Here is a 57,671-nt window from a genome sequence, read left to right on the forward strand (position 1 = left end):
TTTTTTTCATGTGACAGTTAAAATTTAAAGTTAGAAAATCTGAATTTTAAACTGTCCTATTTTTAGGGAAGGCTACATTTTTAGGGAAGGCTACATTAGGTCGTCATAGTTTAGGGATTGAAATAAATCCTGTTGGTTGGCTTTATGGAAATGTTAAGTTAAACCCAGCAGATAAAGCAGATGTTGTAGACAGACTTTTTGAAGTGTACGGCAAGAGAAATTATTACAACAGAGCTATTCAAAGAATGCCTGAATTTTATAGAATATGCTATTGTGATGAAGTTTTGAAATTTCTTTTGTCTGCCAGAAAAAACTTGGATTGGAAAAACTCAAATGTTGATGCAACGTTAATGTCTATCATTTTGGTTTACCTACACGCCAAAATAGGTGAAGGATTATCGAACCAAATGCGTATGACAAAATCTATGGGTATGAATTATTCCGTAGAATGGTGGAAAGAAAATGGCTTTGTAATTCCGCCAGAATTAAATCCTGCTGAAGTCATCTTAAATAAGATAGAATGGCGATATAAAAAAGGCATGCCTAAAGTTAAGGAAAGTGCTGTTGTTTTTGGAGATAGTACAATTGAGCTAGAAAAAATTGTGGATAGGTCGATTCATAATGACATTAAATTTTCACTTTTATTTACTTCACCACCTTATTACTCAATTACAGACTATCACGCTGACCAGTGGTTAAGACTTTGGATGCTTGGTGGAAGTGAAACCCCAAGAACAATCACCGAAAAACACAAAGGAAGGTTTATCGATAAGGAAAGATATTACAATTTACTCGACAATGTCTTCGGACAGAGTTCTAAAATAATGGAAGAAAAAAGCACCATTTATGTTCGGACAGATAAACGTAAATTCACTTTTGACACAACTGTTGAGATTTTGAAAAAACATTATCCGAATCATAAAATGCGGATAGTGAATAAGCCTTTAAAAGAAGATACCAAGACTCAGACCAAATTATACGGAGATAAAACAATGAAACCTGGTGAGGTAGATATAATTATGAGAAACTAAAAGCCAACGCTGACATACAAGCGGAATGAAGAAAAGCCAGAAAAAATGTGTATAAATAATAGCGGTTTAATAACTAAAACGAAAGTAAATAAACATAAAAAGGGTCTGTGTTTAATCGAAAATTAGCACTTTTAACCGCTACTGCTCATACACGAGACCGTTAAAACACTTTCCCCACCGCTTCAATCGTTTTATCCAAATCCGCATAGCTCAGGGCATCGTTTAAAAAGTAGCTTTCAAAAGCAGAGGGCGGTAAGTACACCCCGTTCTCCAACATGCCATGGAAGTATTTTTTAAAGGTATCGTTGTTGCCCTTGGCCGAGCTCGCAAAATCTACCACAGGCTCTTCCGTAAAGTGCACAGAGATCATACTGCCATAACGGTTAATCTGGTGGGCCACTCCCTTTTCGGTCAGGGTTTGGGCAATGCCCTTGTGCAAATAGGCCGTTTTTTCGGCGAGGCTGTCAAACACTTCGGGTTGGTTGTTCAGCGCGGTGAGCATGGCCAGTCCGGCACTCATCGCCAACGGGTTGCCGCTCAAGGTGCCTGCTTGGTACACCGGCCCTTCGGGCGCCAAATGCGCCATGATCTCAGCACGGGCCGCAAACGCCCCTACGGGCAGTCCGCCCCCGATCACTTTCCCGAACATTACAATATCGGCATCAATGCCCAAGGTTTCCTGCGCACCGCCCTTGGCCAAACGAAAGCCGGTCATCACCTCATCAAACAGCAACAAAATGCCCTCTTGGGTGCAGATGTCGCGCAATCCTTGTATAAATTCCTCCTTGGGGATAATACAGCCCATATTGCCCGCCACGGGTTCCAAAATAATGGCAGCAATCTCACCTTTGTTGGCTTCCACCAAGGCTTTTACGCCTTCCAAATCGTTGTAATCCGTCAACAGGGTATCTTTGGCCGTGCCCTGCGTTACCCCGGGACTGTTGGGGCTACCAAACGTAACCGCACCACTTCCGGCCTGTATCAAAAAGGAATCCGAATGTCCGTGGTAGCAGCCCGCAAACTTGATGATCTTGTCCTTGCCCGTATACCCGCGCGCGAGGCGCACCGCACTCATACAGGCTTCGGTACCACTGTTCACAAAACGGATTTTATCGATATTGGGCACCATGGATACCGCCAGTTGGGCGAGTTCGGTCTCAATTTCGGTAGGCGTTCCAAAAGAAGTACCCTTTTTGGCCTTTTCAATCACAGCGTCGATCACCGGCTGGTACGCATGACCCAAAATAAGTGGTCCCCACGAGGCAATGTAATCGATAAGCTGGTTGCCATCGGCATCGTACAGATAAGCTCCTTTGGCTTCTTTGACAAAAATGGGTTCGCCGCCTACGGCCTTAAATGCTCTTACAGGTGAATTAACTCCTCCGGGGATGTATTTTTTGGCCTCTGCGAACAGGGCGCTGCTTCGTTGGTAAATCATAAATATGTTTTCGTCATGCCCGCGTAGGCGGGTATCTATACTATCTTTCTCTTTCATTGTCATGCCCGTGAAAACGGGCATCCATAACGTTTGGATTCCGCATCGTGCTTCGACTCCGCTCGGCATCCGTGCGGAATCAACGACCACCATGCAGTTCTCGATACATCTTGATCTGCGATCAAGCCACTCGAACTGACCGGTTGCCCCAATGTGTCTTCATGCCAAAACACAAGACCCCTCGACTCCGCTCAGGATGACATCCGAAGCACAAAGGTAATGAGGATAAAACATTTTGGGAAATGGATTTTCAGCCGCGTCATGCTGAATTGGTTTCAGGTTGACGTTTATCTATTCAACTGGTTTTTGGGGGTTGAGCGGAGTCGAAACCATCGAAAACCGCACCCCCTAAGGTAGACAGGGCGGGAATCAACGACCACCATGCAGTTCTCGATACATCTTGATCTGCAATCAAGCCACTCGAACTGACCGGTTGCCCAATGTGTCTTCATGCCAAAACACAAAATCCCTCGACTCCGCTCAGGATGACATCCGAAGCACAAAGGTAATGAGGATAAAACATTTTGGGAAATGGATTTTCAGCCGCGTCATGCTGAATTGGTTTCAGGTTGACGTTTATCTATTCAACTGGTTTTCGGGGGTTGAGCGGAATGATAACATTGCGGTCAGTTGGAGCGCCCACGTGTCAGTTCGAGCGCAGTCGAGAACGCCTTTTGGCCTAATCCCTGTTGCACCCCTCGACTCCACTCAGCATCCGTGAGGAATCAACAACAACCATGCAGTTCTCGATACATCTTGATCTACAATCAAGCCACTCGAACTGACAGGTTGCCCAATGTGTCTTCATACCACAACACAAGACCCCTCGACTCCCATCGGGATGATAAACGGACCACAAATAAGATGATTTAGCGCAGAAGATTTGTTTTGTCATTTCTAAGGAATCAGCAACGGTCAACCGTACAGTCATCCAACCACCAAAAAACTATTGCGCCCTGCGGATATTGAGCACCTGCCCAATGGAAATGATGTTGTCCCTTAAATTGTTCAAGCGGCGGAGCTCGTCCACCGAAATATCATAGCGTTTGGAAATGCCATACAGCGTATCGCCCTTTCTCACCTCATGGGTAAATACTTCGTATTTTTTAGGCTCGCGAACGGTGGAAAGTCCGTTTTCAACCACTGCTTCATCATATTTGTGCAGCTCGTAGCGCTCGATCAGGGCAATCAACTTTTGGGGGTACTTGCGGTCGGTGGCATACCCGGCTTGACTGAGGCCATGGGCCCACTTTTTATAATCGTCCCGTTTGTAATTGAACAAAAAAGCGTAGCGCGAACGTGTGGTCAGAAAAAGGCTATGGTCCCGAAAGGAATACATGGGGTGGTTGTATTTTCTAAAACACTCGCCTTTGGCGTCGTCGTCATGAAAATCGAATTCCCCTTCCCAACCCGTATGGCATTTGATGCCAAAATGGTTATTGGTTTTTAGGGCCAGTTCCCCCCTACCGGAGCCGCTCTCCAAAATGCCCTGTGCCAATTTAATACTGGCCGGAATGCCAAAAGCACGCATTTCGTACTGTGCCACCTCGGCAAAAGTTTCGATATATTCTTGGGTATCCGAAATCAAAAATCGTTCAAAACGCCCGGTATCTTCGGGCATGGGATACAAGCCCGTGGCATCATCGGCATCGAGTTTTGGGGTTTTGGTTCGGGCCTGCCTATCTGAGTTGACCACTTTGGGCGCCCCTTTTCTATGGGTGCTGCGCTTCTTTTTGGCCCCACAGCTAGTGAGCAAAAGGGCCACCATCAATACATATCCTATTCGCCTGATCATATGTCCAATAACGGTAATTTCTTCTTTTTCAGTATAGCGTTCATGCCCGGTATGCCCTGTAACCCTCCTGTGTGGATGGCCAAAATCTGGCTTCCGGACGGAAAAAAATCCTTTTTGATCAAGTCAAAAATACCAAAAAGCATCTTTCCCGTATAAATGGGATCCAAAGGGATTCCGGTCTCTTTTTTAAAGCGGTTGATGAAAACAATGAGTTGATGGTCCACCTTGGCATAACCGCCAAAATGATAGTCGGTTACCAGTCGCCAACGATTGTTTTGGGCAAATGTACGAATCTCCTCGGTCAAAAAATCACCTTTAAGTGCAGGGAAGCCCAAAACGGTCTGATGCGGTTGGGAGGCATTGATAAGTCCTGCCAGCGTACCGCCCGTACCCACAGAACCGCACACATAATCAAAATTCGCATCCGCTTCGGTCAGGATTTCCATACACCCCTTAACGGCCAAATCGTTGGTACCGCCTTCGGGCAGCAGGTAGACATTTCCGAACTGCTTTTTTAGTGTTTCTAGAAAAGCAGACTCATTTTTACGGCGGTAATCGCTGCGTGACACAAAATGGAACTGCATGCCGTGTTCGTGTGCCAATCGCAAGGTGGGATTGTCCTGCCATTGGGTCTCCAGTTCCTCGCCCCGAATGACACCAATGGTCCTAAAACCGTGTTTGTGGCCCGCATAGGCCGTGGCCGCGATATGGTTGGAGTAGGCTCCACCAAAGGTGAGCAAGGTATATTGGCCTTGGGCCTTGGCTTCAAGCAGGTTGTATTTGAGTTTGCGGTACTTGTTCCCAGAAATTAACGGATGGATGGTGTCCTCACGCTTCAGGTAGAGTTGAACGCCCTTTTCGTGGAGAAGGGGTATGTCAATATGCTGATTGGGGATAGTCAAACTAAAGCCGATGGATTAAATTCATTGTTATTCCAAAAAATCAATACTTATTTGTATTAAAATATATTGTAATTTAGTCTCATTATTTAATACAAATATAAGTCCAAATGTTAGATATTGTTCTCGAATATAAAAGTCTTCTTGAAAACCTTCATCAATACATTGAGGACAGCAAGTACAAAAAGGAGCATATTATCAATGAACTTGGTATATCCAGGGCCACCTTTTACAATAAACTGAAGAAGCGCAGTTTTAGTATTCCAGAAATGATCACTTTGAGCAGTTTGCTATTTCCCGAAGATACCAAGGCTTTTGAAATCAAAAATGCGTTGGAAAGAAGTAGGAAGGATAGTGATGCAGGTCGGGTTCTGGAACACGAATCCGTAATCGCCGTAGCCCGAAAAAAAATTCTTGAGTCCAAGTGAAGGTTATTTGGACGCACGAGGCGAACAAATCTTTTGACGGCATTCTGGATTATCTCCTAAAAGTCTGGTCCCAAAAGGAAGCTTTGACCTTTGTGGATTTGGTTGAAGATACCATTGCAAAAATCAAGGAACACCCAGAACTTTTCAAAATTTCCAAATACAACCACACAAGCCGGGAAGCCTTTATCACCAAACACACGACCATGTTTTACAGAATTTTGGAAGAATCCATCCAAATAGAGTACTTCTGGGGCAATTTTCAAGACCCAAAGAAGGTGGAGGAACTCTTAAAATGAGGATTTTCAACCATCAAACCCACCAAATGATTATCGGGTCAGGTACTTCAAAAAGCCGAAGGTCCGGCGCTTGGCAAGATACTCCATATCCTTTTCGTTGGCATACGCCTCCCGCTCAAAACTAATGTTCTGATAAGCGCGATAACTGTCCAAATAGAGCACCGTGCGCAGCAGCCATTCGGAGATATACCAAAGGTAAAACGGCAAAATAAGCAGTTCACGCTGTTGTTTGAGGTGGATACGCTCGTGGTTGATGAGCACCTCGTCCGCCATCAAGGAATCCTCCTTTAGGATAATGAAGGGCCAAAGGGAAAGACCTACATAATTTTTATAGAAGAAGTGTTTGAATACCAGTATCAACTGCTCGCTATCTAATGGTTCACTAACAAATATAACTGCAAAAAGTGCTCAAAATTTGATGATGGGCAGAAATCCGTCAACATTTTCGGTGAACAACCCTGTTTTAGAAATCTTAAAATCCATTTTCCTTTGCTACAAAATTCGTAAATTCATGTAGTAATTGGTAAACAACGCATGAAAGAACGCATTCCCTTGGAAGAGGGTGATTATTACCTATCGGAACAAGGGTATAGGGTATTTACGGAAAAGTACCATCTCAAACGAGGGTACTGTTGTGAGAGTGGTTGCCGCCACTGCCCGTATGGATACAACACCAAAACAAATACTCAATAATAGCGATTCGGCATAATTTTTGTGCCTTATTTAAGTATACCTCAAGAATTTAAAAAAGATACTATGAAAAGTTTACAACGTTTTGCATTCATCGCCTTCGCTTTTGGCCTTTTGGCCTCCTGTACTTCCGTCAGGGTGGTTTCTGATTACGACCAAAAAGCGGACTTCGACACCTATAAAAGCTATGCTTTTTACAAAACAGGCATTGACAAGGCCCAAATTTCCGATTTGGACAAGAAACGGATTTTACGTGCCATTGAGACCGAAATGGGCTCCCGTGGATTTGTGAAATCCGATAATCCAGATGTGCTGATCAGCATTTTTACCAAGGAACGCGAACAAGTGGACGTCTACAACAACAACTTTGGCTGGGGTGCCGGCTGGGGCTGGGGTTGGGGCTGGGGTCCGGCTTGGGCTTGGGGTCCCGGTTGGGGCTGGGGTCCTGGTTGGGGCTGGGGTGGCAACAACGTCAGCACCCGCACAGAAGGTTCGCTCTACATTGATGTTATCGATGCCAATAGAAAAGAGCTTGTATGGCAAGGCCGAGGCGTAGGCACCTTGAACAATATCAAAAACATTGAAAAGAAAGAACAGCGCATCAAGGAATTTGTTGCCCAAATTTTAGAGGAGTATCCGCCCCAAATGTCAGTAGCCTCCAACTAACATACAGACCGCCCAATGGGCGGTTTTTTATTGTCCTTAACGTTCCTTAAGAAAAAATACCCTTCCTATTTCGTATCTTTAAAACGCACAAAAAATTAATTTATGAGCTACGAATCCAATCCCATTCTGGACAAATTGCCCAAGCACCTAAAGCAATTCATAAAACCACAGAATTATGAAGAGTACACCGCCATTGACCAAGCGGTCTGGCGCTACGTGATGCGCAAAAATGTGGATTACCTAAGCAGAGTGGCCCATAAATCGTATGTGGATGGATTGAAAAAGACGGGAATCTCCATTGACCATATCCCCAATATGTACGGGATGAACCGTATTTTGAAGGAAATCGGTTGGGCAGCCGTAGCCGTCGATGGTTTTATCCCGCCCTCGGCCTTTATGGAGTTCCAGGCATACAATGTGCTTGTCATCGCATCCGATATCCGTCAGCTTGAAAATATTGAATACACTCCTGCACCCGACATTATTCATGAAGGCGCCGGACACGCACCCATTATCGCCAACCCAGAATATGCGGAATACCTCCGCCGATTTGGGGAAATTGGCTGCAAGGCCATCTCCAGCGCCAAGGATTATGAACTGTACAATGCCGTGCGCCATCTTTCCATTATCAAGGAGGCCAACGGTACGCCACTCGATGAAATTGAAGAAGCGGAAAAGCATATCGAACACTTGCAGAACAATATGGGCGAACCCAGCGAAATGGCCCTTATCCGAAACCTGCATTGGTGGACCGTGGAATATGGACTTATCGGCACCGTGGACAACCCAAAAATATATGGTGCCGGATTGCTTTCCTCCATTGGTGAAAGCACGTGGTGCATGACGGACAAGGTGAAAAAACTGCCCTACTCTATTGAGGCGGCCCACACCGAGTTCGACATTACCAAACCGCAGCCGCAACTCTTCGTAACCCCAGATTTCGCCTTTTTGAGTCAGGTTTTGGAAGATTTTGCCAATACCATGGCGGTCCGCACGGGCGGGCTTTCCGGTGTTAAAAAATTGATAGGCTCCCAGGCTTTGGGCACCATCGAACTGAGCACAGGGCTTCAAATTTCAGGGATTTTTGAAAATGTAATCGAGAACAACGGAAAACCCATTTACATCCAAACCACAGGTGGCACGGCCTTGGCCTATCGCGAAAAAGAATTGGTGGGTCACAGTATTGCTCATCACAAAGATGGTTTTGGTTCTCCTATCGGAAAATTGAAAGGCATCAACATTGCCATTGAGGACATGGGGCCACGTGACCTTAAAGCCTATAAAATTTATGAGGGCGAAGCCATCGCCTTGGAGTTTGAAGGCGGCATCAAAGTAGAAGGAACCATTGTAACCGGCACCCGAAACCTTATGGGGAAAATCATCCTCATCACTTTTGAAAACTGTACCGTTACCCACAACGACAAGGTATTGTTCCAACCTGAATGGGGCTTGTACCACATGGGAGTCGGGCAACATATCGTTTCAGCCTACAACGGCCCTGCGGATTTGAACAGTTTTGACCTCATCACGCACCAGATCACCGAAAGCACCATCAAATCCAAAAAGGATGAGAAAAGAAAGGAACTAGAGCGATTCTACGAGCAAATCAGACATTTTAGGGAAGGAAAGAACACTACGGTATCCCGAAACAAGGTCTTTCAGGCCCTTAAAAAAGACCACCCCAAGGATTGGTTATTGCCTGTAGAACTCTACGAACTTGCCAAGCAGGACAACAATCAGGAATTCCAGCAGGAAATTCTGGAGCACTTAGAAAACATCAAACGCGATAACCCCAAGGTGGGCCATTTGATTGACGATGGTCTGCAATTGGTGGATATGGCCCTAGTGAGTTAAGAGGTCGTCGATTTTGGGCGATCAATCCAGAAAAAGTTTGAATTGCTCCGTGTCTTCCACGGGCTTGTTGTCGTACACCAAGGTCCAACCCATGGTACGTGTCAACACCAAAATCCGGGAGAGTTCGCTTACCAATCGGTTTTCCGCATTGGACCGCAACGAAGATGCTTCGATTTTTTTCATCAAGGAAGCATTCACATTCCGTTTGATGGCATTGTAATCCCCGGCATTGAACGGATTTAGGTAATCGGCAGTGACGTCATAATACTCAAAATCGGGGCTTATCTTGATTTCTGGGTCGGGAATACGAACGATACGAAGTAATTTTTGCTCTTCATCTACCTCATATTCGATTTGCGACATATCGTAGGCAATGGACACATCAGCATTCACCACCACCAATGCTTTTTTATGGGCAGTGATCAGCGGGCCAAACAACTCCTTGGAATCTTTGTAATTGTACACCTCTGCAAAATGACCTTCCGTGACTACCAATTTGGACACATTACGCAACTCCTGCTGAATGAGCATGGAGTTTTCTTCGAGGATACTTTTTTGTTCACGGTCGTCGGTGCACGATTTGTAGATCAAAACCGAAGCCAACGCGAGGACCGCACCCATCAATATTTTCTTCATTTAGTCAAATTTCATGAATGGATACCTTTCTTGAAGATACGTAATTTTTGTGCGGAGCGATGTTTTGAACTTTTGATGCGCCTCGGAATCCGGGTTGAAAGGTCGGTGCAACAATCCCTTTTGAATCGCCTCCACCTCATCCATCACAGGATATACACTGTCTGAAATCCAAACGGATTTAAATTTTTCCCAGATGTAGTCAACCGCTAGTGGATTGGGGTGCACCATATCGGTTCCATAAAAACGGTAGTCACGGAGTTCGTCCATCATAATTTCATAAGCTGGGAAGTAGGACAGTTCTCTCGACTTCGCTCGAGATGACAAAACGGAATGTATCGCAGTAATCAAATGCGCTTTGCTCCGTTGGTTTTCCACAAAGCCATCCTTTAGATGACGGACCGGGGAAATGGTAAAGATGATTTCCGTCTTGGGATTCACCTCTTGAACCAATGCGATTATATGTTGAAGGCTAGCTCCGATTTCGGCAACGCTCAATAGTTTTTTGGTGAATTGCTTCTGCGGGACCTTATGGCAATTGGCCACCGTTTTACCCGTTGATGTATGCTCGTATACCCAAGCCGTTCCCAAGGTGATGATGATATGGGAGGAGGTTTCCAACCATGTCTTGGTATCTTTTAGCCGTTGATTGAGCAATTGCAACAGCGCTTCAGGATCATTGGAACGCAATTCGGAATGGGCATCAAAGGAACGCCAAATACCGTCCTGTTCAAATATCTCCTTTTGCTGATAAAATTTTTCTTCTAGGGCTCTTTCTACCAAATTGGCAATGGCCAAGGGATGGAACAGTATCCCAAAGGGATTCAGGAATAACGGAAACTTGAAATAATCCAGTTTCTCCCCCATGTTTTCCACAAAACAAGACCCCAACAGCACCACCTTGCTCTGATAATCTATGGGATTATCACTGGGTAGTAAAGGTATTTGGGTCTGTAGTTCCATTTGATTTGCAAAAAATGTGTGTTCGATTTTTCGGTGGTTGAGCGGAGTCGAAATCATCGAAAATCTTACCTGCCTGTGGCAGTCAGGTCGATAACCATAATTTCAAGTCTACCACCAATTCTCGATACAAAATTCCTTTGGAATTTCACTCGAATTGACTGCCTCTGGCATATTAACTTTTAAACCAAAAAAGTTATTTAATATATCCCTTCACCTTATCTAGCGCTTCGGGAATCCCTGCAGGATTTTTACCTCCCGCAGTGGCAAAGAACGGTTGCCCCCCACCACCTCCTTGGATGTACTTTCCAAGCTCACGGACAATGGTTCCAGCATTCAAATCCGTTTCGGAAACCACATTCTTGGAAATATAGCAGGACAGCACCGCTTTTCCGTCATTTTCAGAAGCCAGCAATAGGAATAACCTATCCACTTGACCGCCCATTTCGAAAGCCAAGTCCTTAATACCGCCTGCATCCAAGTCCACTTTTTTGGCCAAGAACTGGATTCCGTTGACCTCTTCCAACTCAGATATCAACTCGTTTTTTAGACCCTTCGCCTTATCTTTCAACAATTGCTCCACTTGCTTTTTAAGGGCAGCATTCTCTTCTTGCAGACTGGCCACCGATTTTACCGGGTCTTGGGAGTTTTTCAACATATCCTTGATCTCGAAGAGCATTCGGTTATTATTGAAATAGAATTCCTTGACCGCATCGGATGTAATCGCTTCAATCCGTCGAATTCCAGCGGCAACAGCTCCTTCGGAGACAATCTTAAAATGCCAGATGTCCGCCGTATTGTCAACATGGGTACCCCCACATAGCTCAATGGACTGGCCAAAACGGATGGTACGAACGGTATCCCCGTATTTTTCGCCAAACAGGGCCATCGCTCCTTCTTCCATCGCCTGTTTCATGGGTACATTTCGGTTTTCTTCCAAAGGAAGTTGTCCATCGATACGGGCATTTACAAAGTTTTCCACTTCACGGAGTTCTTCCACCGTAAGTTTGGAAAAGTGGGAGAAATCGAACCGCAGGTATTTGGAATGTACCGCCGAACCCTTCTGTTCTACATGGCTCCCCAATACCTCGCGCAATGCTTGGTGCAACAAATGCGTGGCGGTATGGTTACTTGCCGTTCTATAGCGCTGCTTTTTGTCCACCACCGCCTTAAAGGTTCCCGAAACCTCTTTCGGCAAGGATTTGGCAAAATGCACGATCTCGTTGTTTTCGCGTTTGGTATCCAAAATATAGGTGACATCGCCATTGGGTGCTTCCAAATAGCCCTTGTCTCCCACTTGACCACCGCCTTCGGCATAAAACGGGGTCAGATTAAAGACCAGTTGATATTGGTCCCCTTCTTTTTTACTGGTCACTTTTCGGTATTTCACCACCTTTACCTGTGCTTCCAAGCTATCGTATCCGATAAATTCCTGTTCGGTATCGGTTTGTAAAACGTTCCAATCGTCTTTAGACACTTCGGATGCGGCTCTGGAACGGTCCTTTTGCGCTTTCAGAGCCTTTTCAAAACCTTCCACATCCAATTGATATCCTTTTTCCTCTAAAATCAAGGCCGTCAGATCTATCGGGAATCCGAACGTATCATAAAGTTCGAAGGCCTTGTCGCCAGCAATGGTTTTATCTTTTGATGATTTGATAACGGAATCCAACAACACCAAACCTTGTTCCAAGGTGCTCAAGAAGGAACTTTCTTCCTCCTTGATGACGTTCTCTATCAATTGATGTTGTTCCTTCAATTCTGGAAAGGCCTTGCCCATCTGTTCGCTCAGCACTTTCACCAAACGATAAATAAAAGGCTTGTTGGTATCCAAAAAAGTGAATCCATAACGAATGGCACGGCGCAGAATCCTTCGGATGACGTAACCAGCACCCGTATTGCTCGGCAATTGTCCGTCGGCAATGGAAAAGGCCACCGCGCGCACGTGATCGGAAATCACACGAATGGCAATATCGGTCTGCTCGTTTTTGCCATACTTTTTCCCTGTGATGATCTCCACTTCTCGAATGAGTGGTGTAAATACATCGGTATCGTAATTGGATTGCTTGCCCTGGAGCACCATGCATAGCCGCTCAAAGCCCATTCCCGTATCGATATGTTTTTCGGGGAGCGGTTCCAAACTACCGTTCGCCTTCCGGTTGAACTGCATAAAGACCAAGTTCCAGATCTCCACCACCTGAGGATGGTCCTGGTTCACCAAGGAAGCTCCGTCCACCTTGGCTTTTTCTTCTTTGGAGCGAATATCCACATGGATTTCGGAGCAGGGCCCGCAAGGTCCTTGGTCCCCCATTTCCCAAAAGTTGTCCTTTTTGTTTCCTTTGATGATTCGATTTTCGGGCACAATGGCCTTCCACAAATCATAGGCCTCTTGATCCAAGGGCAACCCATCCTCTTCGCTGCCTTCAAACACGGAAACGTAGAGACTGTCCTTATCGATTTTATAGACTTCCGTGAGCAATTCCCATGCCCACGAGATAGCTTCTTTTTTAAAATAATCCCCAATACTCCAGTTCCCCAACATCTCGAACATGGTGTGGTGATAGGTATCCTTTCCCACCTCTTCGAGATCGTTGTGTTTACCGCTCACCCTCAAGCATTTCTGGGTATCGGTAAGGCGTTTGTGCTTGGCAACTGAATTCCCCAAAAAGTACTCCTTAAATTGGTTCATGCCCGCATTGGTGAACATCAGCGTGGGGTCGTCCTTCATCACCATGGGGGCCGATGGCACTATCTTGTGGTTTTTTTCTTTGAAAAAGTTTAAAAACTGGTTTCTAACTTCTTGGGATGTCATTGAATTCCTAGGGTTTTCTTAAATTTAACAGTTTAAGCAAAACAATTTTTATATTTGTTTGTTCTGATTAAAATGAGTGAGCAAAAATAGGATAAAATCCATTCATGTCTAAAGTTAAGTACTATTACGACCCGGATACGCTTTCGTACCGAAAGATCGAGCCGAAAAAATCCAGAAAGTACAGGAATATTTTCCTGTTTTTGTTGGGATCTGCCCTATTCGGTTTCCTTGGATTGATCATTTTGCTGAACACCCGATGGGTAAATACGCCCAAAGAACTTTCACTGGAGCGGGAAGTGCGCAACTACGAGCTTCAATTTGAGATCCTGAACCGAAAGATGGACCAAATGGAGCAGGTTTTGGCCAACATCGAGGAGCGCGACAACAATATTTACCGATTGTATTTTGAGGCCAACCCCATACCCGAAGAGCAACGAAAAGCGGGCTTCGGGGGCGTTAACCGATACAGGGACCTGGAAGGTTTCAACAACTCCGAAATTATTATTGATGCCACCAAGCGGCTGGACATCATCCAAAAAGAAATGGTCATCCAATCCAAATCCTTGGACGAGATTGCCAAATTGGCCGAAGAAAAGGAAAAATTACTGGCCTCCATACCAGCCATCCAACCCGTGAGCAACGAAGATTTGACCCGAATGGCATCCGGTTACGGCTGGCGTTCCGACCCTTTTACCAAGGCACGTAAAATGCATTGGGGGATGGACTTTACCGCGCCTCGGGGCAGTCCGATTTACGCTACCGGCGATGGGAAAGTGGTACGTGCCGACAACCGATCTTCGGGTTACGGTAAGCATGTCCGTATTGATCATGGATATGGCTATATTTCGCTGTATGCCCACATGAGCAAATACAATGTCACCGTAGGCCAAAAGGTCAAAAGAGGTGATCTTATCGGCTTTGTGGGGAGTACCGGACGTTCCCAAGCCCCTCATGTGCACTACGAAGTGTTTAAGGACGGGGAGCGCATCAACCCGATCAACTTCTACTACGGAAGTTTAACGGCCGAAGAGTTCGAGAATATGCTCAGATTGGCCAACCAAGAGAACCAATCACTGGATTAATGCATGTAGATCTGCCCGAAAAACGCTATTATGGCATTGGTGAAGTGGCCAAGGCCTTTGGGGTGAACACCTCACTCATCCGCTTTTGGGAAAAGGAGTTTGATGTACTCCAGCCCAAAAAAAATGCCAAGGGCAATCGTAAATTCACCCCTCAGGATATCCAAAACCTTCAATTGATCTATCATTTAGTGAAGGAACGTGGGTTTACTTTGGAGGGAGCCAAAATCCATCTGAAAGAAGAAAAACAGAAGGCCCTTTCCAATTTTGAGGTCATTCAAAAACTGCAAAAGGTAAAGGCAGAACTGCTGAAAATCAAAGAACAACTATAAACACTTTAACCAATAAAAAATGAAAAAAGGTATCATTGCCGTTATTGTCCTCGGACTTTTGGGCGTAATCATTGTGGGTTGGTACGTACGGACCAATAATAACCTTATTGACATGAAAGGACAGGCCACCAAACAGTGGGCCAATGTGGAAAGTTCCTATCAACGTAGGAGCGACCTCATCGGGAACTTGGTCAAAACCGTGCAAGGTGCCGCGGATTTCGAACGCGAAACCTTATCGGATGTGATCGAAGCGAGATCAAAGGCTACTTCCACCAATATTGATGCCAACAACCTTACCCAAGAGCAGTTGGCCGAATTTCAACAAGCCCAAACAGGTTTGTCTTCCGCCCTATCCAGATTGCTGGTCACTGTGGAGCGCTACCCCGACCTCAAAGCGAGCCAAAACTTTTTGGAGCTTCAATCCCAACTGGAAGGAACCGAAAACCGGATCAATGTGGAGCGTAACCGTTTTAATGATTTGGCCGGGGAGTACAACATCCGAATTCAGCAAATCCCGACCAACATCGTGGCGAGCATCGCAAATTTTGAATCCATGCCGCTCTTTACATCCGACGCCGGTTCCGAAAAGGCTCCCGATGTGAACTTTGAATTCAATTAGGCCATGTCGCACGTAGAGGAGTTTTTGACCGCAGCGGAGGAAAGTGAAATCGTAAATGCCATCGTTGAAGCCGAAAAGAACACTTCCGGTGAAATTCGGGTGCATATCGAGGCGTCTTCCAAAATAGACCATTTCAGTAGGGCACAGCAGGTGTTCCATTTCCTGAAGATGAACAACACCAAAGAAGGGAACGGTGTGCTTTTATATGTGGCGGTAGACGATCGAAAATTCGTCATCTATGGAGGTGAAGGCATCGACCGTGCCGTCCCCAAAGGTTTTTGGGACACCACCAAGGATGTCATCGCTTCCCATTTTGCAAAAGGAAATTTTAAACAAGGTATCATTGAGGGCATTCTAATGGCTGGCAAAGAGTTGCAGGCGCATTTTCCATGGCAACAAAATGATACCAACGAACTGAACGATGCAATATCCAAAGGTTAGTTTTTTATACTTTTTTTTATATGCCTCTCTAGCTTGGGGGCAATTTACCATACCTGAAAAACCACAAAAGCAGACCAGCGTTTACGATTATGTGGACCTCTTGTCCCCTTCACAGAGCAATGCCTTGGAGCAAAAGCTGGTTCGCTATTCCGATAGCACTTCCACTCAAATCGTGGTGGCCATCATTAGTTCCACCGAGGGGGAGGACATCACCTTTTTGGGAGCGCAATGGGGTCAAAAATGGGGCATTGGTCAGGCTGACAAGGACAATGGCGTTCTGGTAGTCTTGGCCAAAGACGACCGAAGAATTGCCATTAACACCGGTTATGGTGTCGAAGGCAGCCTCACCGACCTGATGTCCCGACGCATCATAGAATCCGTTATTATTCCTGAATTCAAACAAGGGGATTATTATGCGGGGCTCGACAAAGGCTCCGATGCGATTTTTAAGGTGCTTACCGGGGAGTTTACCGAAGACCGCACCTTTGGTGGGGGCAAAAAATTCCCGATTGATGCCCTGTTTCCCTTCATCATTTTCATTATCATCATCATTATTTTTTGGAATCGTAAAAACAAGGGTGGCAGAGGTCCAGGTGGTCGTAGGGGCGGTGGACTTGATATTTGGGACATGATCATTCTCAGCAATATGGGCCGCAGTTCAGGTTCTTCCGGTGGATTTGGCAGCGGAGGTGGATTTGGAAGTGGCGGTTTTGGTGGTGGCTTTGGAGGCGGCGGCTTCGGAGGTGGTGGTGCCTCTGGGGGTTGGTAGGTCCGCGAAATACGCAACTAAATACCGAGAACCTCATCTATAAAGTAAAATTCCATGTCCAAAAAATTTCTTTTCCTATGGTGCATCTCGATGATGGTGTTTTCCTGTAAATCGGACAATGATTCGATAGATTGCTCCGTGGTGAATTGCGTAGCTCCCGAAGACACCTTGTATCTGCGGTTTTTAAATCCCGGCAATGATGACGATTTATTGGCCAATGGGACCATCGACACCGATGTAATTGAAGTTTTCAACGAAAAAGGCGGTACAGTTTCTTTTACGATTCAAGAATTCAGTGGCAGCAATACCTTCATGGCCATTCCAGTATCCACGGATTCCTTTGGTGAAAAATCCTTTGCCATATCCTTAATTGATGATACTTCTTTTACCATCAATTTTGAAACCAGCTATTCTGACGATAGTGAATGTTGTGGTCCATATACCATTATGGAAAGCTTTACCACAAACATTTACTCACATGATTTGGTGGAACCTCCTATACTTCCTGCATTTGTCTCCATCTATATTCCGAGTTCGGACTAAAAACTGAACCTACTCCCTCTTTTGTTCGGGGCACCCTTGCCTCCGAAAGAGTCAAACTTGATGGTCAAGCTGCCCATAAAGTAGCGTCTGAGAACGGTCCCTTGAAAATCCTGGATAAAATCCTGCCCCGTTGTTCTGCGGGTATTGATATTTTGATTGAGCAAATCAAAAGCGAGCACTTTTAAGGTAGCCGTCTTCTTAAACAATTGAACCCCCAAGCTCATATTCCAAAATAGGGCGTCCTTGTCAAATCCAGCACCTAAGTTGCCATTGTAGGTGTAGGTAATATCATTCCCAAAAACCACGTTTTTGGGCCAATACGAAGTTACTTTTACGGAAAGGTTGTGCGTGGTAAAATCGATGTCCTCCACATTATCCAAATTGTATCGGGTGGAATTTATTCCCAATTCATACTCGGGCTCTATTTCCAACATCTCTTTGTAATTGAACAACAACCCAACCCTTGGATTGAAGTTAAGGCGCTTCGCCTCTAATCTTCTTCCATTGGTAAAACCCACTTGTTTGCTGAGATTCATATAGGGCCTTATGGTATATTTAAAACTGTAGGTGCTGTCCTTTTTTATTTGTTTGGAATAGTTCACTCCCATCCAACCGTTATAGTTGCCGTCCACGTTCTCAAAGGTGGTGTTTCGGATAAAGTCTTCATCCGTGGTGGTGATGGAAACTACCTTGTCCTGTTCAAAATTGACCCCGGAGTAGGCGAAGAAACCTGTTCTTTCCCTCCAATTGTAATCGTTGAAGTTTAAATACACACTGTGGTTCACTTCTGGATTTAAATTAGGGTTCCCTTCAATAATATTAAGTGGATTGGTAATATTGGGAACAGGTTGCAACTGGGTTACCGAAGGTAAATTGAGCCTTGAATTGTAGCTTATGCTCATACGTTTGTTGCCCATATTGTAATTAAAGTATGATCCAAGCAATACTTTACTATAATCTCTGGAAAAGGTGGAAGACTGAATGAAATCTTCATTGTTCAACCCAATCTGCTCCAAACGGGCCCTAACATTAAACCTGATCTTTTTACCATTTGACCCAAATCGTATTTCAGGAGAATGTCGGTTCACGTTGAAATTAAAGTCAGAGCTCAATTGGGCATTGAAGACGTAATCGCCACTCACTTCATCGAAATTGGACACCAATCGTTCGTTTTTCTGATCTCGGTCCTCATGACTGTACCTAAAATCAAAATAGAAGTCTTTGTCCAAAGCGTGTCGGTAACCTGCGCCCAGCTCATAGCTATCAGAAGCATTATTGGTCAAGGTCTGTTGATCCAGCTCTTGCTCGCTTGGGTTATCACCAAATATGCTTCTTTGGGAGTTGATAAAGGATTCAGAATCGTCCACTCGGTTGTTGTTATTAAAAAACACCCTTACATAGCTACCGAGGGTATCCAATTTCTTCATAAGCTCAACACGGTTGCTGAAGTTTCGGCTAAATCCATCACTGGTTTCCAAGGCGTTGTTACTATTTATCAGATTGCCGTCCTCATCAGTGGAAACAGTCCTTTCCGAATTGGTGGAATTGGTATTGTTTATGCTCAAATTGGGTTGAATGGTAATCCTTGTCGTTTTGTCCACATCAAACTCCAAATTGGCAGAACCTTGGTTGGAATTGGTATTGCCCACAAAACTGGTTTCCGTATCGGTAAAGAAACTGCCTTCGGGCAAAATATTTTCCCTAGCAATCATCTCATCATTGAACGAATCGCTATACGAGAAAAAATAGTTGCCATCAATCCGGTACTTTCCTTTTTCTTGATCGGCATAGCTACCCCCCAAAGTTGAGGAGGTGACAATCCCCTCACCAAAACCAAAGGATAAATTCCCTATTTGAAAACCGCCATTTCGATTAACAGAAATACCGCCTCCTCCTCTATTCCCTACCATTTCGTAGACTTCATCAAAAGAAAAACCTGGATTGTTGATGTTATTGCTACTTCCCAAAACGCTGATACGTTGGGTATCGTTAAAGTAATTGACCAGACCATTGGCCTGGTAGCGCTCATCGGTTCCATATCCTCCGGACAATCGGCCTATATACCCCTTGTTTTTGTCCTCTTTTAAGGTAAGATTGATGGTCTTGTTCTCTCCATCGCCCTCCTCCCCAATAAACTCTTGCTCCTTGGTCTTGGTATCGGTGATCTGAATTTTACTGATGATGTCCTTGGTCAAGGTTTTGGTGGCCACCTTTGGGTCCGTGCTAAAAAATACCTGTCCGTTTACCAACACTTGATTGACCTCTTTGCCATTTACGGTAATGGTTCCATCGCTATCCACTTCCACGCCCGGCAACTTTTTTAGGACATCCTCCACGGTGGCATCGGGTCGGGTTTTGAACGAATCCGCATTGAACTCCAGCGTATCCCTTTTGATGGTTATCGGCACCCGTTCGCCAATAACATCAATACCCTGTAACTCTTGGACTTGCTCTTCCAGCTTGATGGAACCCATTTCCAAAAGTGGTTTCAGTTCAATTTCCTTGGATTGTGAAGCATACCCATTGGAAGAAAAGGCTACCCTTACTTTCTTATAAGCGGTTCTGCCTTCCAATGCAAAAATACCTTCGGCATTGGTTATGGTGTATGTGATCAAACTACTGTCCCTTACTGTTTCCGCATAAATGGTGGCCGCCTCAATGGGAGCACCTGAAGTAGCGTCTACAATTTTACCCTTGACCAAAAAGTCTTGGCCAAAAAGTGAGGTAACACAAAAAAATAGGGGGATAAAAACGAGGTTAGTGTAACGTATTTTCAAAAAAAGAATGTTTATAGTTTCGGTTTAGGCAGGACCAAAATATTATTTTGAAAATAGAACCCTCTCCCCTTTAACGAAACTTTCAGAAAATCCGCACAAAAAATGTTTTCCACCCATAAGTCATATCCCATAAATAACCATTGATCAATCCAAACAGGGCATTCGTCAATTCACCTACTCCCAAAACTCAATTTTAACTATCTTGCTTTCAGTTATATTTTTTTAGTAAACACTATTCCATTTGATCATGTCCAAATCCTGTAAATCGCTACTTCTTGTGCTGCTCGTTTTTGCAGCCGCCTGTAAAAAAAAGAACGGTCCGTCAGATACCGATAATCTCTTCAAATTCAAGGATTACATCAGCTACCACACCAATGGTAATCAAAGTATAGCCACTCCTATCCGGATTGCTCTGGCTCAACCCTTGGAACAGTTTGAACTTACCCAAGAGCTTCCCAAGGAATATCTGGCCATTTCACCAAAGGTGGATGGACATCTAGTGATCGAAAACGGACGGGAACTTATTTTCCAACCTGCGGAATATCTAAAACCAAATACGGAATACACGGTCGAGCTTAAGTTGCACAAGCTGTTTGAAAATATCGAAAGTGCCTTTAAAACCTATACCTTCAGTTTTAAGACCATTGCCCCGAACTTTAGAATCAATTTGGGTAACCTACAATCCTACAGCAAGGATTGGCAGTACCTTACCGGAACCTTGGACGCTTCGGATATGCTGGATGCTTCCAAAATAAGCTCGGTGCTGACGGTAAAGCAAGGTGACAAAACCTTGCCCGTAAATTGGGACAACAGCACGGAAAACGCCCAATATTTTAGCTTCAAAATTGACAGTATCTCCCGAAAAACGGAGGATAGCGAACTCAACATCAGCTGGAACGGAAAAGCCTATGATATTGACAACGAAGGCTCGGAAACCTATCCCATTCCGGGAAAGAACAAATTTGTGATCATTGATGCCAAAACCACCTCCGCACCCAATGCGGTATTGACCCTGAATTTTTCAGAGCCCTTACAACAGAACCAAAACCTCAACGGTTTGGTTACCGTGGAAAATGCAGAAAGCTTGCGCTACGAAATCAACGGAAACGTATTGAACGTATACCCATCCAATAGGATTTTGGGCGAGGTTCGCATCAATGTTTTTCAGGGTATCAAGAGCGAATACGGGTTTACCTTAAAAAACGATTTTTCTGAGTTGGTCTCTTTTGAACAGTTGAAACCAGCCGTTCGATTGATTTCCAAAGGAACCATTTTGCCCAATGCAGCCTCAACACCCATTTATTTTGAAACCGTCAACCTATCTGCCGTCGAGGTCCGGGTGATACAGGTCTACGAGAACAATATGCTCCAATACCTTCAAACCTATAATCTTACCGAAAATTACAATCCCGATTTTAGGCCAGTGGGCCGAAGGGTCGCCTATAAGGTCATTCCATTGACCGAGGAGGGCGCCGAAAATTCAAGCTACTGGCAGGCCCATGGATTGGATTTGTCCGAATTGATACAGATTCATCCAGGGTCGTTGTACCGGGTGGAATTCAGTTTTAAAAAGGAACATACTACCTACGATTGTGGAGCATCGTCTGAAATGGAAGAATCGGTTGCCGACTATTCCTTGGAACAAAGTGCCGAGGAAGCCGATTTGGAGGAACTGTATTGGAACAATCAAATCTACACCTACCGGAACTACGATTACAACTGGGAGGAAAGGGATAATCCCTGCCATTCCGCCTATTATAATTATGACCGTGTAGTGGGCACCAATCTGTTGGGAAGTGATTTGGGCCTCATTGTAAAAAAGGGCAACAACCGTTCCCATCATTTTGCAGTGACCAACTTGCTCACCACCCAACCCGTTGCCGAAGCCAACATAAAACTGTACAATTACCAACAACAATTGGTTGGTGAAACCACCACGGATGCTTCCGGACTTTCTGTTTACGATAGCGATAAAAGCATTGCCTTTGCGGTGGCCGAAAAGAACAATAATTTCGCCTACGCTAAACTTTCGGACGGTAATGCCCTATCCCTAAGTAAATTTGACGTGGCTGGGGAACAGCTGCAAAAAGGCTTGCAAGGTTATCTGTACACCGAACGAGGAGTGCATCGGCCCGGTGATGTTATCCATTTGACCTTCGTTTTGGACGATAATGCCAATCCACTGCCCAAAGGGCATCCGGTAACTTTAGAAGTCACGGACGCGAGGGGCAAACTCGTGCAGCGCAATGTGCTCAAAGAAGGAAGTATTGCGGTTGATGATGGCTTATTTGCCAAAAAGGAAAAGAATTTCTACTACTTCCCCATTGCAACAGAGGCAACGGCACCCACAGGAAACTGGTCGGCCAAAGTGATTGTGGGCGGTGCGCAATTCAGTAAGACCCTGAAGGTGGCCACCGTAAAACCCAATCGATTAAAGGTTGATTTCTCCTTTGCGGACGAAGTTTTGGAGGCCAATGCCTTCAATCGCGGAAAAGCAAGCGTCAAATGGCTGCACGGTGCACCTGCCCGTAACCTTAAAATTGACATCAACGCTACCATTAAACAAACTGCAACTGCATTTCCAAAGTTTAGGGATTATGAGTTCCAAGACCCTGCCCGGAACTTTTACGAAACGGAACTGCAATGGATTTCTTCCACATTGGATGCCAATGGTGAGTTGGACATCAACAAAAAAATCGATATCAACGGGAATGCGCCGGGAATGCTGCAAGCCACTTTTACCACTAAGGTTTTTGAAGGCGGCGGTGATTTTTCCATCGACGTATTTTCCAAGAACCTCGCCCCATTTTCCCATTTTGTTGGCCTGCGTTCCCCAAAAGCCAAACAGTATGGCTCCTTTTTAACCGACGACAACAATACTTTTGATGTGGTTTCGGTGGATGCCCAAGGAAATCCAGCTGCCAATCGAAGGTTGAAAGTACAGGTTTTCAAAATTGAATGGCGCTGGTGGTGGAACCGCGGTTACGACAACTTATCCCGATATGAAAATGCGACCGTCCATCGTCCCTTTAAGGAAATGGACCTAACTACGGGAAGCAACGGAAAGGCCAACTTTAACATTAATGTACCGGATGAAGAAGGAGGTCGTTTCTTGATTCGGGTCATCGATGAAGCCTCTGGACATGCAACGGGACGCACCGCCTATTTTTATCGCAACTGGTGGAGCAGACCTGCATCGGCCGATGCCGAGAGTTCCAAAATTCTGATATTCGCTACCGATAAGGAAAAATACAGCTTGGGAGAGGAAGCTACGGTAACTTTCCCATCAGATAAGGGAGGGCGTGCCTTGCTCAGCATCGAAAACGGAACCGAGGTCCTTTCCCAGCAATGGATAGAAACATCGGCCAAAGAAACCAAGGCGTCCATTCCCATCACGGCAGAAATGGCGCCCAATGCGTATGTGAACATTTCGCTGTTGCAGCCGCACAGTCAGGCCAAAAACGATTTGCCCATACGCCTCTACGGGGTCGTACCGCTATTGGTGGAAAACCCGGCGACCATTTTGAAACCCGAAATCAGTATGCCCGAAGTACTGGAACCTGAGTCATCCTATAAAGTCACGGTTTCCGAAGCCAACAAAAAGGGGATGACCTACTCATTGGCCGTAGTGGATGAAGGTCTTTTGGACCTGACCCGCTTTACCACTCCAGATATTCACAGTTCGTTCTACGCCCGACAAGCCTTAGGGGTAAAAACCTTTGACATTTTTGATGATGTGATGGGCGCCTACTCCGTTAGTGTGGACAACATTTACGCCATTGGCGGGGGCGGTATCGGTGCCGGAGCCAAAAACAGAAAGGCACAGCGTTTTAAACCTGTGGTCACCTACCTAGGCCCCTTTAGCCTAAAAGCTGGAGAAAAAGCCTCGCATACCATCGAAATGCCCAACTACGTGGGTTCGGTACGGACCATGGTAGTCGCTGGAAATGTACAAAGCGCTTACGGGAATGCGGAAAAAACCGTGCCCGTGCGTAAACCTTTGATGGTATTGACCTCCATTCCAAGAAAATTGTCCCCAGGCGAAACCGTGACCATACCCGTCACCGTTTTTGCCATGGAACCCAAAGTCAAAAACGTAACGGTCAATATCGATGCAGGAAAAGCATTGGAAGCCATCAACGGAACTTCAAAAAACATCACTTTTAATGCGGTGGGAGAGCAAATCGTCAATTTTGATTTTAAAGTCAGACCCGCTTCATCCTTCCAAACTATAAAAGTTACAGCTACGGGAGCCGGGGAACGCGCAACCAGCGAGACCGAAATCGATGTGGAAAACCCGAACCCCGTCACTACCAAAAGTGAACTATACACATTGGAGCCCAATGGTTCACAGCTGATTTCCATGGAGACCTTTGGCACGTCGGGTACCAATGAAGCGTTCATCGAATTCTCAACGCTTCCGCCCATGGATTTTTCAAAACGGATGGATTATCTGCTCCGTTATCCCCACGGATGTGTGGAACAGACCACCTCCGCAGCCTTCCCACAATTGTTTTTGGGCAATGTGTTGGACATCACTTTTGATAAAAAGAAGGAAGTTGAGAAGAACATAAAGGCTGCCATCGACCGTTTGGGCGATTTCCAGATGCCAAATGGCGGATTGAGTTATTGGCCCGGGTATGGGAATGCCGATGATTGGGGCACTTCCTATGCAGGTCATTTTATGTTGGAAGCCAAAAAAGTGGGCTACCAGCTCCCTCTGACCTTTTTGAGCAATTGGTTGCGTTACCAAAAATCCGCCGCACGTCAATGGAGCAACCAAAGTACCTATTACAACGACGATGTGTCGCAAGCATACCGATTGTATACCTTGGCCTTGGCACAACAGCCCGAATTGGCCGCCATGAACCGTTTACGGGAAACCGCAAACCTCAGCAACGAGGCCAAATGGCGATTGGCCGCAGCCTATGCCTTGGTCGGTAAAAAAGAAGTGGCCCAAGCCATTGCGCAGAAATCCAATATTGATTTTAAACCCAACAATTACAATTACAGAACCTATGGTTCCGTATTCCGAAACCGGGCCATGGCCTTGGAAACCATGGTTATTTTGGGCGACCCGCAACAACGGGATTTGGCGGTTTCTTTGGCCAAAAACCTGTCATCACAGCAATGGTACAGCACCCAAGAAACAGCCTTTGCGCTATTGGCCCTGTCCAAAATGGTGATGGAAAACGGTGGAAAATCGATTGACCTCAGTTTTACCAACAACGGTAAGGAAATCAAGGTGAAAACGGATAGAGCCATAGCCCAGCGAAAAATAGCCATCACCTCGTTCAAGGAAGATATCCAAATTAAGAACCATCTAGGCAATACGGTATATGCCACCCTGACCCAGAAAGGAAAGCTTCCCGTTGGTGAGGAATTAGCACAAGAGCAAAACCTGAGGCTATCCGTGAATTACGTGGACCCGCTCGGTAATTCCCTAAATGTGGATGAGTTGCGACAGGGAACGGAGTTTGAGGCCAAAGTGACCATTTTCAACAGTTCGGATGATTATATCGATAATGTGGCCCTGACCCATATCGTGCCCAGCGGATGGGAAATCGTAGATACCTCTTTTGTAAGCGGGGACAATGAAAATGCATCCAAAGCGGATTATGTGGATACTCGGGACGACCGGACCCATTTGTATTTTGGTTTGGAGGCAAAAAAATCAAAAACCTTTACCATCCAATTGAACGCATCCTTCTTGGGCACCTATTATTTGCCGGGTGCGCAGGCAGAAGCCATGTACGACGACAACTACCAGGCCCGTAACAAAGGGCAATGGGTGAACATAGTTCAGTAAGGTTGAATGAGTGAGTTTTTATCGTCAGTAAAAAAACTGTTCATCGACCATAAGGTCAAAATTGTTGTGTTTTTCATCATTTTGGTCTTATGGTTGTTTTGCCTGCCCAAGAATCTGTTCAAAGACCCCACCTCTACTGTGGTGAACAGTTCGGACGGTGCCCTCATCGGAGCGCGAATCGCAGCCGATGGCCAGTGGCGGTTTCCTCCCATGGACTCGGTTCCCGAACGCTTCGAAAAGAGCATCCTATTATTTGAGGACGAGTATTTCTACCAACATCCCGGATTCAATCCTATTTCCATCCTTAAGGCCGTTGGCCATAATCTCACCAAAGAAACCCGAAGGGGCGGCAGTACCATCACCCAGCAAGTGATCCGTCTCAGCCGAAAAAACCAAAGCCGGACGTACTGGGAAAAACTCATTGAGGTGTTTATGGCCACACGCTTGGAGCTTCGTCACTCCAAAGAAGACATTTTGAAACTGTACGCCTCCCACACGCCCTATGGCGGCAATGTGGTGGGATTGGAGACCGCGGCCTGGCGCTATTTTGGGATTCCAGCCCATGAATTGAGTTGGGGCCAATCTGCTGCCTTGGCGGTTTTGCCCAACGCACCTGCATTAATTTTCCCCGGAAGAAACGAAAAGGCTTTTTCGGACAAGCGAAATCGATTATTGAAAAAACTTCGGGAGAAGGGGGTCATTGACGAAACAACCTATGATTTGGCCATTGCCGAACCATTGCCCCAAGAGCCCATGCCCTTGCCCGATGTAGCGCCCCATCTCACCGAGCGTATCCGAAATGAACATCCCGGGGAGCTTGTAAACACTTCGGTATTGAGGCCTTTGCAGCAACGGCTGAATCTTTTGGCGGAACGGCATTACCAACAGCTCAAAAGCAACGAGATACACAACTTGGCCATTTTGGTGCTGGATGTGGAGACCCGAAAAGTACTCGGCTATGTGGGTAATTCCCCTTCGGACGAAACACACGCCAATTATGTGGACATCGTTACCAAAAAAAGAAGTACAGGCAGCACGTTGAAGCCCTTTTTGTTCGCTTCCCTTTTGGATGAAGGACAATTATTGCCCCACACATTGGTGGAAGATGTGCCTACCGTAATCAATGGGTACAATCCCCAAAACTTCAACCTGACCTATACAGGAGCGGTACCGGCCAGCAAGGCACTTTCCCGTTCGCTGAACGTTCCTGCTGTTCGTTTGCTGCGGGAATATGGCCTAGAGAAATTCTATAACAAACTTCACAAAATGAACATGGAATCGCTGGATAAGCCTTCCTCGCATTATGGACTATCCTTGATTCTCGGTGGAGCAGAAAGTTCCCTTTGGGAAGTGACCTCCACCTACGCTTCCCTCGCTTCGAGTCTGAACTACTTTTCGACCCATTCCAGCACTTATAGAAGTCAGGAATTTAATGAGGCTACCTATATTCACGATGAGACGAAGGATTTTGGAAAAGAGCAATTTGACCCTTTGGTTTTTGGCGCTGGCTCCATTTACAGCACATTTCAGTCCATGTACGAGGTGAACCGACCTGAAGGTGATGAAAATTGGCAGTTTTTTGATTCTTCCCAACCGATTGCGTGGAAAACCGGGACCAGTTTTGGTTTTAAGGATGCCTGGGCCGTTGGGGTTACGCCACGATATGCGATAGGAGTCTGGGCAGGCAATGCCGATGGTGAGGGCAGACCCGGACTTACAGGGATCACCGCAGCTGCCCCGCTACTGTTTGATGTATTGGATGCCCTGCCTCAGAGCGGTTGGTTCCAAGAGCCTTTTGACGACCTTGTGGAGCTGGACGTATGTGAGCAGAGTGGATTTCGGGCCTCGGTGTACTGTGATGACATCAAAAAGGAATGGGTACCCACCCACGGAACGCGAAGCGGTCCCTGCCCCTATCATCAGCAAGTGTTTTTGGATGCCACCGAACGGTTTAGGGTGAACTCGGAATGTTATCCCTTGGAAGATATGGTTGCCAAAAATTGGTTGGTGCTCCCGCCCATTTTGGAATACTATTATGCTGCCTCCAACCCCAACTACAAACCATTGCCGCCTTATTTGGAGGGTTGCGCTGCTTTGGAAAACAATTTGATGGAATTCATTTATCCCAAGAACAACGAAGCTGTGCTGATCCCAAAGGATTTGGGCGAGAAAAACAGGGAAGTCATCCTAAAACTGGCCCATCAACAATCCAATACCATCATTTATTGGTATTTGGATGAGAGGTTTTTGGGTAAAACGGAAAATTTCCATGAGCTCATTTTGGACATTGCACCAGGCATCTATACCCTGACTGCCGTGGACGGTCAAGGAAACCGGATACAGCAAGTAGTGGAGGTACGGTATGCTTCGGGCGAATAATTACTTCTTCCGCATAAAAATGGTGATCGGAACTCCCGTAAAATCAAATTGCTGCCTGATCTTGTTCTCCAAAAACCGTTTATAGGGATCCTTTACGTACTGAGGCAAATTACAGAAAAACGCAAATTGCGGGTAAGGGGTCGGTAGCTGTGTACAGAACTTGATCTTTACATACTTCCCTTTGGTGGCCGGAGGTGGTGTTTTTTCAATAATGGGAAGCATAATATCATTTAACTTCCGTGTTGGTATTTTTTTGGAACGGTTTTTATACACCTCTACGGCGGTTTCAATGGCTTTGTAGATACGCTGCTTGTTCAGCACGGAAATAAACAGGATCGGTACATCTTCAAAAGGAGAAATCACCTCATGTATCGCCTTGGTATATTCCTTTACGGAGTTGGTCTCCTTTTCCACCAAATCCCATTTGTTCACCAAAATCACGATTCCTTTATTGTTGCGCTGCGCCAACCAAAAAATGTTCTGCACCTGTCCGTCAAAACCTCGGGTGGCATCCATCATCAAAATACAGACGTCGCAATATTCAATGGCCCTTACGGAACGCATCACCGAATAAAACTCCAAATCTTCCTTTACCTTGGATTTTCTTCGGATACCGGCAGTATCCACCAAATTGAATTCAAATCCAAAACGGTTGTATTTGGTATCGATACTATCCCGGGTCGTCCCCGCAATATCGGTCACAATATACCTATCCTCACCTATCAAGGCATTAATAAAGGATGATTTCCCGGCATTGGGGCGTCCCACCACGGCAAAGCGCGGCAATTCACTTTCCTCTTCCTTCTCGTCGGGCAAGACTTCCACAAGGGCGTCCAAGAGTTCACCCGTTCCGCTCCCGTTGATACTGGAAATGGTATAATAATCGCCCAATCCCAAGGCATAAAACTCCACGGCATCGGCCATCCGTTGGGTATTATCCACTTTGTTGACTGCCAAGAAGGTCGGTTTATCCACCCGGCGAAGCAATTTGGCCACATCTTCATCCATCCCGGTCACCCCGGACTCGACATCCACCATAAAAATGATGGCATCGGCCTCATCAATGGCCAATTCTACCTGTTTGTCGATTTCTTTTTCGAAAACATCGTCGCTCCCCAACACATAACCTCCGGTATCGATCAACGAAAACTCCTTGCCATTCCAGTCACTTTTTCCATAATGACGGTCGCGCGTGACACCGCTTACGGCATCGACAATCGCCTCACGGCGTTGAATGAGTCGGTTAAAAAAAGTGGATTTCCCAACATTGGGTCTCCCTACAATGGCTACGATAGCTCCCATCAGGTTTAATTTTTGGCAAAAATACCATTTATTATGAAGAAAAAATGATACCTTTTTTCATCATTTTCAAATGATTATGAGCGACCTGACCAATGAGCTAGTTTTAAGGCCCCGTTTTCGCGTGTCCGTAAAGGCGGATTTAAAGGATTTGGAGGCTACTTTCAATACCACTTCGGCCCATCCGTTTTTGATCAAACGACTGGACGAACATATTTTTGTGAAGTTCAAAAAGGCGGAAACCACCTTTTGGACGCCTCAACTTCATTTGGAACTATCCTCTTTTGAAGAGCACATTAGCAATATTCGAGGGGTTTTTGGTCCCAATCCTACCCTTTGGACCTTTTTTATGTTCCTGCATTTTGGTGTGGGTACGGTTTTTATCATTTTGGGCATATTTGCCTATTCCAATTATTCCTTGGGCAAGGATATTACCCTCTTTTTGGTAGGCATGTTCCTTTTGGTGGTGCTGTGGTTTGCCCTTTATGCGTTTGGTCGCTTGGGAAAATCGAAGGGAAAGGGACAAATGGAACAACTGAAGCAATTTGTTCGGGAGACTATTGCTCCTTTTGAGCGCGTTGGGGACGAATCCTAACCATTGTACCCAAAGCGTCTGAGCTGCTGTGAGTTGCTACGCCAGTTTTTGTTCACTTTTACATAAAGTTCGATGTGCACCTGCTTGGCAAAAAACTTCTCCAAATCCTTTCGAGATTCCACGCCCACCCTTTTTAGGGCACTGCCTTTGTGGCCAATAATGATTCCTTTTTGTGTATCGCGCTCCACCATAATCACGGAACGGATTCGGATGATATCTTCATCTTCCAAAAACTCCTCGGTTTCTACCTCAACGGCGTAAGGGATTTCCTTTTTGTAATGGAGCAGGATTTTTTCCCGGATGGTCTCGTTCACAAAAAAGCGTTCGGGCTTGTCGGTTATCTGATCCTTGGGGTAATAGGGCGGTGCTTCAGGCAATAATTCCAAAATACGGTTGAAGACTTCGGTAACATTGAAGTTTTCCAAAGCGGAGATAGGGTGAATTTCGGCATTGGGCAACTGCTCTTGCCAATATTGCATTTGCTCTTCCAGTGTCTGCTGGTCGGATTTGTCAATTTTATTGAGGAGCAACAGCACAGGAATTTTGCTGTTCTGTATTTTTTTGAAGAAGGATTCATCCTTGAGCGCCTTTTCCCCGATTTCCACCATGTAGAGGAGCACATCGGCATCCTCAAAAGCGGACTTTACAAAGTCCATCATGGAGGTTTGTAATTCGTAGGCTGGTTTTATAATCCCGGGGGTATCGGACAAAATCACCTGAAAATCTTCCCCATTCACGATTCCCAAGATGCGGTGACGGGTGGTCTGCGCCTTGGAGGTGATAATGGACAGTTTTTCACCCACAAAAGCATTCATCAACGTGGATTTCCCAACGTTGGGGTTGCCGATAATATTTACAAATCCTGATTTATGCGCCACCGTTTCTTCTTTTTTCAAAATATTGTTTGGATGCTTCGTTCACCTTTGGTGAAAGATACAACACTGCGATCATATTGGGAATTACCATCAATGCATAAGAGAGGTCGATCAAGTTTTTGACCAATTTTAAGGAAGCCACTGCAGCAAAAACGATCATCACTACAAAGAACACATTGTACCATTTTCCGATTTTGGCGTTGGTCAAAAATGATAAACTCTTCACCCCGTAGTAGGAATAGGTAAACAAGGTAGACAATGCAAACGCAGCTACAATCACCATCAAAAGTACATCTCCCATGCCATACAGTGTGGTTTCGAAAGCGGACATGGTCATCACAATACCACTACCGTCTTCCAGATAGGCTCCGCTCAAAATAATCACCACCGCGGTGAAGGTACATACCAATATGGTATCTATAAATGGACCCAACATGGCCACCAATCCTTCCTTGGCAGGTTCATCGTTCCGGGATTGCCCGTGGTACATGGGCGCACTACCCAGTCCGGCCTCATTGGAGAACATGGCCCTGCGAACCCCAACGATGACCAAGCCCCAGAATCCGCCAGTGACCGCTGTATCGAAGTTCCAGGCCTCGACAAGAATCATTTTGAGGGCGGGGAAAACCTCCCCTGCATGACTTGCCATCACAAATATGACCGCCAACAAATATACCCCTACCATAAAGGGAACGATGGCAGAGGCTACTTTGGCAATTTTGGTGAGACCACCAAAAATCACAATCGATGTGATGATCGCCAAGAAAAATCCGATACCGAGCTTCCAGTTGAACTCACTGGTCGCCAAAAGTGTTTCATGAGGTTGCACCACGCCCATAAAGGCTTCCGTAAATTGATTGGCGGTAAAAACGCCCAAAAAGCCAAAAAGTCCGCAAATACTGAAAAAAATGGCCATGGGCTTTGCCCATTTCCCCATGCCTTGGGTGATGTAGAACATGGGCCCACCTTGCATATGTCCCTCGGAATCGGTGCCGCGGTACATGATGGCCAAACTGCCCGAATAAAATTTGATTCCCATACCCAAGAGTGCGGTCATCCAAATCCAAAAGACCACGCCCGGACCGCCATCATGGATGGCAATGGCCACTCCTGAGATATTGCCCAAGCCTACCGTAGCGGCAACAGCAGCGGACAATGCCTGAAAAGAACTGACATCCCCTTTGGCATTTTTGTCATCATACTTTCCAGAAACCACGGCAATGGCATGTCCAAAATAACGGAAGGGTGCGAATTTGGAATAGAATGCCAAAAACAGCCCTCCACCTATTAGCAAGATAAACATGGGCCACTCCGTATAGGGCAAGAGGGAGGATATAAACTCGTTGATTGCGTCCATAAGGTAAAAACGTCGAATTTATGGATTTTGGACGGGATAGATGTTAAGGAAAATGGAATATTAAATTTAAGTTTGGAAATGACAGGAAAAGCGTTGTATATTTGCCGTCCATATCGCGGGGTAGAGCAGTATGCTTCGGCTACGCTCAGCACAGGGTCCGCTCGTCGGGCTCCTCGCTTTGAAAAATTGAAATATAGTTGCAACCGCAGGCAACATTAAAATATAAACCGCGGGGTAGAGCAGTAGGTAGCTCGTCGGGCTCATAACCCGAAGGTCGCTGGTTCGAGTCCAGTCCCCGCTACTAGAAAGCTCCTTGAAATTTCAAGGAGCTTTTTTTTGTTTTGAACACAACCGATTCGCACATCGATTTCGAATGACTTTCCCTAACCAGTTTCATTCCTAGCCATTACCTTTGCCCCTTAATAAAACACGCTTGAAGAACACTACGCAACCCACCAACAAAAAAGCCCTGCTATCACTTGCTATCGGCGGCTTTGGCATAGGCCTAACCGAGTTCGTTATTATGGGGATTCTACCCAATATTGCCGATTCCTTGGACATATCCATCCCCAAAGCTGGCCATTTTATCGCTATCTATGCCCTTGGGGTCGTGATTGGAGGACCGTTCATGGCACGGATCACCACCCATTTAAATCCGAAAAAGACATTGTTGTTCTTGATGCTATGGTTCACCGTGTTCAATACCTTATCGGCCTTCTCGGGCAACTATTGGGTAATGATGCTGTTCCGATTTTTATCGGGCATGCCCCATGGGGCGTTTTTTGGTATTGGTGCCGTGGTGTCGGGCTATTTGGCAAGGCCCGGAAAGGCGGCCCAAGCAATGGCAGTAATGTTCTCGGGGCTGACCGTTGCCAATATTTTAGGTGTGCCATTGGGCACCTATATCGGCCAAGAAATCCATTGGAGCTACTCCTTTATATTGGTAGGATTTGCTGGAATCGCCACCTTATCCAGTCTTTATTTTTGGATGCCCAAAGAGAATCTGGAAAGTATTGATGATACTGAAGGCGCAAATCCCTCTCCCGGGTTGAAAAACAAAAAATTATGGGCACTTATCGCATTGACCACCATAGGGTCGGGAGGTTTCTTTGCCTGGTACAGTTACATTGCCCCGCTGGTTATTTCAACAACCATATTGCCCGAATCCTATGTAGGGTATGTCATGATTGTAGCGGGCTGTGGTATGTTCTTGGGCAATTTTTTGGGCGCACGCATGGTAGAAATCTTTAATCCGGTCAGGTCGGTGGTCATCAGTATGCTTTCCATGACGACCGTACTAATACTGAATTCCATTCTGGCGGAATATACCATTGCTGTATTTGTGCTGAGCTTTATTGTTGGCGTGATTACCTTTTCGATAACCGCACCCATTCAAATTGCTATTATCCGGGCGGCCAAAGGTGCCGAAAAACTGGGTTCCTCGATGAACCAAAGTGCCTTTAATATGGGCAATGCTTCCGGAGCCTATTTTGGAGGGTTGCCCATGGTTTTTGGCTTAGGGGTGAATTACTCCAGTGTGGTAGGAGGTTGTTTGGCGTTTATAGGGGCCTGTATCGGAATCTCGATACTCTACACACAAAAAAGAAAAGCTTAGACAGCATGCACCACCGCTATCCCGCTTTTGTTTAGTAGTTTTACGACTATCAAACTTGTATTATTTTGAGAAGTTTCATTTTTCTTTTACTAAGCCTTGGCCTTCTTGGTCAAGATGTTCCAACCATTGAAAAAAGCACGCACCAAAACACTTTTGATAACTTGGTGTTTGTTGACGAATTCGAGTTGGATGGAAGGCCCGACCCTAGCAAATGGCACCATCAAGTGATACCCCCGAATAATGGCAGTTGGCACAATGATGAACTACAACATTATACCAACAGGGAAGAAAACTCCATTGTCAGCAAAGGCTCCCTCAAAATAAAGGCACTTAAGGAACCTTATGCATACCAAGGAAGTCAAAAGGAATATACTTCGGCCCGGATGAACGCAAAATTTGCCTTTACGTATGGACGTGTGGAGGTACGGGCCAAATTACCCAGCTCGGCCGGGACTTGGCCAGCCATTTGGACGCTGGGCGCCAATGTGGACGAAACCGGAAATTACTTCGATGACCAGTATGGCAGTGTGGGATGGCCACTTTCTGGAGAAATCGATATTATGGAGCAAACCGGTTGGGACAAAGACAGTACCATTTCCCATTTCCATTGGGGCGACTTGAACACAAAGGTCTACAAAGAAATTGGAGGAGAAACAAAAGTAGTGAATGCTTCTTCCGAATTCCATGTGTATGCCATGGAGTGGAGCAGTGAGAGCATCAAAACTTATGTGGACGATACGTTGGTATACGAATTGCCCAATTCCAATGACAAACCGTTCAACCATCCACACTATTTGATTCTGAACATTGCCATGGGCGGTAATCTTGGAGGTGAAGTCCCAGCAGATTTTACCGAAGGTACCCTCGAAATCGATTATGTGAGAATCTATCAGTAACCAATCGGCATACATTCATCACCTCTCGGATTGAATAAGTAAAAAGTGGTGTCCTTTACTGGCCCAATTCCCTCGCCTCGAAGAAAACCAGTTCCTGTTGTCTACATTGTGCTGTAGCCTCTATGGGATTGCAGCATACTTCGCAATCTTCTACATAGGTCTGTTCGGGAATGGAAGTATCGAGCAAAAAAGATATTTCTTCCCAACAGTACGGACATTGGAAAAAATGCTCGAACATATCTAAAATTCTACATTCAGCAATTGACCACTCACTTGAAGCATTTGAAGCTCGGCCAATTTCGCATTGTATTTTGCCTGACTCTTGGCCAATTCAGCGTTCAAAAGGTTCAACTGGGCCTGCCTAAATTCAATGGAGGTCACCTGCCCCAATTTGTATCGCTCGTCAGTACGTTTAAAGTTGTTCTGGTTGGTCTGCAGGTTTTTTTCTTGGACTTCCAATACGTATAGGGCATTGGTATAACTGTCCCATGCGTTGCGGATATCGCGTTCCACCTCCAATTGGATTTGCTTTTTGGCAATCTCCTGATTTTGGTAGGCTATCTTGGCGTTTTTTATCCCCGTAATGGTCGTACCACCGTCAAACAGGTTCCAAGTAAGGTTTATGGCTCCAGTGACCCCGGTTGATGTATTTTGCAATACGAATGCCAATGGGCTATTGTTGTTGGATTCGTTCCAACCGTAGGTTCCCGTCAGGCCAATGGTAGGTAAAAACCCACTACGCGCTACCCTGATATCATATCGCCCCATATTGATGTTCTTTTCCGCAATCTGGAGCCTAACATTGTTCATCTGGGCCTCGTTGTACATATTTTCCATTTGAAGTCCCGGAACAAAAGTAACCGTAGTATCAGCTTCAAATTGGGCGGAAAGGTCACGGTTCAAAATCAAATTCAGGTCGCGCATCGTATTTCGTAGCTGCTGTCTAGAATTCAATAGATTGATGCTATCCGTATTGATGTCCACTTCGGCATTCAGTACGTCCAACCCGGTATTTTGTCCAAACTCAAATTGATATTGGGCCCTTTTGAGCCTATCCTTTGAAATCTCCAAGGCCTGTTCCAAGGTATTCGTGTTTTCGGTGAGGCGTGCCGCCTCGTAGTACACGGTAAACAATTGAAGAATGGTGGTCTCGATTGTTTGCCTAACTTCCAACTCGGATTGCTCCGAGCGTTCTTGAAAACTTTTGTAGTTGTAGTACCTTCCAAGGCCATCAAATAAGGTGTAGTTCACATTCACCGCGGCGCTGTACCTGCGCGTCTCGGCTCCTTCTGCGCTCCTTACATCACCGTTGGCCAAGATACCTTCGGAGTTCTGCTTGTCGATACTTCCGCTGGCATTGCCGGAAACTGTGGGCAGATAACCTGAATTGAGGATATCGGCATTGTTCTCGTCGATTTTTTTGGTATTACGAGCCACTTGAATATCCAAATTGTTTTCCAAAACCATTGCAATGGCCTCTTCCTTGGTCAAAACCGTATCTTGGGCATGGGCCAGCGAACAAACAAACAGTAAGATAAAGGGTAGTTTATTAAAAAAGCTTCTCATTATGTGGTCTCTTCTACAACTTTTGAGGTTTCTTCTCTGTTTTTCGGCACATTCGAACTATCAGTTCCATTTAAGTGAACCATGCCAGATTGCATCTCTTCTTCTTCATGCTGTTCCCGAATGGCGCGTTCTACTTCTTCAGGAGTTACCTCTTCCCCTGTCCAAAGTCGTTTTGCCAATACTTTCACATTGTTCCCAAAGGAAAGTAGCAATGGGAGCATGAGCAGGGTCAGCACTGTGGCAAAACCGATTCCATAGGCAATGGAAATGGCCATAGGTTTCAGGAACTGGGCCTGACGACTTTTTTCCAATAGTAAGGGTGCCAAACCGGCAATAGTGGTTACCGATGTCAAAAAGATGGCCCTAAAACGAGATTTTCCTGCTTCATATATGGCTTCGTCGAATTTCATACCGTTTCGAAGGTTGATATTGAATTTACCGATCAACACCAATCCATCATTCACCATAATACCGATCAATGCAATAATCCCCAACATGGAAAGAACATTAATGGGGAATCCATGTATCCAGTGTCCCCATGCAACAGCGGTTAAGCTAAAGGGCACCATGAATATCAACAAGAGTGGTTGGCTAATGCTTCTAAAAGTGAAGGATATGACAATGAAAATTAAAAATAATACGATTGGCCCTACAAATCCTAAGGAACCTATCAATTTATTGGCTTCTCGGTTCTGTCCCTCATACGAAGGTGTGATGGATGGGTATTTGGCCAAAATATCCGGAAGCACTTCATTTCGTATCCATAACATGGCATCGGTTCCACTGGTGGTTTCTGGGTCTGTCAAATCCGAAGAAACCTGTATTTCCCTTCTTCCTTCCAAGTGGTTGATGGCTACATCTCCCCTTTCAATGGTGTAGGTGGCAATTTCCTTTAAAGGAATTCGGTCACCGCTGGGAGCCAAAATCCGCATTTCGTCCAAGTCGGAAATGGATGATCTATTTTCACGATCATAGCGCACCCAAACCCGTATTTCATCCTGTCCCCTTTGGAATCGTTGCGCCTGAGCACCAAAGAATCCACCCCGAACTTGGTTCATGACCGTTCTAAGGTCGAGCCCCAGCAAGTAGGCGTTCTCTTTGAGCTGTAATCGTATTTCCTTGATTCCCGCAGGGTCGTTATCGGTTACATCCTTTAGATTGGCGTTGGCTTCCATGGCTTGTTTCAGCTCGGTTTTGGCCGCCTTCAATTCGGCAATATTGTTGCCCAAAAGGGAGACCGAAACCGGACTTCCCCCAAAGTTCCCTCCGGAACCATAGATCAAGCTTTCCACTCCGATGACCGGGCCTACCAACTCGCGCAGTCGTGTGGTCACCATATCGGCGCGGATGCCATCGGGGCGTTCCTCACCTGGCAATAGATTGATTTCCAGAGTGGCATTTGATGCACCCGGACCTAAATTTTTGATCATGTTGACGAATAGCATTTTGTCCATGCCCTGCAGATATTCGTCCGTAAGTTCTTGATTTACAATATGTGCCTTATCTTGAATGAGACTGATAATGGAATCGGTCACTTTTTCATTGGTACCATTGGGCATCGTTAAGTTGATAGATACCTGATCACTGGCAATCCTTGGGAAAAAGGCCGTTCTGATAATCCCTCCACTTATGGAACCCAAAGTGAGGGCCAACGCCATGAAGAACAGGGCAAAAGTAAGGAATTTGTAGTTCAACATAAACCGCAGGGCTGGACTATACCAGTTATCCCTCATATAGTTCATGATCCTATCCCCAACTTTATTGATCACACGCAGTTTGGCAAATACTTTGCCTATGCCTGTCTTTGGTTTATCCGTTTGGGGACGGAGCGCTTTGGAATGCGCCAAGTGTGCCGGAAGTATGATCAATGCTTCTACCAACGATACCACCAGCGTCAGAATCACGATTACCGAGACCTCCCCGAAGAACTCCCCGATACGGCTATCCAAGAACAAGAATATGGAAAAGGCCAATATAGTGGTGATGATAGCGGAAATAATGGGCGGTATCACTTCCATTGTACCATCCAACGCAGCTTGCACGGGTGATTTCCCATCTTCGTAATGTTGATAGATGTTTTCTGCGATCACAATACCATCATCCACCAAAATACCGATAACAATGATCATCCCGAAGAGGGAAAGTACATTGATGGTAACGTTGAACATAGGTGCAAAAACGAACATTCCCAAAAAGGCGATCGGAAGTCCAAAGGCCACCCAAAATGCCAACCTCGTATTCAAGAAAAGGGATAGGAACACCAAAACAAGGATCATCCCTACAATGGCGTTCTCCGTCAATAATTGGGTTCGTTGGGTCAATGTCGTGGAGCGGTCGTCGATGACATCCAGTCGCACATTGGTATATTTTTCATTGAACTCCTCGATATATTGCCTCACATTTTCGGCGGAGCCCATTAAGTCTTCGGTGTTGGTACTGGTGATGGTGATGTTCACCGCAAGCTCCCCATTAAAATAGGAAGCGTTGGGAGTTTCCGAAAAACGGTCCCTGATGATGGCAACATCCTTTAATCGCACGGCACGGCCGGCAGCATCTCCCCTAACGATGATGTTGGAAAGTTCGTCCCCATAATAGGAGCGGTTGTTGGCCCTGATCAGATATTCCTCGGTTACGGTCTTGATATTACCTCCAGTGACCAAGATATTGGCATTGGAAACGGCCTGCGCCACATCGGCAAAGGATAGGTTGTAAGCCAAAAGACTGTTTTCATCAACAGCGATTTCAATTTCTTCGTCGGGATACCCATCAATTTGAATCTGGGAAATCCCATCGATAGCCCTAAGGTCGTTTTCGATTTGACGGGCTATTTGCTTTAAAGTGACCAACGGAATGTCCTTACCGCTGACGGCAAAACTAATTGTTGGCCTTACCGGTTCCTGTTTGGCCACAATCAATGGTTCCATCCCTGTTGGGAAAGTGGGCACCCTATCCACCGCATTTTTGACCTCCAACAGCATAAAATCAACATTTCGCTCCTTTTCGATTTCCACGTTAATGGTACCGCTATTTTCCCTAGAGGTAGAGGTAACACGTTCTACACCTTCCAAACCTTTAAGGTTGTCCTCTATCTTGAGAACAATACCTTCTTCGATTTCTTGGGGGGATGCCCCGGGATAGGTAATGGAAATGGTAATGTTACGGGCTTCGTTCAGCGGGAAGAAGGACGATTTCAAGGAAAGAATCCCAACAATACCAAAGACAAAAAATGCCAAGATAAAGACATTTACTGCCATGTGGTATTTAATAAAATACGAGATGAGCTTTCTCATAGCTTACGATATTAGGATTTACTTTCGTCAAAGGTGCGCACCAACATACCGGCGTATGCACCTGTCATGGGTTTTGCCACGATGACTTCGCCATCGGGAACGTTCTTGAGCACCACAGTCTTATCGGTGAAGAAAACCGGTTGAACATCCATAAGGTCCAGAATAGAATCCCGAACCACAAAAATCTGGTTGTTTTCTAATAAAAGTGATCGGTTGATCTCAATGGCATCGGATTCTTCCTTGGCCTCAAGATTGGCTTCCAAATATTGACCTTCTTTCAAGTCGTCACCGCTAACTTCGATGTAGACCATAATAGTCTGGGAGTTCTGGTCTACCCTACTGTTCACACGGGTAACCTCTCCCATGTAGGTTTGGGTCTTTTCCAAATTTGTCAGCTCTACCTTTTTCCCTACGCGTAAAAAATCCCCATAGGTTTTACTCACGGATACTTCCAGTTCGTACAGGCCTGTATCGATGAACTCGCCAAGCTTCTGCCCCGAACGAATCAATGTTCCCTCGGTTACCAATGCTTCGGTCAGCACACCGCTAAAAGGCGCTGTAATGGTATATTTGGTCAGACGCTGCTCCAAATTTTTCACATTGTAATAGGTCGTAATGATTTCCCTCCCCGTAATAAAGAATTTCTCCTTTTCCGAATCCATGGAAGGTAATTCCGGAGTGGTCTTGTCCAAATCAAAACTATTGAGGTATTGTTGCCATTTGGGGTAGATTTCCGGGTAGTCCAATCTCAAGTCGGGCATAATGGAGGTCAACAAATTGTACAGATTACTTTTAGCGGATTGTACGGTTGCGTAGTATTCGCTGGCATCGATTCGGATAAGCGTTTGTCCTGCGCTGTATGCCTGTCCAGTACGGAACAATTTGCTGCCAGGTCTAAACACACCCTGTACCTCAGAGAAAAGCTCCAACCTTTTTTTGGCCTGCAGATTACCATTGGCCGGAACCCGAATGGGTACGGTGGTGTTTTTAACGGTGTCTACAAAAACGGTCTTTACGATTTTTTGTGATGGCGGTCTTCTGTTATCCTTGCTGTCTGCAATAAGTCCAGCGAAATACAGGGAGGCGAAGATGATAATGCCTCCAACAACTGCCGATATGATGAGCTTTCGCATGCGTAAGTTGGTTTAATCTGTGCAAATCTATTCCCTTCGATTTTTACAATGGTTAAATATTTCCTAAAATACGTTGTAAACCCGGTCAAATACAAAAAGGGGACCCCAAACGGCATCCCCAACCAAACAAACTAAAGTAATAACTAACTACTCGTTTTCGTTCTCGTCCTCGAATTTGGTATCTGCCATTCGAGTCCGATCTATATTGATTTCCTTGAATTTAGGGCTCAATGACTTATCATCGGTGTCAAAAACGAGGAACTGTTTCGAATCCATCGCTTGCAGGGCATTGAACGAATCAAAACGGTTATTTTGAAGTTGTAAAATTTGCAAACTTGCCAATTGACCAAATTCTGCCGGAATCTCACCACCCAAACGATTGTTGGACAATACCAATTCCTTGAGTTGTACCAAGTTTCCAATTTCCGATGGTATCTGGCCCTCCAACATATTTTCAAAAAGTCCAAGTGCTTCCAATTTGGACAGTTTCCCTATTGAACTAGGAATAATGCCCTTTAAATTATTACTTGAAAGATTGAGTTCCTTTAGGTTTTTGAGTTCTCCAAAGCTTTCAGGAATGGGACCGCTCAAAAAGTTATTGAACATGGAAAAGATTTCCAGCTCCTGAAAGTTGCCGACCTCCGTTGGGATGGCTCCCTTGATTCGGTTCATTTCCAAACGTAGTACCTTCAACTTTTCCAACTTGACAATATCCTTGGGAAGCACTCCTGTGATTTGGTTGAATGCAAGGTTGAGCGTAGTCAAATGTTTTAAATTTCCTATACTTTCTGGAAGCACTCCGTTCAAATTGTTCATAAACAATGTTATCCCGGTCACATGGCCATCTTGGACCTCTATCCCCTTCCAAGTATTGGCAGGGGCTTCCAGATCCCAAGAAGTATTCCATTCAGGGCCATTGGTGCTATTGTATAGGTCCACCAAAGCAGCTTTTTCTTCGGGGGAAACCTGTCCACTGGCAAAAGAGATACCGATGGCAAACAGCAAGCAAAAGAAAAATGGGGTTACTTTTTTCATCTTTCCTATTTAGTTGTAAGGAATTTACCTACAAAGTAATAAAAATGAGAAACATCCTACAACTTTAATCGATGAACTTACACCCTAATGTTGTGAATCCTATAAAATGTGTGGTGAAAAGGTTGGAGCATTGATTAATTCAATGCTTCCAGCTCATGGGATAGGCTCTCCCAATCTTCCATTAGAGATTCCAATTCCTTCTTTTTGCCTTCGTAGTTATCAAAAAAGTTGGGCTTTGCAATGGTGGTATCGTAATCCATCAGCAAATCATGGTCAATATCAGCAATCTGTTTTTCGAGCTGGGATATCCTCTTTTCTACCCCGCTCAACTTATTCTTTAGGGATTTTTGCTTCTTTTGGACGTGATACTCGTTCTCCTTCGGTTTTTCTTCGGACTTGGTTGCCTCTTTTTTTGCATCGCCCTTTTCCACACTTCTGAAGTCTTCCATTTTCCGTTGCTCCAGATAAAAATCGATATCGCCCAAAAATTCCTTGATACCCCCATCCTTAAATTCATATACCCTATCGGTTAGCCCTTGGAGAAAATCACGGTCGTGGGAGACTAAGATCAAGGTTCCTTCGAAATTTTGAAGTGCTTGTTTCAATACATTTTTGGATTTGATGTCCAAATGGTTAGTAGGTTCGTCCATTACGAGCACATTGAAGGGCTGCAACAACATTTTGGCTAGTGCCAAGCGGTTTCGTTCCCCACCTGACAGCACCTTTACGTACTTATCCACCTCATCGCCCCTAAAAAGGAAGGAACCCAAAATATCCCTCACTTTACTTCGATTGGTTTCGTTGGCGGCATCGATCATGGTATCCAAAATGGTCTTGTTCCCATCAAGGTATTCGGCTTGGTTTTGGGCAAAATAGCCCAATTGGACATTGTGGCCCATTTTTAGGTCTCCCTTGTAATCCAGTTCACCTACCATAATTTTGGCCAAGGTGGTTTTTCCTTGTCCATTTTGCCCCACAAAGGCCGTTTTGCTGCCTCTATCCACCATGAGGTCGATATCTTGCAGTACTTTTTTGGGACCGTAACTTTTGGAGATTCCGTTGAGTTCGGCAACCACCTTACCTGGAGTGACCGATACGGGGAAGCGCACATTCATCACGCTATTGTCCTCCTCATCCACCTCGATACGGTCCATTTTGTCCAGTTTTTTGATCAAGGACTGCGCCATGGAAGCCTTACTGGATTTGGCCCGAAACTTTTCAATCAGCCGTTCGGTCTGCTGTATCTGTTTTTCTTGGTTTTTCTGCGCGCTCAATTGTTGCTCCTTGATTTCTTGGCGGTGCACCAAAAATTGGGAATAGGGTTTGTTGTAATCGTAAATCCTACCCAATGAAATCTCGATGGTTCTGTTAGTCACATTGTCCAAGAACATTTTATCGTGGGAAACGATTACCACCGCTCCCGTAAAATTGCGAAGGAATTGCTCCAACCAAATGATGGACTCAATATCCAAGTGGTTGGTAGGCTCATCCAGCAGTAACACATCATTGTTTTGCAATAGCAGTTTGGCCAGCTCTATCCGCATGCGCCATCCTCCCGAAAATGTATCGGTGAGCTTATTGAAGTCCTCCCTTTTGAATCCTAGACCCAAAAGCACCTTTTCGGTATCACCTTGATAGTTGTAGCCACCTAAAATTTCATAACGATGGGTCACATCGTTCAGGTCTACCATGAGTTGATGGTACCCGTCACTTTCATAATCGGTGCGCTCTGCCAAGGCGGTATTGATCTCGTCCAATTTCAGTTCCATCTCCTTGATCTCAGAGAACGCTTGATAGGATTCTTCCAGCACGGTCCGGCCCTCTTCAAAATCGATATCCTGCTTCAGAAAGCCAATCCTGATGTTCTTTTCGGTGGCAATAGCTCCTTCATCCAAGGGCATTTCCTTGGCCAGCAATTTGAGCATGGTAGATTTACCCGCACCGTTCTTCCCGATAAGGCCTACGCGGTCGCCCCCATTAAGACGGAAGGATATTTCCTCGAACAGGTATTCGCCTCCAAAGGCTACGGAAAGATTGTGAACATTTAGCATTTTTATGTGACCTTGATTACAAAACTTTAATTGGCGAATGTATACTTTTGTACAAAAGCCGTGCAAATGTTAAAAAAAGGAACCAAAATGTACAGCATTTTAACAGGAAACTGTCCAAGATGCCATGAGGAGAGCATGTATGAAAATTCCAACCCGTATGCGTTGTCCAAGATTTTTAAGATGAACGAGAGATGCTCCCATTGCGGTTTGAAGTATAAAATAGAGCCTTCTTTTTTCTACGGCGCCATGTACGTGAGCTATGGGGTGGGGATTGCCTTTGCAGTGGCCGCTTTTGTGATTTCCTTTTTGTTCTTGGGCGCATCACTACCGACAGCCTTTATTACTATTGTAGGTACATTAGTGGTTTTTATGCCCGTCATTATCCGACTTTCCCGAAATATTTGGATTAACTTTTTTGTAAAGTACGACCCTTCTTCCGTCAAAAAGCACGAAGCCGTCGCCAAAAGCTAAACGGCATAGTATTTTTTTGTGAATCGTTGGATGTCCATTTCGGGATCTAATTCCCTGTCATTTTCAATATAATCGAAAAGTTGGCGCGAAGCATAGGGTCCAATAAGTACTCCTCGGGAACCAAATCCATTTAGTACATAAAGGTTTTGATGCTCTGGATGACTACCCACCAAGGGCCGACGGTCCACCACCGTAGGACGAATACCTGCAACATGGTCCACAACCTCAAAATCACATTTCAAAAACGTTCGTAGCTTTTCCAAGAGTTCGTTCTTGGAGGCTTCCGTGGGTTCGTTGGTCTTATCCTTCCATTTGTAAGTGGCACCCACCAAATAGCGGTCGTTCTCCATGGGAATGGTAAACACTGAGGATTTGATCACATGCTGCTCTTGGTAATCCGGAGCATGGATGACCAGCAACTCCCCTTTGGTTCCGTTCAAGGGCAAGTATCCAAAATAAGGGTCTTGTTTCAGGCCATATCCACAGGCAAAAACTATTTTTTTGGCGACGGTTCCTTTATAGGTGACACTATCCTCTTCAATAGAAAAGGCATCATAATCGAAAGACTCCTTTATACATTTCCCTGCTTGTTCCAAGTAGGTTTTGTAGGCACTTACCATGGTATTGGTATCTACTCTGCCTGTATGTTTTACTTCGCCAAAACCGTGCGAAGCATCAATGGCGGGATTGGTGTTCGGATGGATGTTAGTGGACAAAAAGTAATCCAGACCGGGACGATCGGCTGCCTCGAACCAAAGGTTTTGTTCTTCCACCGAGGCAAACTTGCGCCACACCGGAAGGTCATAATCTACTTTCACCCCAAGTTTCTCCTCTAAATTTTGATAAAACGGCTTGACCAGTTCCAATTGTTGTTTGGCCCTCCAAGCTAGGGTAAACCTTTTTAAAATAACGGGATTGTACAGTCCGCCTGCCACAAGAGAGGCTCTTTGGGACTCATCGGCAATTACGGTAAAGCTTTTGCCTTCACTTTCCAATACTTCGCAGAACGATATTCCTGCCAAACCCAGACCTACTACGATATAATCCAACATACCGCAAAATTAGGCATCTGTTTGATTTATTCTGCCCGTTGTTTTGAGTTTAATGCAAAAAAAAAACGCCGCACTGAGTGCGGCGTTATGCTGTATTGAATTGGAAATATTCTATGGGGATCCCGAAACAAGTTCGGAATAATTCAACCATCAACTTTGGCTGCTGCCTTGCAGCTTTCAAAGTTGGGTTTCATTAATATGCCCACATATCTTGTTCCCTGTCTCGTATGCCCTCCTTGATTCGTTGGGCCTCCAAGAGTTGGAACAATGCATTATCAAAAATATAATCACTTATTTCACGATCTTCGTGAACGTTTTCCTCTTTGTAGATCACTCCATTGAAACGACGTGCGTTCAATAGCATATCAAAAGAGATGGGTCTTGCCGAATTGCGCTGGTTGTATACTTTGGCATCGTGCAAAATTTTACGTGCCGCTGGATACCATACCCAGAACAATTCCACTTTGTTTTCTCCTGGATCGATGGATTCATCGTCGATGAAGTTCACGTCGGGAGCAACGGGTGCAATTCCCAATAAGCGATACTTAAGCTCTCCCTGGCGTTTGTCGAAATACCAGATACCTTTTATACGGTACTCCTCGATATCGGCAGCGGTCAAGTCCCTTTTGTTGATAAACTCTGGGGAAACCTGCTCGCCGGCGTTTACCTGCTCGTAACCAAGGTCGGTGGTATCCACTTTGCTCAAGGTAGCAGCAAGGTCTGCCAGTTTACGTTTTTCCGTAAAGTAGGAGTCTGCATAAACCTCCGTAAGGTTTCCATTTCTGATGTTCTTCATCAGCACATGGTACAGCGACCTTCTATCCGCCCCAATACCTATGGTATCGGTTGGGTAATAGAGTGGAAAGTTGACTCGCTCGTCAAGATCGATGATTTCCCATACGGTCTTGGACCAAAGGATATCCCTATCATCCACATATCCGTATTCCAATGGCTCATCGGCATCTTGCTCTATTTGAGCTTGGGTTTTTTTACCGATATCTTCGGGCAGCTTGGCATTCAAAATGTTTGCCTGCGCCATGATTGATACTGGCAATATGCCCAACAATCCAATTAACAATGCGTTTTTCCAATTCATGATCACTTGTATACTTTTTATACTTCTTAGTTTGTAAGCTCAACCACTACAGGAGATACTTTTTTCAACTTGTAGCTCTTGTTGTTTGTGATGTAAGCTTGGATATCGAATATCTGGACAGACTCGCCTCTATCGGCTCTTCTAAGTACAGATTTGGCTCTGCTGTCCAATTTGTTGCCTTGCACCACTACGGTAGGTTGACCTGGCACTTTGAACTTAAACTCGCTTACCGCAAGGTTCAAGTCAAAATCGAAGTCTTCCAACATAGCGCTAACAGTGGCGATTTCCAGGTTGTTCCTTGGCATTTTGATGCTTCCGGACTCTCCTCGAACAGTACCACTTGGCCTTGGAATATCCTTGATACGGAATTCAGACTTGGTGCTGATTCCCTTACCGTCAGGCAATGTACCAGAGGCAGTGATGGTCACAGACCTTCCTGTACCTGGGTTCATGATATACTGGCTACCGCTTCTTCTGGTCAAACCAGGAGCTGAAGCATTTACCTTATTATCAGGAATACCTGGAATAGAGATTGTCATTGGGTTGGCAACACCACGATACACCACGTTCATTTTATCTGCGGAGATTACCGCTGCATTAGGCATGGAGATCGTAGCGAAAGTGTTGTTCACTTCCACTGGCACCTCTTCGCCATCTTGCTTAAAGATCATAGTTCCTTTGATGGTGTGGTCACCTGGAGTACCGGCACTGATCAACATTTTGATACCACCAGCTTCCAATTCGTAATCTTTTCCTTCGGTCAATGGTCTTCCGTCCAAAGTCAGTTCTGCTTTTACGGGAGTGGAAGTCTTGTCCGTTTTGCTCACAATGATTTTACCATCGTATTTTTCACCAGCGTAATAGGCCGTTTTAGGGGCAGCCAATGAACTGGCAAAATTGGTCAAGGAAACCGCTTCGGTCAACTCACCTTCCAAAAGGGTCTTCAACACCTCTTGCTCGGTAGTTTTGATATCGGCCTGCAATTGGGTCATCTTGGTCAAAGAAGCTACCAAAGGGAAGCCTTCGAAGTGATAGTTGATCCAATCTTGGCGTGTACCATCTCTTTTCTCAACCTTACCGTCTTCACCTCCTGTGGCAAAACGGGTTTTTACAGCTGATTTCAAAGATTCAAAACCTTCTGCTGGTAAAGCATTGATCACGCCTTCACGATAGGTTTCAATCTGCTCCATGAACTTTTTCCCTTCTGGGCCCAAATTGTCGCCCTGAAAGAACTTTTGGTCCAAGTAGTCAGACTTGTCCATAACCACATAATCTTTTGGATCTTCCAAATCTGCGGTCATTTCTTTCTTCAATCCTTCCAAATAGCTGTAGTAGTTATCGGAAAGTTGTTTGATCTGCTGAGCATCTTCGTACAGTTCGCCGTACTCCTCTTCGTTTTCATCCTTCTTGGTTTCCAAGCTGGCCATAAAACTGGAGTTATTGGCGTCCATGTTGGTGTTGGAAGTTTCTAGCTTTTCGTTCATAAGTCCGAAAGCCGCAAGTACTTCCTTGCTCATATTCAATGCCAACATCGCGATGAAGATCAAGTACATAAGGTTGATCATCTTCTGACGTGGTGTTTGTTTTCCTCCTGCCATGTTTTTCTAATTAGATTTAATAATTAATTTGATTTGGTTTGTTTTTTGTTGATCAAAAACCTCTAATTAGTTTCTGCCTCCCATGGCGGTTAGCATACCACCGTACACACCGTTCAATGAAGAAAGGTTGGTGGCCAAAGATTGCATTTGTTCTTTCAACGCTCCTGCGTTCTGTACTACTTCCTCATTAATGGAAGCTTGTCTGCTAGCACTTTCCAATTGTACTTTGTACAAGCTGTTCAAAGATTCCATTTGGGCTGCGGCGTGGGACAATTCCTCAGAGTATTTCTTAGTGTGCTGAATTGCATCTGTTGTAGGAGTGATATTCTTGGCGGCACCTTCAAAACTCTTGATACTTTCTCCCAAATTGGCAAATAGCTCGGAATCGATTTTAGCTTCTTTAAGCAAGTTGTCCAATTTCTTGGAAAGCAATCCTTCTGCTTCTTGGGCATCTTTTGCCTCTTGCTTTCTTTTGGCATCCGCTTGACCTCCGGACAATTCTGGATATACCAAAGACCAATCGTATTCGTCGTCTACCGGTTCAAATGCAGAGATAGCGAAGATCAATGCTTCCGTAATAAGTCCGACAGCAAGAAGAAGTCCACCAGTAAGTGGTCCAAACTCCCAGTGAAGGATCTTGAACAATGCACCAATGATTACCACTGACGCTCCAAGCCCGTAGGCCATGTTAAACAGCTTTTTTGTTGATTTTGACTGTGCCATAATTCTAGTTTTAATTAAGTGTTATATAAATAAGTATTTGGTTACTACTGTTACTTGTTATTTATATAATGTTCTCCTCGTTGTTATTGTATTAAAGTCCGCTTCTGCTCCCGTTGGTGGAATCTTCCTCGCCCATGTAATCCTGAACGGTTCTGAAACCAATGTAGCTTCTTGCAGAGTCTTGGTATTCGTAATCCCTTGTACTCACCTGCAGGAAGTAAGCAACGTCTTTCCATGAACCTCCACGGATCACTTTACGTTTGTTGTCCTGTGAACCAATATTTGGGTTCATGGTGGAAAGGTATTCGTATGCTCCGGGGTCAAAGCTGGAGTTGGTCCATTCGGAAACGTTACCGGCCATGTTGTACAAGTTGTAATCGTTTGGCTCAAAAGATTTGGCCTCTACGGTATACAGTGCGGCATCGGCGGCATAGTCTCCACGTTGTGGCTTAAAGTTGGCCATAAAACAACCTGTATCACTAATCACATATGGACCCCCCCAAGGGTAAGTTCCTCCTTCAATACCACCTCTGGCGGCATATTCCCACTCTGCTTCGGTAGGTAACCTGAATTGGTTGACAAATTGCTTTCCACGACTTTTTTGATCGTCGTTCTTGAATTTGGTCCTCCAGTTACAGAACGCTTTGGCCTGCATCCAGTTTACTCCTACTACAGGATAGTCACTATAAGCGTCGTGCCAGAAGTAATCGTTGTGCATGGGCTCATTGTAACTGTATTCGAAATCACGGATCCACACGGTGGTATCTGGGTAGATTTCCAACTCTTCTTGCTTGATGAAGTCCTTTCGGCTTCCAGACCGTGCCCTGGCCGCAGCCTCGATGTCCATCCAGCTATACTTGTATTTGATTTTGGTAACGTCGATGCTTCGCAATCCGTTGTAGCTTTCCTCTTCGGGAAGATACATGGAATCCATAACCTCAGCGTAGTACTCATCGGGATATTCTGAAGTATCCCACACTAGGTCCACATCCTTGTTTAACGCCCTGCCTTCGTATCCAGTTGCCCCAAGGCCGGCGTAGTTGTCCAACATGTACTTGTCGTAAACCGAAAGTTCGGTAGTGTCGGTATCCTTAAAAGCATACTCGCCGATGCCCTCGTCCTCAGGTCCAATCCCCAACTCATCGGCCAAAATGGCCAATCTTGTTCTTACGATGGAATCTTTGACCCACTCGACAAACTGACGGTATTCACTGTTGGTGATTTCCGTATCGTCCATATAAAAGGAACGAACGGTTACCGTTCTTGTAGGAGCGTTCAATACTTTGGCCTGATCCTCCTCGGCTTTACCCATAACAAAGGCTCCCCTGGGAATCAATTCCATTCCATAAGGTTTTTCTGGGTGCCATTTTTTACCACTGACCCCAACTAGTTCACCTTTGGACCTTGATTTAGAGCCGCAACTGGTAAGCAAAAAAACAAGTGCTATAGATGAAAAGAATAGCTTTCTCATACTTTAGGTTAAATTGTTCGATTCAAGATTTAAATAACTGTGGCTACACAGATTCATTATTCTCAAAACTGATTTTTGAATGAATTATTGTGTAAAAACAATTAATGATCAAAAAATTAATTTATTTAGTTCAAGCCTTTTCTGTAGGCTTTGAACCACCTTTCGGGGATGTTCTGGTTGCAAGCATCCAAATAGTCCTCTTCGGTGCATGGTAATAACGCCACCGAATTTGTTTTAGTATGCTCTGCTAAAATTGTTGGTACCTCTACCCACCATCTTTCTGTGACATGGCTTTTGAAGAAGATCAATTCCTCCGTGTCCGTGGGTACGGTAAACTTTGTGAAGTCTTCGCTCTTTGAGCTGGGGTATTCCTTTATCCGGAAACTGAGCCCCTCTATAAAATACCAAATGATCTGGGCGATCATCTGGAATGCCTGATGCGAATTTTCCCCTTCGTATATACCAAATAGGGAAACCTTATCGCTAATTCCTGCATAACGTGCAATGGCGCAAATCTCCCGCCCCGTAAACCCGTTGGGGGAAAAGTTACGCGTCATACCCATTTCGCTGGCCCGAATGGCCCGTAGGTCCAAGCTTACGATATCACTACTGCGCAATACGGGTTCTGCCAATTCGATATTGGCCGCTATTTCACCCAAACGATAGGCATCAAAAAACAGACGCTCCATCAAATCCTTTTCTTCTTGGGCATTAAAATAGCTCTGATAGCCAATATTGGAAAAATTAAAAAGATTGTTGGGCTTATCGGTGATGATCTTGCTCATATAGGAATGTGAAGAAATGAGCTCATCATCCTCACCAAAGTCAAAACGGCTATCAATGGAAACCAGGTTGACCATCTTTTTTATATTGTCAAAGGCCCTGTAAGTTGGGAAAGTAATGTCTTGGGTGAGTCCTAATACTATAGGTATGATATTCTCTTCCAACAACCCGGCCACGATTTCCTTCACCACAAAATAGGTATCCTCTACGGTGTCGCCCTCCTCCACATCGCCAATATCGATAATTGTGGAGTTCCAGTTGCCCATCATTAGGCGGTACAATTGGATACGCACTTCGTCCAGATCCAGTTTTTCCGGTTTTTTCTCAAAGGCATTTCTGGACTCCAATACGCCAAAAATAGCAACATCGGCATGGGCAAATACCGGAAGCCCATCCTTTTCGGTGTGCATGTGAACGTTCTTGCCCACTGCTTGTTCTGGCAGCAATTCACAATGTGCCAATACCTTGTCCTTGACCGGAACCAGAAAATCGAACGCCATACTTATTTCTTCGCTTTTGTCTTGGCTTTTTTCTTTGGTGCTTTTTTATCCAATAGGGCCTGTGCTTCTTCCAAGGTTATTTTTGTGGCATCCACATCCTTGGAAAGTTCCACCTTTACCCTACCCTTTATAATATTATGACGCCCCCATCGGGCTTTTTCAATCCTGATTTTTTCTTCGGGCCATTCCTGAACGACCTTTTCAGCTTCTTTCTTCTTTTTGGCTTCAATGAGTTCAACAATATCATCATTGGACAAATTGTCGAAATCATACTTCTTGTTCACATTAATGAACATACCGTCCCATTTGATGAACGGTCCGAACCTACCTTTACCTTTGGTAACCTCTTTGCCTTCATAGCTGGCAATGGGCGCATCTGCCTTTTGTTTTTCCTTGATCAGTTCTATGGCGCGTTCCATATCAACATCAAAAGCACTTTCTCCCTGCGCCAGTGAGATGAACTTTTTTCCAAAACGCACATAGGGTCCGTAGCGCCCCACATTGGCCTCCACTTCCTCGCCTTCGTAAACGCCAAGTTTACGTGGCAAATCAAAAAGGGTCATGGCCTCTTCAAACGTAATGGTGCCTATCGACTGATCGGGCAACAAACTGGCAAATTCCGGTTTTTCCTCGTCGTCAACAGTTCCGATTTGCACCATGGGACCAAAACGGCCCAATCTCACGGATACCTGTCGGCCCGATTTGGGGTCGGTTCCCAAGACACGTTCACCGCTTGCGCGTTCCGCATTTTCTTCGACTTCTAACACATTGGGATGGAAATCGTTGTAGAAATTCTTCATCATCTCCTGCCAATCCTCTTCGCCCGATGCTATTTCATCAAAATCTTCTTCTACCTGAGCCGTGAAATTATAGTCAAGGATTTGGGTAAAGTGTGTGACCAAAAAGTCGTTCACGATCATACCTATATCTGTAGGTACAATTTTCCCTTTTTCGGAACCTACCATTTCGGTAAGTGTACTAGCTTTTATTTTTTCGTTCTCCAGCACCAGTTCCGCATACTTTCTTTCGGTACCTTCGACCGTTCCTTTTTCCACATATCCCCTATTTTGTATGGTAGATATGGTAGGGGCGTAAGTTGATGGTCGACCGATACCCAATTCCTCCAACTTTTTCACCAAAGAAGCTTCGGAGTAGCGATATGGTGGACGGGTAAAACGTTCGGTCGCGGAAATAAATACATTTTGAAGCGGCTCTCCCACTTTCATAGCGGGCAGCATTCCATCCTGTTCTTCGCTATCTTCATCATCGGTTCCTTCCAAATACACCTTGAGAAAACCATCAAATTTGACTACCTCACCATTGGCAGAGAATTCTTCGCTATGGGTACTTGCCTTTATTTTAACGTTGGTCCGTTCCAATTGGGCATCGCTCATTTGCGAAGCAAGCGTCCTTTTCCAAATCAATTCATATAATTTGGCCTGATCTCGTTCCAATTGGGGGGACTGTAATTTCATATCGGTGGGCCGAATGGCTTCGTGTGCCTCCTGTGCCCCCTTGGTCTTACCCGTAAAGTTTCTGGTTTGGCTGTATTTTTGGCCGTAATTTTCCAAGATGGCCTCTTTTGCCGCTGCCAAAGCCTCATTGGACAAATTGACGCTATCCGTTCTCATGTAAGTAATCAAACCTGCTTCGTACAAACGCTGAGCTACCTGCATGGTGCGGCTTACCGAGAAATACAGTTTTCTCGACGCTTCCTGTTGCAAAGTGGAGGTGGTAAATGGCGCTGCCGGAGATTTTTTTGCTGGCTTTTTGGCCAAATCGGAAACTGAAAAGTCCGCTCCGATATTTTCTTTCAAAAACTGTTCTGCGGCTTCTTTGGTTGGGAACGTGGTGTTCAGCTTAGCCCCAAAGGTGCTGCCACCATCGGTTTTGAACTCGGCCTTGATGCGGAACGAGGCTTCTGGCGTAAATGCTTCGATTTCACGCTCACGCTCCACGATCAACCTAACCGCTACCGATTGTACACGGCCGGCAGAAAGTCCCGGTTTTATTTTTTTCCAAAGCACAGGCGAAAGCTCATACCCCACCAAACGGTCCAGCACCCTTCTGGCCTGCTGGGCATTCACCAAATTGTAATTGATGTCCCTTGGATTTTCAATGGCCTTTTGGATCGCCGATTTGGTAATGGAATTGAAAACAATTCGCTTGGTCTTCTTTTTGTCCAGTCCCAGTTCTTCGGCCAAATGCCAAGAAATGGCCTCCCCCTCACGGTCCTCATCACTCGCCAACCAAATCGTTTCCGCTTTTTGGGCCAAGTCCTTGAGTTTTTTTACAAGTGCCTTTTTCTCCTTGTCAACGGTATATTTTGGCTTAAAATCATTCTCTACATCAACGCCCAGCTCCTTGGAAGGAAGATCGGCAATATGTCCAAAACTCGACTCCACTTGAAATTCCTTTCCTAGAAATCTTTCGATGGTCTTTGCTTTGGCGGGGGACTCTACAATAACTAAATTCTTTGGCATGCACTGGTTTTTGTCTCAACAAAAGTATATTAAAATTTATACATCCGCATTTCCCATATTTCTTTTGACCTTAAAATCGGTAAAAAACAAGGAGACTTTTTACCATTACTATATTAATTCTACTGGCTTTGATGAGGGCGGTTAAAATAATTGTTATTTTTAGGAAGACTAACTCAATAACCACATAACAATGACCAACCGTTATTTGACCATAGTACTTGCATTACTATGTTTTAACCTCTCAAACGCACAGCGAAAAAAGAACAAAACCAACGCCCCACAGTTTAAAGAAACCCTCTACGACGGAATGGAATGGAGGATGGTGGGACCACACCGTGGCGGACGTGCAGGCACCGTAACTGGAGTTATCAACGACCCCAATCTGTATTACATGGGTACCGCTGGAGGCGGTGTTTGGAAAACCACTGATGCTGGTAATTCGTGGGAATGTATTTCCGACGGGTATTTTGGCGGTTCCATTGGAGCCGTAGCCGTTTCCGAATCGGACCCCAACATTATATATGTAGGCGAGGGCGAGCAGACCCTTCGTGGAAACGTTTCATCCGGAAAGGGTCTTTGGAAAAGTATGGATGCTGGTGAGACCTGGGAATTTATCGGTTTGAAAGACTCCGAACATATTGCCCGAATCCGTATCCATCCCACAAATCCAGACCTTGTTTACGTGGCGGCCATCGGAAACCTTTGGAAACCCAATGAGACCCGAGGTGTTTTCCGTTCTACCGATGGAGGCAAGAATTGGGAAAAAATACTCTACATCAGTGATAAAGCAGGTGCAGGCGACCTCATTATGGACCCCAACAACAGCAGAATCCTGTATGCGGCAACTTGGGAGATGAAACGTAACGGATACCGAATGGACAGTGGCGGTCCGGATAGCAGGATGTTTAAAAGCACGGATGGGGGTGATACTTGGACTGATATTTCCGAACATTCGGGGTTGCCCGGTTTTCCTTGGGGAATTGTTGGGATTGCCGTTTCGCCTTTGGATTCGGATAGGGTTTTTGCCATTATTGAAGCTGAGGACGGCGGGGTTTTTCGTTCCGATGATGCTGGGGTCACTTGGAAAAAAGTAAACGAAAACCGAGGCCTCAGGCAGCGCGCTTGGTACTACAGTCGTATTTATGCCGACACCCAAAACGTGGATAAGGTTTGGGTAATGAACGTGAGCTATGGCGTATCCACCGATGGCGGTAATACCTTCACCCTTAAAAATGCTCCCCATGGGGACCACCATGATCTTTGGATCGATCCCAACAACAACCAAAGGATGATCATTGCCGATGATGGCGGTGCCCAAATCTCCAACGACGGCGGAAATAACTGGACCACCTATTTCAACCAGCCCACCATGCAGTTTTATCGGGTGACCACGGACAGCATTTTTCCGTATCGCATTTATGGGGCGCAGCAGGACAATACCGCTCTGCGTATTTTCCACCGTTCTTCGGGCTCGGCCATTACCGAGGCCGACTGGGAACCCACCGCAGGTGGTGAGAGTGCCCATTTGGCACCGGACCCAAAAAACAATCAATTGGTGTACGGCGGCACCTACAAAGGGTATATGAACCGTTTGGACCATACCACCGGACAGACCATATCTACCAATATTTGGCCCGACAATCCCGCAGGTTCTGGCGCGGAAGTCATGAAATACCGCTTTAATTGGAACTATCCCCTAACATTTAGCCGTCATGACCCAAACGTGCTGTACGCAGGTTCCAATTATTTGCATGCCACTACGGACGGCGGACAATCCTGGAAAACCATTTCCCCAGAATTGGCAAGGGGCATTCCGGAAACCATCATGTCCTCGGGAGGACCCATCACCCAAGACAATACAGGGGCAGAGTTTTATTCCAACGTTTTTGTAATTACAGAATCTGTATTGGAGAAAGGAGTGATTTGGACTGGAAGTGACGATGGCTTGATCCACGTTACCCGCGATAATGGTACAACTTGGGAAAATGTGACCCCTCCGGAGTCCATGTCGCCCAAATTGAATATGATCAACTGTATCGATGCAAGCCCGTTTGACCCAGGTACCGTTTATGTGGCAGCCACTTCTTATAAATTTGGCGATTACACCCCTTACCTCTACAAAACGGATGATTACGGAAAAACTTGGACCTTAATCACCAATGGCATCAAGGACAACTATTACACACGGGCCATCCGTTCCGACAAGGTTCGCGAAGGCTTGTTGTACGCAGGGACCGAATGGGGCATGTATATTTCGTTTGATGATGGAAAAAATTGGACCCCGTTCCAACTGAATTTGCCCATCACCTCCATCCGAGATCTCCATGTAAGGGACAATGATTTGATTGCCGCGACCCACGGAAGAAGTTTTTGGATGATCGATGACCTCACACCACTCCATCAACTGTCCGATGCGGTGGCCAACAGCGATTTTTATCTGTACAAGCCGGATATGGCCTACAGAATGCACCAAGACCGAGCATGGGGGGAGCCCGACACCAAATTGGTGGGTGAAAACCATCCGGATGGGGCCATCATCAATTACTACTTAAAGAGCTTAAAAGAAACCGATACGGTGACCATGGAAATCTTGGAAATGGACGGTAGTGTGATCCAACGTTTTTCCAACCATGCGAAACCTGATAGATTGGACCCCACCTCAACACAAAAACTGGAGGTATCCGAAGGAGGTAACCGATTTATTTGGAACATGAGATACCCCGGCTACCAAGAGTTCAAGGGGATGGTGTTTTATTCCTCGCCCAATATAGGGCCGAAGGCCGTTCCCGGCAACTACAAGGCCAGGCTCACCGTAAATGGGGATTCCATGGAGCAGACCTTCAACATTGTCAAAGACCCAAGAATAGCCTTGAGCCAAAACGATTTCCAAGAACAGTTCGATTTTGTCATGCAGGTTCGAGACCAGGTAAGTCGAGCCAACAAGGCCATCATCAATATTAGGAACATCAAAAAGGATTTGGAGTATCTCAAAGAAAAGACCAAGGACAATCCTGAGATTCAGAATATGGCAAAGGATTTTGAAACGGCCCTTTCGGTTATTGAAAACAACATCCACATGACCAAGAACCAAAGTAGACAAGATCCATTAAACTATGGTATCCGAATCAACAACAGATTGGCCTTTTTAATGGTCGATTCCCAGCGAGGGGACCAACGGCCCACCAAACAGGCCAAAGAATTCTTTGTGGAAGTGACCAAAGAGTTGGACAAGGAAATCAATGACCTGAATGCCCTAGTGCAAAAACAAGCTACTCTGATCAATCAAAAAGTAGATGAAAATCAAATTAAGATGATTTCCACTCAATAGAAATGCTAGATAGCTTAAAAGAAAGCGTCCTCAAAAAAAAAGGCGCTTTTTTTATTAAATGTCACTACACATCCATGGAAATGCCCACTGCATCCTTATAGATAAAATAAATGGGGATTTTGCTGAACATAGCTGTAAAGAGCACCCCAA

General features: G+C 45.3%; 44 protein-coding genes and 1 tRNA gene (1 of these 45 running past the window's edge). 20 read left to right on the forward strand and 25 right to left on the reverse strand.

Going from position 1 to position 57,671, the window contains the following annotated elements:
• Positions 1-245 precede the first annotated feature (245 nt).
• On the forward strand, positions 246-1,031 hold the full coding sequence (locus tag GGE08_RS14760; RefSeq protein ID WP_218847556.1) for a hypothetical protein: 786 nt from the start codon (positions 246-248) through the stop codon (positions 1,029-1,031).
• A gap of 160 nt (positions 1,032-1,191) precedes the next feature.
• Here GGE08_RS14760 and hemL read toward each other — a convergent pair whose 3' ends face one another.
• The 3 genes from hemL to GGE08_RS14775 form a co-directional block, all read right to left on the reverse strand.
• Positions 1,192-2,469: a glutamate-1-semialdehyde 2,1-aminomutase gene (gene hemL, locus GGE08_RS14765; protein ID WP_179385738.1), complete on the reverse strand. Its 1,278-nt coding sequence runs from the start codon at positions 2,467-2,469 to the stop codon at positions 1,192-1,194.
• Between the two features lie 1,003 nt (positions 2,470-3,472).
• Positions 3,473-4,321 carry a glucosaminidase domain-containing protein gene (locus tag GGE08_RS14770; RefSeq protein ID WP_179385659.1) on the reverse strand — a complete coding sequence of 283 codons (849 nt, stop codon included), beginning with the start codon at positions 4,319-4,321 and terminating at the stop codon, positions 3,473-3,475.
• The gene (locus GGE08_RS14775) at positions 4,318-5,223 is read right to left on the reverse strand and encodes a 1-aminocyclopropane-1-carboxylate deaminase/D-cysteine desulfhydrase (RefSeq protein ID WP_179385660.1); all 906 of its coding nucleotides are present in this window, start codon (positions 5,221-5,223) and stop codon (positions 4,318-4,320) included. The genes GGE08_RS14770 and GGE08_RS14775 overlap by 4 nt, the downstream gene beginning before the upstream one ends.
• Positions 5,224-5,330: 107 nt before the next feature.
• Here GGE08_RS14775 and GGE08_RS14780 point away from each other — a divergent pair, with 107 nt between their 5' ends.
• On the forward strand, positions 5,331-5,648 hold the full coding sequence (locus GGE08_RS14780; RefSeq protein ID WP_179385661.1) for a hypothetical protein: 318 nt from the start codon (positions 5,331-5,333) through the stop codon (positions 5,646-5,648).
• A complete protein-coding gene (locus GGE08_RS14785; protein ID WP_179385662.1) occupies positions 5,645-5,944 on the forward strand; it encodes a type II toxin-antitoxin system RelE/ParE family toxin in 300 nt (99 codons plus the stop codon). Before GGE08_RS14780 ends, GGE08_RS14785 begins: the two co-directional genes overlap by 4 nt.
• A 30-nt stretch (positions 5,945-5,974) precedes the next feature.
• On the opposite strand, the gene GGE08_RS14790 is transcribed toward GGE08_RS14785, so the two are convergent.
• Positions 5,975-6,304: a hypothetical protein gene (locus tag GGE08_RS14790; protein ID WP_179385663.1), complete on the reverse strand. Its 330-nt coding sequence runs from the start codon at positions 6,302-6,304 to the stop codon at positions 5,975-5,977.
• Between the two features lie 174 nt (positions 6,305-6,478).
• On the opposite strand from GGE08_RS14790, the gene GGE08_RS14795 reads away from it, so the two are divergent.
• The 3 genes from GGE08_RS14795 to GGE08_RS14805 all read left to right on the forward strand — a co-directional run bounded on the left by GGE08_RS14795 (position 6,479) and on the right by GGE08_RS14805 (position 9,154).
• A complete protein-coding gene (locus GGE08_RS14795; RefSeq protein WP_164732849.1) occupies positions 6,479-6,637 on the forward strand; it encodes a DUF5522 domain-containing protein in 159 nt (52 codons plus the stop codon).
• Positions 6,638-6,700: 63 nt separating this feature from the next.
• A complete protein-coding gene (locus GGE08_RS14800; protein ID WP_179385664.1) occupies positions 6,701-7,300 on the forward strand; it encodes a DUF4136 domain-containing protein in 600 nt (199 codons plus the stop codon).
• 102 nt (positions 7,301-7,402) lie between these two features.
• Positions 7,403-9,154 (forward strand): aromatic amino acid hydroxylase, encoded by a 1,752-nt coding sequence (locus tag GGE08_RS14805; RefSeq protein WP_179385665.1) that lies wholly within the window; start codon positions 7,403-7,405, stop codon positions 9,152-9,154.
• Between the two features lie 21 nt (positions 9,155-9,175).
• On the opposite strand, the gene GGE08_RS14810 is transcribed toward GGE08_RS14805, so the two are convergent.
• The 3 genes from GGE08_RS14810 to alaS all read right to left on the reverse strand — a co-directional run bounded on the left by GGE08_RS14810 (position 9,176) and on the right by alaS (position 13,556).
• Positions 9,176-9,790 (reverse strand): DUF4230 domain-containing protein, encoded by a 615-nt coding sequence (locus GGE08_RS14810; RefSeq protein WP_179385666.1) that lies wholly within the window; start codon positions 9,788-9,790, stop codon positions 9,176-9,178.
• On the reverse strand, positions 9,791-10,750 hold the full coding sequence (locus GGE08_RS14815; RefSeq protein ID WP_179385667.1) for a GSCFA domain-containing protein: 960 nt from the start codon (positions 10,748-10,750) through the stop codon (positions 9,791-9,793).
• 193 nt (positions 10,751-10,943) lie between these two features.
• Positions 10,944-13,556, reverse strand: a complete 2,613-nt coding sequence (alaS, locus tag GGE08_RS14820) for an alanine--tRNA ligase (protein ID WP_179385668.1) — start codon at positions 13,554-13,556, stop codon at positions 10,944-10,946.
• 104 nt (positions 13,557-13,660) lie between these two features.
• Here alaS and GGE08_RS14825 point away from each other — a divergent pair, with 104 nt between their 5' ends.
• From GGE08_RS14825 to GGE08_RS14850, 6 genes are read left to right on the forward strand one after another with little or no spacing between them, the layout of a single operon-like run.
• Positions 13,661-14,638 carry a M23 family metallopeptidase gene (locus GGE08_RS14825; protein WP_179385669.1) on the forward strand — a complete coding sequence of 326 codons (978 nt, stop codon included), beginning with the start codon at positions 13,661-13,663 and terminating at the stop codon, positions 14,636-14,638.
• Complete coding sequence (locus GGE08_RS14830) at positions 14,638-14,967, forward strand: MerR family transcriptional regulator (RefSeq protein ID WP_127137505.1); 330 nt, start codon at positions 14,638-14,640, stop codon at positions 14,965-14,967. The genes GGE08_RS14825 and GGE08_RS14830 overlap by 1 nt, the downstream gene beginning before the upstream one ends.
• A gap of 19 nt (positions 14,968-14,986) precedes the next feature.
• Complete coding sequence (locus tag GGE08_RS14835) at positions 14,987-15,586, forward strand: LemA family protein (protein ID WP_179385670.1); 600 nt, start codon at positions 14,987-14,989, stop codon at positions 15,584-15,586.
• Positions 15,587-15,589: 3 nt separating this feature from the next.
• Complete coding sequence (locus GGE08_RS14840; RefSeq protein WP_179385671.1) at positions 15,590-16,027, forward strand: TPM domain-containing protein; 438 nt, start codon at positions 15,590-15,592, stop codon at positions 16,025-16,027.
• A complete protein-coding gene (locus tag GGE08_RS14845) occupies positions 16,008-16,796 on the forward strand; it encodes a TPM domain-containing protein (RefSeq protein ID WP_179385672.1) in 789 nt (262 codons plus the stop codon). The genes GGE08_RS14840 and GGE08_RS14845 overlap by 20 nt, the downstream gene beginning before the upstream one ends.
• A 54-nt stretch (positions 16,797-16,850) precedes the next feature.
• The gene (locus GGE08_RS14850; RefSeq protein ID WP_179385673.1) at positions 16,851-17,339 is read left to right on the forward strand and encodes a hypothetical protein; all 489 of its coding nucleotides are present in this window, start codon (positions 16,851-16,853) and stop codon (positions 17,337-17,339) included.
• Here the strand turns inward: GGE08_RS14850 and GGE08_RS14855 are convergent.
• Complete coding sequence (locus GGE08_RS14855; protein ID WP_218847557.1) at positions 17,336-20,116, reverse strand: outer membrane beta-barrel protein; 2,781 nt, start codon at positions 20,114-20,116, stop codon at positions 17,336-17,338. The two genes, GGE08_RS14850 and GGE08_RS14855, sit on opposite strands and share 4 nt — an antisense overlap.
• A 247-nt stretch (positions 20,117-20,363) precedes the next feature.
• Between GGE08_RS14855 and GGE08_RS14860 the strand changes: the two genes are divergently transcribed.
• Together GGE08_RS14860 and pbpC are read left to right on the forward strand one after the other, a co-directional pair.
• Positions 20,364-25,925 carry an alpha-2-macroglobulin gene (locus GGE08_RS14860; protein WP_179385674.1) on the forward strand — a complete coding sequence of 1,854 codons (5,562 nt, stop codon included), beginning with the start codon at positions 20,364-20,366 and terminating at the stop codon, positions 25,923-25,925.
• Between the two features lie 6 nt (positions 25,926-25,931).
• The gene (pbpC, locus tag GGE08_RS14865; protein WP_179385675.1) at positions 25,932-28,304 is read left to right on the forward strand and encodes a penicillin-binding protein 1C; all 2,373 of its coding nucleotides are present in this window, start codon (positions 25,932-25,934) and stop codon (positions 28,302-28,304) included.
• Here pbpC and der read toward each other — a convergent pair whose 3' ends face one another.
• Positions 28,305-29,606, reverse strand: coding sequence for a ribosome biogenesis GTPase Der (gene der, locus GGE08_RS14870; RefSeq protein WP_179385676.1), 1,302 nt, complete (start codon positions 29,604-29,606; stop codon positions 28,305-28,307).
• A 76-nt stretch (positions 29,607-29,682) separates the two neighbouring features.
• Between der and GGE08_RS14875 the strand changes: the two genes are divergently transcribed.
• The gene (locus GGE08_RS14875; protein WP_179385677.1) at positions 29,683-30,198 is read left to right on the forward strand and encodes a GTP-binding protein; all 516 of its coding nucleotides are present in this window, start codon (positions 29,683-29,685) and stop codon (positions 30,196-30,198) included.
• Here the strand turns inward: GGE08_RS14875 and era are convergent.
• Positions 30,195-31,076, reverse strand: a complete 882-nt coding sequence (era, locus tag GGE08_RS14880; protein ID WP_179385740.1) for a GTPase Era — start codon at positions 31,074-31,076, stop codon at positions 30,195-30,197. The genes GGE08_RS14875 and era overlap by 4 nt on opposite strands.
• The gene (locus tag GGE08_RS14885; protein ID WP_179385678.1) at positions 31,066-32,430 is read right to left on the reverse strand and encodes a sodium:alanine symporter family protein; all 1,365 of its coding nucleotides are present in this window, start codon (positions 32,428-32,430) and stop codon (positions 31,066-31,068) included. Before GGE08_RS14885 ends, era begins: the two co-directional genes overlap by 11 nt.
• A gap of 228 nt (positions 32,431-32,658) precedes the next feature.
• On the opposite strand from GGE08_RS14885, the gene GGE08_RS14890 reads away from it, so the two are divergent.
• The 3 genes from GGE08_RS14890 (at position 32,659) to GGE08_RS14900 (ending at position 34,941) form a co-directional block, all read left to right on the forward strand.
• Positions 32,659-32,731 (forward strand) — tRNA-Met (locus tag GGE08_RS14890).
• A gap of 132 nt (positions 32,732-32,863) precedes the next feature.
• Positions 32,864-34,045: an MFS transporter gene (locus GGE08_RS14895; protein ID WP_179385679.1), complete on the forward strand. Its 1,182-nt coding sequence runs from the start codon at positions 32,864-32,866 to the stop codon at positions 34,043-34,045.
• A 65-nt stretch (positions 34,046-34,110) separates the two neighbouring features.
• Positions 34,111-34,941: a family 16 glycosylhydrolase gene (locus GGE08_RS14900; protein ID WP_218847559.1), complete on the forward strand. Its 831-nt coding sequence runs from the start codon at positions 34,111-34,113 to the stop codon at positions 34,939-34,941.
• 55 nt (positions 34,942-34,996) lie between these two features.
• On the opposite strand, the gene GGE08_RS14905 is transcribed toward GGE08_RS14900, so the two are convergent.
• From GGE08_RS14905 to GGE08_RS14930, 6 genes are all read right to left on the reverse strand, one after another.
• Positions 34,997-35,179, reverse strand: coding sequence for a CPXCG motif-containing cysteine-rich protein (locus tag GGE08_RS14905; RefSeq protein ID WP_179385680.1), 183 nt, complete (start codon positions 35,177-35,179; stop codon positions 34,997-34,999).
• Positions 35,180-35,181: 2 nt separating this feature from the next.
• On the reverse strand, positions 35,182-36,507 hold the full coding sequence (locus GGE08_RS14910; protein WP_179385681.1) for a TolC family protein: 1,326 nt from the start codon (positions 36,505-36,507) through the stop codon (positions 35,182-35,184).
• Positions 36,507-39,797, reverse strand: a complete 3,291-nt coding sequence (locus GGE08_RS14915) for an efflux RND transporter permease subunit (protein ID WP_179385682.1) — start codon at positions 39,795-39,797, stop codon at positions 36,507-36,509. The genes GGE08_RS14910 and GGE08_RS14915 overlap by 1 nt, the downstream gene beginning before the upstream one ends.
• A gap of 11 nt (positions 39,798-39,808) precedes the next feature.
• Positions 39,809-40,930, reverse strand: coding sequence for an efflux RND transporter periplasmic adaptor subunit (locus GGE08_RS14920; RefSeq protein WP_179385683.1), 1,122 nt, complete (start codon positions 40,928-40,930; stop codon positions 39,809-39,811).
• Positions 40,931-41,077: 147 nt separating this feature from the next.
• Entirely contained in the window at positions 41,078-41,965 is an 888-nt protein-coding gene (locus tag GGE08_RS14925; protein WP_179385684.1) for a leucine-rich repeat domain-containing protein, read from the reverse strand.
• A 134-nt stretch (positions 41,966-42,099) separates the two neighbouring features.
• Positions 42,100-44,016: an ABC-F family ATP-binding cassette domain-containing protein gene (locus tag GGE08_RS14930; protein WP_179385685.1), complete on the reverse strand. Its 1,917-nt coding sequence runs from the start codon at positions 44,014-44,016 to the stop codon at positions 42,100-42,102.
• A 66-nt stretch (positions 44,017-44,082) separates the two neighbouring features.
• Between GGE08_RS14930 and GGE08_RS14935 the strand changes: the two genes are divergently transcribed.
• Complete coding sequence (locus GGE08_RS14935; protein ID WP_179385686.1) at positions 44,083-44,487, forward strand: DUF983 domain-containing protein; 405 nt, start codon at positions 44,083-44,085, stop codon at positions 44,485-44,487.
• On the opposite strand, the gene GGE08_RS14940 is transcribed toward GGE08_RS14935, so the two are convergent.
• The 7 genes from GGE08_RS14940 to topA form a co-directional block, all read right to left on the reverse strand.
• Positions 44,484-45,539: an NAD(P)/FAD-dependent oxidoreductase gene (locus tag GGE08_RS14940; protein ID WP_179385687.1), complete on the reverse strand. Its 1,056-nt coding sequence runs from the start codon at positions 45,537-45,539 to the stop codon at positions 44,484-44,486. The two genes, GGE08_RS14935 and GGE08_RS14940, sit on opposite strands and share 4 nt — an antisense overlap.
• A gap of 193 nt (positions 45,540-45,732) precedes the next feature.
• Positions 45,733-46,635 carry a gliding motility protein GldN gene (gldN, locus tag GGE08_RS14945; protein WP_179385688.1) on the reverse strand — a complete coding sequence of 301 codons (903 nt, stop codon included), beginning with the start codon at positions 46,633-46,635 and terminating at the stop codon, positions 45,733-45,735.
• A 26-nt stretch (positions 46,636-46,661) separates the two neighbouring features.
• A complete protein-coding gene (gldM, locus tag GGE08_RS14950) occupies positions 46,662-48,233 on the reverse strand; it encodes a gliding motility protein GldM (RefSeq protein WP_179385689.1) in 1,572 nt (523 codons plus the stop codon).
• A gap of 66 nt (positions 48,234-48,299) precedes the next feature.
• Positions 48,300-48,956: a gliding motility protein GldL gene (gene gldL, locus GGE08_RS14955; protein WP_179385690.1), complete on the reverse strand. Its 657-nt coding sequence runs from the start codon at positions 48,954-48,956 to the stop codon at positions 48,300-48,302.
• A gap of 91 nt (positions 48,957-49,047) precedes the next feature.
• Positions 49,048-50,427 carry a gliding motility lipoprotein GldK gene (gene gldK, locus GGE08_RS14960; RefSeq protein ID WP_179385691.1) on the reverse strand — a complete coding sequence of 460 codons (1,380 nt, stop codon included), beginning with the start codon at positions 50,425-50,427 and terminating at the stop codon, positions 49,048-49,050.
• A 125-nt stretch (positions 50,428-50,552) separates the two neighbouring features.
• Positions 50,553-51,710, reverse strand: coding sequence for a formimidoylglutamase (locus GGE08_RS14965; protein ID WP_179385692.1), 1,158 nt, complete (start codon positions 51,708-51,710; stop codon positions 50,553-50,555).
• A gap of 2 nt (positions 51,711-51,712) precedes the next feature.
• On the reverse strand, positions 51,713-54,193 hold the full coding sequence (gene topA, locus GGE08_RS14970) for a type I DNA topoisomerase (RefSeq protein WP_179385693.1): 2,481 nt from the start codon (positions 54,191-54,193) through the stop codon (positions 51,713-51,715).
• 190 nt (positions 54,194-54,383) lie between these two features.
• On the opposite strand from topA, the gene GGE08_RS14975 reads away from it, so the two are divergent.
• The gene (locus tag GGE08_RS14975) at positions 54,384-57,521 is read left to right on the forward strand and encodes a VPS10 domain-containing protein (protein ID WP_179385694.1); all 3,138 of its coding nucleotides are present in this window, start codon (positions 54,384-54,386) and stop codon (positions 57,519-57,521) included.
• A gap of 64 nt (positions 57,522-57,585) precedes the next feature.
• Here GGE08_RS14975 and GGE08_RS14980 read toward each other — a convergent pair whose 3' ends face one another.
• Positions 57,586-57,671, reverse strand: the 3' end of a protein-coding gene (locus GGE08_RS14980) for a hypothetical protein (protein WP_179385695.1). 643 nt of this gene lie beyond the right edge of the window; the window shows 86 of its 729 coding nt (coding positions 644-729); its start codon lies beyond the right edge, outside the window; it ends in the stop codon at positions 57,586-57,588.

Origin of the sequence: Allomuricauda sp. ARW1Y1, from assembly GCF_013407935.1 — a bacterium.
Taxonomy (GTDB): Bacteria; Bacteroidota; Bacteroidia; order Flavobacteriales; family Flavobacteriaceae; genus Flagellimonas.

Bases quoted from the DNA above. Each gene is read 5' to 3' on its own strand.
- GGE08_RS14815 (WP_179385667.1), bottom strand. From the start codon at position 10,750: ATGGAACTACAGACCCAAATACCTTTACTACCCAGTGATAATCCCATA.
- GGE08_RS14840 (WP_179385671.1), top strand. From the start codon at position 15,590: ATGTCGCACGTAGAGGAGTTTTTGACCGCAGCGGAGGAAAGTGAAATC.
- GGE08_RS14930 (WP_179385685.1), bottom strand. From the start codon at position 44,016: ATGCTAAATGTTCACAATCTTTCCGTAGCCTTTGGAGGCGAATACCTG.
- GGE08_RS14760 (WP_218847556.1), top strand. From the start codon at position 246: ATGCCTGAATTTTATAGAATATGCTATTGTGATGAAGTTTTGAAATTT.
- GGE08_RS14800 (WP_179385664.1), top strand. From the start codon at position 6,701: ATGAAAAGTTTACAACGTTTTGCATTCATCGCCTTCGCTTTTGGCCTT.
- GGE08_RS14845 (WP_179385672.1), top strand. From the start codon at position 16,008: ATGCAATATCCAAAGGTTAGTTTTTTATACTTTTTTTTATATGCCTCT.
- GGE08_RS14910 (WP_179385681.1), bottom strand. From the start codon at position 36,507: ATGAGAAGCTTTTTTAATAAACTACCCTTTATCTTACTGTTTGTTTGT.
- pbpC (WP_179385675.1), top strand. From the start codon at position 25,932: ATGAGTGAGTTTTTATCGTCAGTAAAAAAACTGTTCATCGACCATAAG.
- GGE08_RS14860 (WP_179385674.1), top strand. From the start codon at position 20,364: ATGTCCAAATCCTGTAAATCGCTACTTCTTGTGCTGCTCGTTTTTGCA.
- alaS (WP_179385668.1), bottom strand. From the start codon at position 13,556: ATGACATCCCAAGAAGTTAGAAACCAGTTTTTAAACTTTTTCAAAGAA.
- GGE08_RS14795 (WP_164732849.1), top strand. From the start codon at position 6,479: ATGAAAGAACGCATTCCCTTGGAAGAGGGTGATTATTACCTATCGGAA.
- GGE08_RS14805 (WP_179385665.1), top strand. From the start codon at position 7,403: ATGAGCTACGAATCCAATCCCATTCTGGACAAATTGCCCAAGCACCTA.
- GGE08_RS14915 (WP_179385682.1), bottom strand. From the start codon at position 39,797: ATGAGAAAGCTCATCTCGTATTTTATTAAATACCACATGGCAGTAAAT.
- topA (WP_179385693.1), bottom strand. From the start codon at position 54,193: ATGCCAAAGAATTTAGTTATTGTAGAGTCCCCCGCCAAAGCAAAGACC.
- GGE08_RS14885 (WP_179385678.1), bottom strand. From the start codon at position 32,430: ATGGACGCAATCAACGAGTTTATATCCTCCCTCTTGCCCTATACGGAG.
- GGE08_RS14830 (WP_127137505.1), top strand. From the start codon at position 14,638: ATGCATGTAGATCTGCCCGAAAAACGCTATTATGGCATTGGTGAAGTG.
- gldK (WP_179385691.1), bottom strand. From the start codon at position 50,427: ATGAGAAAGCTATTCTTTTCATCTATAGCACTTGTTTTTTTGCTTACC.
- GGE08_RS14850 (WP_179385673.1), top strand. From the start codon at position 16,851: ATGTCCAAAAAATTTCTTTTCCTATGGTGCATCTCGATGATGGTGTTT.
- GGE08_RS14905 (WP_179385680.1), bottom strand. From the start codon at position 35,179: ATGTTCGAGCATTTTTTCCAATGTCCGTACTGTTGGGAAGAAATATCT.
- GGE08_RS14935 (WP_179385686.1), top strand. From the start codon at position 44,083: ATGTTAAAAAAAGGAACCAAAATGTACAGCATTTTAACAGGAAACTGT.
- hemL (WP_179385738.1), bottom strand. From the start codon at position 2,469: ATGATTTACCAACGAAGCAGCGCCCTGTTCGCAGAGGCCAAAAAATAC.
- der (WP_179385676.1), bottom strand. From the start codon at position 29,606: ATGGGAGCTATCGTAGCCATTGTAGGGAGACCCAATGTTGGGAAATCC.
- GGE08_RS14835 (WP_179385670.1), top strand. From the start codon at position 14,987: ATGAAAAAAGGTATCATTGCCGTTATTGTCCTCGGACTTTTGGGCGTA.
- GGE08_RS14810 (WP_179385666.1), bottom strand. From the start codon at position 9,790: ATGAAGAAAATATTGATGGGTGCGGTCCTCGCGTTGGCTTCGGTTTTG.
- gldL (WP_179385690.1), bottom strand. From the start codon at position 48,956: ATGGCACAGTCAAAATCAACAAAAAAGCTGTTTAACATGGCCTACGGG.
- GGE08_RS14920 (WP_179385683.1), bottom strand. From the start codon at position 40,930: ATGCGAAAGCTCATCATATCGGCAGTTGTTGGAGGCATTATCATCTTC.
- GGE08_RS14875 (WP_179385677.1), top strand. From the start codon at position 29,683: ATGAGCGACCTGACCAATGAGCTAGTTTTAAGGCCCCGTTTTCGCGTG.
- GGE08_RS14965 (WP_179385692.1), bottom strand. From the start codon at position 51,710: ATGGCGTTCGATTTTCTGGTTCCGGTCAAGGACAAGGTATTGGCACAT.
- GGE08_RS14825 (WP_179385669.1), top strand. From the start codon at position 13,661: ATGTCTAAAGTTAAGTACTATTACGACCCGGATACGCTTTCGTACCGA.
- GGE08_RS14925 (WP_179385684.1), bottom strand. From the start codon at position 41,965: ATGAAAAAAGTAACCCCATTTTTCTTTTGCTTGCTGTTTGCCATCGGT.
- GGE08_RS14780 (WP_179385661.1), top strand. From the start codon at position 5,331: ATGTTAGATATTGTTCTCGAATATAAAAGTCTTCTTGAAAACCTTCAT.
- gldN (WP_179385688.1), bottom strand. From the start codon at position 46,635: ATGAATTGGAAAAACGCATTGTTAATTGGATTGTTGGGCATATTGCCA.
- GGE08_RS14975 (WP_179385694.1), top strand. From the start codon at position 54,384: ATGACCAACCGTTATTTGACCATAGTACTTGCATTACTATGTTTTAAC.
- GGE08_RS14770 (WP_179385659.1), bottom strand. From the start codon at position 4,321: ATGATCAGGCGAATAGGATATGTATTGATGGTGGCCCTTTTGCTCACT.
- GGE08_RS14940 (WP_179385687.1), bottom strand. From the start codon at position 45,539: ATGTTGGATTATATCGTAGTAGGTCTGGGTTTGGCAGGAATATCGTTC.
- gldM (WP_179385689.1), bottom strand. From the start codon at position 48,233: ATGGCAGGAGGAAAACAAACACCACGTCAGAAGATGATCAACCTTATG.